Consider the following 53,500-nt stretch of genomic DNA (forward strand, 5'->3'; position numbering starts at 1 on the left):
GCGGAACCCCTCGGGGATCGCATCGATGCCGTCGAGCACCAGATCTGCCATCACCACGGCCACTTTCGGCGCCATGCCAAAGCCGATCTTGAAGCCGCCATTGACGATATAATGCCCCGCGCGCCCCGGCCAGGCGCCCAGCATCGGCGAGAGCGAGGCCGCGCGCGGGCGCACATTTGCCCAGCGCTCCACCACCTCGGCCCCGGCGAGCGCGGGGACAAGCGCGCGGGCGCGCGCGATCACATCCTCAAGCTGGGCATCGGTGCTGGTCGGGTCGGTGTATTCCCGCTCGGCGGTCGAGCCCACGCCGACCGTGCCATCGGCATGGGGCACAACCAGAACGCCCTCGGCAAAGATCTGCGGCACCGGCCCGGCATCATGCGCAAGGATCGCCGATTGCCCTTTCACGCCACTGCCCACCGGCTTGCCGAAGGCGGCGTTCAGCGCTTCGAGCCCGGCGAGCCCCGTCGCATGGAGCACCGGGCCGCGCTCTTCCGCCTCCCCCAGGATCACCTCGCCCCCCAGAGCCTCGATCGCGGCGACAAGCGCCGCGCCCGCGCGCCGCGGCGAGGCCCGGCCCGAGAGCGTGTCGTGGATCACAAGGCCCGTGGGCGAGACCGGGGCGAAGGCGCCAAACTCCTCGACCTTCGCGATGCGCCAGAGAAACTCTGGCCCCCAGTTCTCGGCGGCATCTTTCGCGCGCGCCTCGGCCAGCGCAATCCCCGCTTCCTTCGCAATCGGTTGCAGCCGGCCCACGCGCGCAAACCCCGCATCAACGCCGCCCGCCGCCCTCACCTCGTCCCAGAACGCGCCAGACATCACGAGGCTTTCGAACTGGAACTGCTTTTTGGCGTTCCACTGGTCGGGCACATGCGGCGAGAGCATCCCCACCGTGCCGCCCGAGGCCCCCGCGCCGATCCGCGCGCGCTCGATCAGCCGCACCTTCATGCCCCGTTTGGCGAGTTCGTAGCCGCAGGCCAGCCCGAACACGCCGCCACCGCGCACCGTTACCCAGTCACCCCTTGCCATTGCGCGTTCCTTTCGTCAGTGTCGCCCAGTATTCCCTTGGCACTACCCCCGATGACCTCCCCAGACCAGAGCCCAGCCGCGCTCGCTTGGCGCGACGGATCGACGCCCGTTTCAACGCGCTTCGACGACCCCTATTTCAGCCTTGCCGGCGGGCTGGCCGAAACCCGCCATGTCTTTCTTGCCGGCAATGATCTGCCGGCGCGGCTCTGCCCCGGCTTTCATATTGCCGAGCTTGGGTTCGGCACCGGGTTGAACCTGATCGCCACTGCGCTCGCGACCGATCTGCCGATCCGGTTCACAAGCTTTGAGGCGTTCCCGATGTCGGGCGAAGAGATGGCGCGCGCGCTCGCCGCCTTCCCCGAGGCAGAGGCGCTCGCCGCCCCCCTCGCGGCCGCCATGCTGCGCAGCGAAACCCGGTTCATACTGGGCAGCCTTTCGGTCGAGCTGATCCTTGGCGATGTGCGCGACACCCTGCCGCGCTGGGGCGAGAAAGCCGATGCCTGGTATCTCGACGGCTTCTCGCCCGCCAAAAACCCGGAGATGTGGGGCGAGGATCTGATGGCCGAGGTCGGGCGCCATACCGCACCGGGGGGCACCTTCGCCACCTATACCGCCGCGGGCTTCGTGCGCCGCGGCCTCGCAGCCGCGGGTTTCACGGTCACGCGCGCGCCCGGGCACGCCGGAAAGCGCCACATGAGCCGGGGGGGCCGCGCATGAGCGCCGTTCAAAACACCGGCCGCGGCATCTGGCTGATGGTGCTCACCACCTTCATCTTCGCGATGCAGGACGGCATCTCGCGCCATCTTTCGGGCGCCTATAACGTCTATATGGTGGTGACGGTCCGCTACTGGTTCTTTGCCCTCTTCACCCTGGCGCTGGCCTTGCGCAGCGAGGGCGGGCTGCGCTGCGCGCTCGCCACCCGCCAGCCGGTGATCCATATCATCCGCGCGCTCCTTCTGATCGGCGAGATCGTGATTCTCGTGCAGGCCTTCGTGCTGATCGGGCTGATCGAGAGCCATGCCGTTTTTGCCGCCTACCCGCTCCTTGTCGCCGCGCTCTCCGGCCCGGTTCTGGGCGAAAAGGTCGGCTGGCGGCGCTGGGGGGCAATCGGCATCGGCTTTGCGGGCATCATGATCATCCTCGAACCCGGTGTGGGCGTGTTCCGCCCCGAGGCGGCGATCCCGCTTTTCTGCGCGCTTCTGTTCGCGCTTTATTCGCTCCTTACCCGCTATGCCGCACGGCAAGACCCGGCCTCGGTCTCGTTCTACTGGACCGGACTCATTGGCGCGCTCGTGATGACGCCGCTCGGGCTGTGGTTCTGGGAGCCGATGGCGGGCGCCGACTGGCTCTGGATGGGCGCGCTCTGCCTCAGCGCCGCCACCGCGCATTTCTTGCTGATCCGCGCCTACGAGATCGCCGAGGCCTCTGCGATCCAGCCCTTCGCCTATCTGCAACTGGTCTGGGCGGCGGGGCTCGGCATTCTCGTCTTTGACGATGTGCTGCGCCCCAATGTGGCGATGGGCGCGGGCGTCGTGGTCTGCGCCGGGCTGTTCACGCTCTGGCGCGCCCGCACCCGCCAGAAGGCGCGTTAGCGCCCGCGCAGCTCGGCGGTGAACCGCACCGGCCCGGCATCGGGCCGCCCGAGCCGCGCGCGGTAGACAGGCAGGCTCTCGGCCACCCGCATCACATAATTCCGCGTCTCGTCAAACGGGATCATCTCGACCCAGTCGACCACATCAACTGCGGCCCGCCGCGGGTCGCCCCGCTCCGCGATCCAGCGCCGCGGCCGCCCCGGCCCGGCATTGTAGCCCGCCGCGATCAGCACCGGCGAGGTGCCAAATTCCTCTTCGAGCTGGGCCAGATAAGCGGTGCCAAGCCGCACATTGTAGCTTGGATCGGTGGTCAGGCGCGCAAGATCGTAAGCCACGCCCTCGCGCGCGGCCATCATCTTTGCCGTGCCGGGCATCAGCTGCATCATGCCACGCGCGCCGACATGGCTGATCACCGCCGGGTCAAATTCGCTCTCGCGCCGGGCAATCGAGAGCGCAAGCTCCTCGGGCACCTCAAAGCCTTCGGGGTTGAGCACCGGAAGCGGATAATAGGCGCGCATCAACACCGTGCCCGCCGCCGTTGCGCGCTTGCCGAGGCTGAGCGTCAGATGCGGATTGCCCCAGTCTTCGGCAAGCTTGGCGAGCGGTGCGATCTCGCTTGCGGGCAGGCGTTCTTGCAGATGCAGGATGAAGCGCTCGGCCAAAGCCGTCTCTCCTGCCGCCTGCAAGAGTGCGGCGGCCTGAAACACCGGCTCGGCGGTGAAATTCTGGCCTTTCCAGTCCGGCAGCGGCGGCGGCACGGCAAAAGCGGCATCATAGGGCGCGTCGATCTCTTCCGCGCATAAAAGCCCGTAATAAGCGGTCTGGAATTTGGCGCCCTCGGCATAGGCGATCTTCGCCTCCCCCTCCCGGCCCAGCACTTCGAGCGCGCGCCCACGCCAATAGGCGGCCCGCGATTTCGAGATCGGGCTCGTCACATGCGCGTCGAAATGCTCGAAATGGCCCAGCGCCGTCGGCGCATCGCCAAGCTTGAGCGCCGCATAGCCCGCGAGCCATTCCAGCTCGATCCAGTCCGCCCCGCCCGGCGCAAGCCGATGCCGCGCGGCGAGCTTGTAGGCAAGCCGCGCATCGCCCGCGCGCAGGAAAAACCGCACCAGCCGCTGCCGCAGATCGCCCCAGGCTTCGGGCTCCCCCAAGGTCTCGGCAGAGGTGGAGAACGCGAGCATGATCTCGGCGGCGCCGGGCTCAAGATCGTTGCGCCAGCGCCACCAGGCGCGATCCCGCGCGAGCCCGGGCGAGCCCAGCATGTATTCGGGCACCGCCGCCACGAGCGCATCCACCCCCGGCGCGCGCGCCTGCAGCGCAAGGCGCGCCTCCGCCACGGCGCGGGTGCCGGGGGTGACAAGGGGCAGCATCGCACGCGCCTGAGCAAGCGCGCCCGCATCGAGCATCGCCTGCATCCGCCCGCCGTGATGGGGCGCGACAAGTTCCGGGCAAGAGGCCAGAAAGGCCGCCTGTTCCGCGGGCGTGAGCGTCAGCGAGCGCCACGCGGCCTCGGCCACATGTGCGGCCTGCACGGGTGCGCCCTGCGCTTGATAGGCGGCGATGAGCGCAAGCGCGCCGGTGCCCGTTTGCGGCGCCGCGCCCCGAAAATAGGAAATCACCGCGGCGGGCGATGCGCCCGCAAGCTCTGCCTCCCCCTTGCGGCGCAGAAGCTCGATCCCCGGCCAGTCCCCCCGCCGCGCGATGAAATCGGCATATTCGGCAAGGCTGCCCGTGCCGGCGCGCAGCCGCTGCCATGTGATCACGTCAAGCGCGAGAGGGCCTGCGACCCGCGCCTCGGCGGTGGCCGGCCCCCAATCCTCGCGCGCAGAGGCGGCAAGCGCGCGGGCAAGGCCCGCCGGATCGTCGGCCCGGGCTGCAAGCGGCAAAAAGGCGAGGGATGTGGCGAAAAACGCCACAAGGAGAGGAGTTCTGATCATGGCTCTGCTCGGCGTTTTCCTCTTCCTGCCTGCTCGGTGGGGCGGTTGCAATTCACAAGTTGGCAAGCTCGCACGCCTCGCCTATGGTCCGCGCAATTTTCAACCGGGCGATTCCGCCCTCACCCACTCAGGAGCGTGTCATGTTCAAAGGGTCCTTCCCCGCACTCGTCACGCCGTTCACGAACGGCGCCGTCGATTGGGCGACGCTCAAGAAGCTGGTGGAGTGGCATATTGCCGAGGGCAGCACCGGGATTGTGCCTGTTGGCACCACCGGCGAGAGCCCCACCTTGAGCCACGAAGAACACAACGAAGTGGTGCGCGTGGTGGTGGAAACCGCCGCCGGTCGCGTGCCGGTGATTGCGGGGGCGGGCTCGAACGCGACCGCCGAAGGCATCGAGCTGATCCGCCACGCCGCCGAAAATGGCGCAGATGCCGCGCTTGTGGTGACGCCTTACTACAACAAGCCGACCCAGCGCGGCATGGTGGCCCATTTCAAAGCCATGCATGATGCCTGCGACCTGCCGATCATCATCTACAACATCCCGGGCCGCTCCGTCGTCGACATGTTGCCCGAAACGATGGGCGAGCTGGCCAAGCTGCCGCGCATTGTGGGCGTGAAGGATGCCACGGGCGATCTGAGCCGGGTGGCGAAGCAACGCATGACCTGCGGTGCCGATTTCATTCAGCTTTCGGGCGAGGATGCGACGGCGGTGGGCTTCAACGCGATGGGCGGCGTGGGCTGCATTTCCGTCACCGCCAACGTGGCGCCGAAGCTTTGCGCCGAGATGCAGGCCGCGACGCTCGCGGGCGATTACGCCAAGGCGCTGGCCTATCAAGACCAGCTCCTGCCGCTTCATATCGCGATTTTCCTTGAGCCGGGCGTGGCGGGCGCAAAATATGCGATGTCGAAGCTTGGGCTCTGCAGCGCCGAGGTGCGGTTGCCGCTCACCGAGCTGACCGATCCCACCAAAGCCGCGATCGACGCGGCGATGGCGCATGCCGGGCTGATCTGAGCGCGCGCGAAACATCACCGTTGCGGGGGGCTCTGCCCCCCGTTTTCGTTCCGAAAACGCCCCCCGAGATATTTGTCGCAAGATGAAAGCCACGCGGCCTCTTCACAGGGGGGCCGGGCTGGCGCATCATCGCGCCGATGGTCGAGACAGTTGCGCAGCACAGGGAGGGCATCGGGCACTCTGCCAATATGGTGGGGCGGCCCGCGGGCTGGCTTGCGAGCTGCGGCTTCAACGACGCGCCCGAGGCGTTGCACATTCCGGGTGTGCGCGAGATGAACCCCGCCCTGTTCACCATGCTCGATCAGGCCGAAAGCGGTGCCGAGGCGGGCGAGGCCTTCCTGAGCTATATGCAGGCGATGTTCGGCATCGACCCCGAGCAGCAGGAGGTGCCGGGCGGCAAGCGGCCGTTCCGCTCTTCCTTCCTGCGGCTTCTGCAGGGCTGGGCCTTTGACAGCAACGGCCCCGAGGGCGCCGTGCTGAAGGGCTGGGTGGAAAGCCGGTTCGGCATTGCCCCCAATTTCCACAAGGAGATCCTTGAGGGCGTGGCAAGCCCTGCCTGGCAGGACTATGTGCGCGAAAAGATGCAAAGCGGCTTTCATGGCAATGCGATCTGGCCCCAGCTCGACCTGCTTTACGAATTTGCGCAATGGGCGGGGCCGCGGTTCGGCTTTCCGGGGCGGCAGCATCTGACGCTTTTCCGCGGCGTCAATGCGCTCGAAAACCACGCGATCCTCGAGCGGATCGGCAAGCGCGCGGCGGTGATGCGGCTCAACAATCTGGTCTCTTTCTCGGCGGAGCGGGAGGTGGCCGATTGCTTTGGCGACAAGATCCTGACGACCGAGGTGCCGCTCGCCAAGGTGCTTTCCTACCCCGGGCTGCTGCCCTCGCGGCTGCTCCATGGGGAGCGCGAGATCCTCGCGATCGGCGGGGCCTATCAGGTGCGCTTCGATGATGTCTGACCGCGAGGACCGGGCGCTTGCGGCCTATCTTGGCTTTGCGCTCGGCGATGCGCTTGGCGCCACCACCGAATTCATGACGGCGCGGGAGATTGCGGCGCAGATCGGCCAGCACCGCGAGATCACCGGCGGCGGCTGGCTTCGGCTCCCGCCCGGCGCGGTCACGGATGACACGCAGATGTCGCTCGCGCTCGGGCGCTCGTTGATCCGCGCGGGCGGGTTCGACGCGCAGGATCTGTGCGCGGAATTTGCCGCCTGGCTCGCAACGAAGCCCGCGGATGTTGGCGCCACCTGTCGACGCGGCATCAAGCGGTTTTTGCGCGATGGCTCGGTGTCCGGCCCCGTGGCCGAGGATGACGCAGGCAATGGCGCGGCAATGCGGGTGCTGCCCGTGGCGCTCGCCACATTGGAGCGCCCCGCATGCCGCGAGGTCTGGACCCTCGGCCAAGCCCATACGACCCATAACAACCCGCTTTCCGATGCCGCCTGCCTGATGCTGGTGCGCGCCACGCAGGCGCTGATTGCCGGCGCGGGCAAGGCGGGGCTGCGGCACGAGGCGGAGGCGCTCGTCGCCACGCATCGTCCGTTCCGCTTCGCGCCCTATCGCGGGCATTGCTCGGCCTATGTGGTCGAAACGATGCAAACCGTGCTGCACCATCTCCTTGCCGCCGAGAGCTTCGAAGATGCCGTGATCGCCACCGTCAATCAGGGCGGCGATGCAGATACGACGGGGGCGCTCACCGGCATGCTGGCGGGCGCGCTCTGGGGGCTGGAAGCGCTGCCGCTGCGCTGGCTTGAGGTGCTCGACGCGCAGGTGCAGGACGAAATCACCGATCAGGTGCCGCGACTCCTGAGGCTCTGAGCGCCGCGTCCTGCCGCGCGATGTCTTGCTTGCGGGCGAGGAGCTTGGCGGCGAGCTTTTCGCCGCACCCGGCCTCGGCGACCACGCGGGCGATCGCGGCATCGGGGAGCCGTGTCACCACCGCGAGCGCCGCCGCCAGATCCGCCGCGCGCATCGGACCGAAGAGCGCGACGGCCTGAGGGTTGTCTGGATCGGTGCGCAGCCGCTCAATCTCGCCCACCTCCGTGCCGAACGCCGCCCCCTTCGGGTCTCCCTGAGCGCGAAACGCCAGCGCGCCGCCCACATCGAGCGTTGTCACCGTGCCATGGACAAGCCCCTGATTGTCGCCGAGCGCGCCCGCGGCATCCCAATTGGCAAGCCATGCATGCACGCCAAACCACTGCTGCGCCGCCCGCCGTTCCTCTGGCGAAAGCTTCGCCACGCAGCTTTTTTCCACCGGCACAAAAAGCGTTGCCACCTGATCGGGCGCGGCGCAGGGCACATAGGTCAGCACCGGCGCGCCCGCGAGCCGGTAGAGCGCCGCGGCAAGATATTCGTTGCGCGCATGGGCGGCACTCTCAAGCTCTTTCACATAATAGCGCCGCCCCTGCGTATCGGCCCAGATCCCGCCCGGATTGGTGCCGAGCCGGCCGCCCTCACGGGTCATCGAGGCAACGTCGATCTGGAGCGGTTCCTCCTGCCGTTCGGTGCGGCGCACGAGCGCAAGCTGCGAGGGCGTCTCGATGGCACCGGGCCGGGCCTCGCGCACCGCGCGGATCGCGGCCTTGGGCTCGGTGCCAAGCTCCACCATCAGCCGCGCGGCGATCATCCCGGCACGCCCGAGCCCGCCCTTGCAATGCACAACGATATCCTGCCCCGCGCGCAAGGCATCACGCAAGGCCCGCCCCTCGCTTGCCCAGCGCGCCTCGAACAACGCATCGGGCACGGAATAATCGGCAATCGGCAGATGCCGCCAGACCAGCCCGCGCGCCTGCGCTGCCGCGCCGAGCCCCGGCACCTTCAGTGCGATCAGCTCCTCAGGTTCAACCAGCGTTACAAGCGCCCGCGCCCCCCACGCGACGATGGCCTCAAGATCAAGGTCGAGATCGCGCGCCCATGCGCCCGAATAGGCGGCGCGGTCATGCTTGCCGGGGCAGAACGTCAGCCCGATCCGGCCCAGACCCGGCGCCGGGACCACCTCGGCAATCTGCAACGGATGGGTCTTGCTGGTGCGCATCGCTCGGCCTTTCCCTTTGCCTCTGCGGCAGGGGACCACGAAGGCCGCGCCCATGCAACGCCCTGCCGCGGCAAGGCGCCGGGCTGCATCACCGTGACGCGCGGCACGGCGGCTTCGACGCCGCCCCCGGCTGCAGATAGGTTTCAAGGAAGACCGAGGGCGGCACCGGACGGCCAAAATGATACCCTTGGCCGATTTCGCAGCCCTGCGCATTGAGCCACACGACTTGCGCGTCGGTATCCACCCCTTCGGCAACGCAGCGCAAGCCCAGCGCCTGCGCCATCGCGATCGTGGCGCGCACGATCGCATCGGAGGCGCCATTGTCGAGCCCGAGCCGCGAGATGAAGCTGCGGTCGATCTTGATCTCTTTCAGGCGCAATTGCTGCAGATAGCTCATCGACGAATAGCCGGTGCCGAAATCGTCGGCCGAAAGCTCGTAGCCCTCGGCGAGCAGCATCTCGATATTGCCACGTGCTTCCGATTGCAGGTCGATCACCGCGCCCTCGGTCAGCTCGAATTGCACGGTCTCGGGGCTGAGCCCGGCCGACTTGGCATGCGCGAGCACTTCGGCGCCAAAGCCCGCCTGCCGCAAGCTCTCGGGGGAGAGGTTGATCGCCACATGAAGCGCGAGATCGCGCGTGCGCAACTCTTCGAGGAACGCGCCAACCATGTCGATCACCAGCAGGTCGATGGCGCGGATCAACCCCGTGCGCTCGGCCACCGGCATGAAATCGGCCGGGCCGATCCCGGCCAGATCGGGCTCGGAGCAGCGCACCAAAGCCTCTGCGCCGGCGATCTGCGCCGGATTGTTCAGGCAGACCTTCGGTTGCAGCACAAGAACAAAGGCCCGATCCCGAATTGCGCGTTGCAGCGACTGGCCGATCCGCGCCTCGCGCGCCATCCGGTCTCGCAGCGCCGCAGTGAACCGCACCGACCGGTTGCCGCCGAGCGCCTTGGCCTCATACATCGCCAGATCGGCGTTGAGCCAAAGCTCTTCCTCGTTCATCGCATCCATCGGGAAAAGCGAGACCCCCATCGACGCGGTGAGAAACACCGGCTGCCCCTCCAGATCGAAGGGCGTTTCAAAGGCTGCCGCCAGCATTTCGGTAAGGCTCTGTGCATCCTCGGCCAGATCAAGCCGGTCGAGCAGGCTGAATTCCTCGGCGCCGACGCGCGCCAGAACCTGCGCGCCCTTGCGAAGCCGCTCCAGCCGTTGCGCGATCATGCAGATCAGCCGGTCGCCCAGCACCGGGCCGAACCGGTCCTTGACCTGCTGGAACTGGTCGATGGCAAGAAAGACCTGCACCACCAAGCCTGTTGCATGGCGCGCCTCGGTCAGCGCCGCCTTGGCATGGGCCCCGAACAACATGCGGTTGGGCAGCCCCGTCAGCGGGTCATGACGGGCGGCGTAGCGCGCCTCCTCCGCGGCCTGGGCAAGACGGCGCTCGTCGATCAGCCGCTGGGTGATGTCGGAGACCGAACAGACGACCTGCGCCACCCCGCCGCGCGGGGTCATCGGCGCGGCATTGACGGAAATCACCCGCTCGGAGCCATCGGAAAGGGGCAGGGTCAGCCGCAGGTCGCGCAGAACCTCGCCCCCGTTCAGCACCCGGTCGATCGGAAAGCCCTGGGCCGCCCCGCTCTCGCCAGTCTCGCGCGTCTGCCAGCCAAGCACCGCCTGATCACGCCCCACAAGGCCGCTGCCCTCAGTGTCGAGGATCTGCTGCGCCTCCAGATTTGCAAACACGATCCTGCCCTCGGCGTCGATCGACAGGATGCCCGAAACCGATGTCTCGGTCAGCCGCTGGAGAAAATCGCTTTTCTCCAGCAGCGCGGCCTTGAGCGCCTTGCGCTGGGAAATGTCGATATGCACGCCCGACAGCACCAGAGCCTTGCCGGTCTCGTCGGTTTCCACCGCCTTGCCGCGCGACAGGATCCAGACCCAGTGGCCGTCCTTGTGCCGCATGCGGAATTCGCTGGTGAAGTAATAGTCGTGATTGAGGAATTTCTCGGCCTGAAACGTCCCCAGTTCGCGCAGATCGTCAGGATGCACCAGCGCACGCCAGTCGTCGATCACCTGCGGTCGCAGATCCTCAAGGCGGTAGCCCAGCATCTCCGTCCAGCCCGCATTCACGGTGAGCCGATCGGTGCGCAGATCGTGCCGCCAGGTGCCAAGTTCGCCCCCCGCGATCACGTCTTCCAGCGCCTGGCTCGCGTCTTGCAGATCCGTGACGTCAAAGGCGACACCGTAAACCTCCCCCGCGTCCGCATTCGTGTGGAAATCCGGGTCGGGCACAATCTTGATCCAGCGCCAGTCGTCATCCTTGTCGCGAAGCCGGAGCGTCAGCGGCGACAGCGCCTTTGCGCCCGAGCGAATGAGATCGACGAAGCGCTGATGCGCGGCGCGGAAATCGGGGTGAATCCGCGCATGGATCGAGTCGAAATCCCCGAGAATCTCGATCGAATCACCAACATCCCGGAACGGATTGCCATTCAGGATGACGACCAGCTTGCCCGCGGCATTGCGCTCGGCGCGCCATGTCGCCCCGCCCGCCGCGCGCAGCGCGCTGATCAGGCGATTTCGGGCAATGCGCACATCCATGAGAAGCTGATCGAGACGGGTCCAGACCCGGATGAGCAGGAACCACAAAAGCAGCGCGCTCAACAGCATGGCCGTGACGCCCTTGACCGTCTGCAACAGCTTGTATTGCGCGACATCGGGAACAAGGAGCTCCAGCAGACCGTCGCTCACGACGATGTAAAGCGCCGTGAACGCCGCATAAGCAACGGCAACACCAAATGCCGCCGCTTTCGGGCCTTTCCAATGAGACATCCGATACTCCCGGGCGCAGCCGCGCATCTTGACTGGATGCACAGCGCGATCGAACTGGCACAGTTGACCCTAGATCACCCCCGAGGGTGATTCTGCCAGATCAACATGCATTTGATTTACATAGTATTTTCAAGAGCCTGCGCTGGCCTTGAGCGAAAGCTCGGCCGGAACAAGGTCACAACCGAACGACCTGCTCGCCGACCGGAGTGAGGTATTTTGGGCGGCGGGGAGGAGTTGGGGAATGGCGGACCCGGAGCGATTCGAACGCCCGACCCTCAGATTCGTAGTCTGATGCTCTATCCAGCTGAGCTACGGGTCCACTGTGGGGGGCGATGTAGCCTCGCCCCGAAGCCAATGCAAGCGGGAAATGCCGGCAATCGCAAAGTTTCTGCACCAGCACCCGGAAAAGCGCTGGTTCCGGCTTCAGTGCGCCGCGGGCTCGCCCTCCAGCGTCAGCGCGCAGGGCAGCGTCAGGCGGAATTCGGTGCCGGTTTCATCCGAACGCACAACCTCCAGCCGACCGCCATGACCGCGCACAAGCTCGGCCGAAATCGCAAGGCCAAGCCCGGTGCCACCCTTCTTGGAGGTGCCGGAGAACGGCTGGAACAAGCGTTCGCGCAGCTTTGCGGGCAGGCCGGGCCCGGTGTCCTGCACCCGAATCCACCAGCCCGCCTCGCCGTCCGCGGCGCTCATCTCCCCGGCGCCAAACTCGATCGTGCCGGGCTTGCCCGTTGCCTCGATCGCCTGCCGGGCATTGCGCGCAAGATTGGAGAGCACCCGATAAAGCTGCTCGCGGTCAGCCTGAATCACCAGCTCCGGCGGCAGATCGGTGACAAAATCCACCTGCGCCGCACGCGCGGGAATCGCTTCGCCCTCGACCACTTCGGCAATCAGCCCGCCCAGATCGAAGGGCGCAAGCCGCGGCGGCGGCTCCTCGGCCCGGCCAAAGGCAAGCGTGGTCTCGCACAGGTTCACCGCGCGCCCGATCGAGCCCATCAGCTTGGGTGCCGCGCGCTGCACCGCGGGGTCTTTCGATTCTTCCATCCGGTCAGCAAAAAGCTGCGCCGTGGTCAGGATGTTGCGCAGGTCGTGGCTGATCTTCGCCACCGCCTGCCCAAGCTGGGCGAGCCGCTCCTTTTGCCGCAGCGCTGCGGTGAGCTGCAGCTGCATTGAGGCCAGCGCCTCTTCGGCAACGCGCAGCTCCTCGATCCGGGCCTGCGGCGCAATGATCGTGCGCGCATCCTCCGGCGCCTCGGCATAGGCCGCCATATGCGCGACGACGCGCTTGATGGGCACCACCATCAGCCGCCGCACAAGCAAAAAGAGCAAAAGCGCCGTGAGCACCGAGACCACCGCCGAAAGGGTGAGCAACCGCAGCCCGTATTCGATCATCTCGAGCCGCATCGGCGCCGTGGCAAGCGTGACCTCGATCACCAGCCCACCCTTTTGCACCGGATCGCCGATCACCCGGATCACGTGGTCCTCGGGGTCGATCAGCACGGCGAGCGCATCGCGCATGAGCTTCCAGAACGGCTCCTCGCGCAGGTCATAGGTGGCGGCGATGGGCTGCGGGATGGGGGAGGACAGCACCAGTTGCCGCGCCGCATCGCGCCGCAATACCACGTTATAGACGCCGGCATTGTCGAGCAGTTCCTGCTCCAGATCGGGCTCGATCATCGTATCGGTGGTGAGCAGGGCGAGCGAGGCGATCTGCGCCCGTTCAAGCCTTGTCAGCAGGTAATCCTCGCGGAAATTGGCAAGGCCCGGCAGCAGGATGAGCACTTCGGCCAGCACGACGAAAATCGTCGTGAGCACCAGAAACCGCCCCGAGAGTGTGTTGACCTTCATCCTGTCCCAATGTGGCGGGCCGTCCGCCGGGGGGCCCTTCCGATCCCCCACCGAAGTTCTTCGGCGTTTTTATGGAATACCAAAGCATTCGGGGAATAAATAGGCTCACATCCGCGTGGGCGGAAGGGTGCTGATGCGGGTTTTTGCAACGATAAGGCGAGCGCCGCGCACACGGCACCCGGACACGTGAAAAAACCCGCAAGGAAGAATTGACTTGTGCAGACGATGCCCCTAAAGACCGGGCTTCGAATGCAGGGGAAGCCGAATCCGGCAGGGTTCAGGGTGTCCCACCGATGAGACAACCGGAGTAACCGCGATGAAACGCACCTACCAGCCGTCGAAACTCGTGCGCGCCCGCCGCCACGGCTTCCGCGCCCGCATGGCGACCAAAGGCGGCCGCAAGGTCCTCAATGCCCGCCGCGCGAAGGGCCGCAAGGTTCTGTCGGCGTAAGGCATCGGCCTGAAACATGACACCGCCGGAGGCTCCTGCGACTGACCGCGATGGTCGGAGTGCGGGAAGCGCCCCGGCGGTTTCCGTTTGTCCGCCCGCCTCCCCGGCACCGCGAATCGTGGTGTTGCGGGTCCGGGCGGATTTTTTGCGGGCCGCGTCGGCGCAGCGCCTCGCCCTGCCGGGGTTCCTGCTGCAGGCGCGTCTGCGCGGCGCGGCAGAGGCGCCGCCCGCGGATGTTATCCGCGTCGGCTTTACCTGCTCGAAAAAGATCGGCAATGCCGTGGCGCGCAACCGCGCCAAACGGCGCTTGCGCGAGGTGGCGCGGCTTGGCCTGCCCGCGCTTGGCTTGCCCGGCTGGGATTACGTGCTGGTTGGCCGCCCCGAGGCGACGGCAAGTCGCCCCTTCTCCGAGTTGCAGAGTGATTTTGCCAAGGCGATCCGTGACATCCACGCCGGGCGCAGCCTGAAACCCCGCCCGCCGCAGCCCGGCCAGAAGGGCCGCCGGAGGGGAAAATGACGCCGCTCGCTTATGTCTTTTCGCTGCCGGTGCGGTTTTACCGGCTCGTTCTTTCCCCCTGGCTCGGCAATGGCTGCCGCTATCAGCCGACCTGCTCGGTCTATGCGCTCGAGGCGCTTGAACGGCATGGCGCGCTCAAGGGCGGCTGGCTTGCGGCAAAGCGACTTTTGAGCTGCAACCCCTGGGGCGGGCATGGCTATGACCCGGTGCCCGGCGCCGACCCCGCCCATGACACAGGCCGCCGCTGCAAGGACCACGCCGATGTTTGACGAAGACGAGGCCGCGCTGCCGCTGCTTTTGACGGGCGCACCGTCAACGACCGAATTCAAAAAGCTGCGCAAGCGGCTGTTGCGCGAGACCCGCGACGCGATCGAGACCTATGGCATGATCGAGCCGGGCGCGCGCTGGCTGGTCTGCCTGTCCGGCGGCAAGGACAGCTTCACGCTTCTTGCGGTGCTCACCGAGCTCAAATGGCGCGGGCTCCTGCCGGTTGAGCTGCTCGCCTGCAACCTCGATCAGGGCCAGCCCGGCTTTCCGGCGACGGTGCTGCCCGAGTTCCTCACCCGGATGGGGATCGCGCACCGGATCGAGTATCAGGACACCTATTCGGTGGTGAAGGAAAAGATCCCCGAGGGGCAGACCTATTGCAGCCTCTGCTCGCGGCTGCGCCGGGGCAACCTGTACCGAATCGCCCGCGAGGAGGGCTGTTCGGCCGTGGTGCTGGGCCATCACCGCGATGACATCCTCGAAACCTTCTTCATGAACCTCTTTCACGGCGGGCGGCTCGCCACGATGCCGCCGAAGCTTGTGAACGAGGAGGGGGATCTGTTCGTCTACCGCCCGCTCGCCTTCGTTGCCGAGGCCGATTGCGACCGTTACGCCAAGGCGATGAACTACCCGATCATCCCCTGCAATCTCTGCGGCAGCCAGGACGGGCTGCAGCGCGTGCAGGTGAAGCAGATCCTTGACGGATGGGAGGCGCGCAGCCCCGGCCGTCGTCAGGTGATGTTCCGCGCGCTGATGAACGTGCGCCCCTCGCATCTGGCCGATCCACAGGTGTTCGACTTCGCCGGGTTGCTGCGCGGCGGCGCGCCCAATGCGACGGATTTGAGCGAAAACATCCCGAATTTAAGGGACCATTCTTAACTCTGTGCTGAGAAAGCCGCCCTAGGGTGCCCGTGCTGGAGGGGGAATCCCCTCGCTGGGTACGAGGGCCGAGATGAAGAAATTCCGGGGGCAAAAAACCGCCAATCTGTTCAAATTCCGTCGCGCCAACCAAAAGCGGCTGGCCGGACCGATCCTGCTGCGTCGCGAGATGGTCGCGTTTCTGCCCGCCGCGGGGCTTGCAAGCCTGTGGTTCGGGCTTGAGGGCTTCACGCTTGTGGGGATCACCGCGCTGATCGTCGCCTGGATGAGCCGCCCGATGCTGACGCCCGGTGCCGAAGACGCGCAAGCCCCCCCGCCGATGCCGCAACGCCTCGAAGCCGAGGCCATGCTTGACGAGACGATCCATGAGGCGCTCGACGCCGGGCGAGGCACCGCCTGCATGATCGTTGGCCTCGACGATGCAGAGGCCCTGCGCCGGCAGATGAGCCGCCCCGAATTTGACGCTTTTCTGGATGCCTTCAGCGAGCGCATTCGCGGCGTGTTGCGCAATTCCGACCGAATCGCCCTGTTGGAACGCGAGCGCTTTGCCATCATCCTCACGCCGACCCAGCGCCCCGATCTGGAAAGCATGATCCAGCTTTCGGCCCGGTTGCAGGCTGCCTGCGATGTGCCCTTCTCGATTTCGGCACGCTCGATCAACACCACGAGCCACGTCGGCTTTTGCCTGCTCAGCCGCGCGCCCGAATATACCGGCAAGGCGATCCTTGCCGCCGCCGAAGCCGCCGCCGACGAGGCCCGCCGCAACGGCCCCGGCGCGATCCGCGCCTTCACGCCGGAAATCCGGCAGGCGGCACAGGCGCAAAACGCGCTTTCCGCGGCCATTGGCCCGGCGCTCGAAGAGGGGCGAATCGTGGCTTATTTCCAGCCCCAGATCTGCACCGATACCGGGACGGTCTCCGGCATGCAGGCCACCCCGCGCTGGCTTGACCGCGAGCGCGGCGTGCTTGGCGAAGAGGAGATCTGGCCCGCGATCGAGGCCGCAGGCCTGCAGATGCGGCTGCACGAAGTGATGCTGTTTCAATGCTTTAACGCGCTGCGGGATTGGGAGCATCTGCCGCTCGCGCCCGGCCCGGTAAGCCTGCCGCTTGGCATGGCGCAAGTTGCCGACCCGCGGCTGTTTGACAAGCTGAAGTGGGAATTTGACCGGTTCGACATCGCCCCGGAGCGAATCCGGCTGGTGCTGGATCACGATGTGACGGCGAAACTCGATGACGAGGTGATCGGGCGCAATGTCTCGCAATGCGCGAAACTCGGCTGCCGGATCGAACTGGCGGGCTTTGGCAACGGGCCGGTGTCGGTGGCGGCGCTGCGTCGCACCGGGGCGGAGCGAATCCGTGTGCACCGCTCTTTTGTGACCAATGTCGAACGCGATCCCGAGCAGCAACGCCTTGTGGCCGCGATTGTCTCCTTTGCCGAAGGGCTCGGCTTGCAGACTGTGGCCGATGGCGTGGCCACGATCGGGGGGCATGCGATGCTCGCGCAACTCGGCTGCAACCATGTGCAAGGCAAGGCAATATCCCAACCGTTGCCGCTGGAGGAAAGCGGCGCATGGCTCGCCCGCCACGAGGCCCGGCTCTCTCGCGTGCCGCGCAAGGACGGGCGCCGCGGCGCCTGAACCACCTGCGCAAACACCCTGCCGGGGCCGCGCTCAGCGGCCCGGCACCGGCTTTGGCAGGCAAAGCCCACCGCGCCGGGCGCGAAAGCGCTTGACCTTTCGCCGCCCCTTCTGTTGAACCGGGCCGAACCCGGATCCGCAGGGGAAAAGTACGCCTATGGACAGTCAGAACAAGAACCTCATGCTCGCGACCGTGCTGTCGGCGCTGGTCATCGTCGTTTGGACGGTGTTCTTCCCGCCGCAACCGCCTGTCGTGCCCGAGGAAGAGGCCGCCACAACGGCCACCGGCACCGAGACCGTTCCGCCCGCAGGCGCGGTGTCCCCGGTGGCCACCACCGCGACCCCGGCCCTGCCCGATGCGGCAGCCGCCCAGCCCAGCCTTGCCGAGGCGCCGCGCGTCGAGATCGACACGCCCGAGCTGACCGGCTCGATCTCGTTGATGGGCGCGCGTCTCGATGACCTCTCGCTGAAGAAATATCATGTGAGCCTCGACGAGAGCTCTCCGCTGGTGCGGCTCCTCGCGCCTGTGGGCGGCACCGATCTCAACGCCGCGAATCCCTATTATGTGCTCAACGGCTGGTCGCCCGTGGCCGGGCTCAACGCCACGCAGGTGCCGGGGCCGAAAACGCTCTGGACCGCCCCCGAAGGCGCGAAGCTGACCCCGGAAACGCCGCTTGTGCTCACCTGGGACAACGGCGCCGGGCAAACCTTCACCCGCACCATCGCGGTTGATACGCAATATCTCTTCACCGTCACCGATACGGTTGCCAACAACGGCACCGCCCCGGTGAGCCTTGCGCCCTGGGGCATCATTGCGCGCCACGGCATCCCGAAGGGCAATCATGTCTACGTGCTCCATGAGGGCGCGGTGCGGATGACCGACGGCAAGCTCGAAGAGATCAAATACAAGAACATCACCAAGATGGATGAGGTCGCCGGCGAAGGTCAGGCCGAAATCCTGACCGCCACCGAAAACGGCTGGACCGGCTTCACCGACAAATACTGGATGACGACGCTGATCCCCGATGTGAACCAGTTCACCTCGGTGGTGAAATATGTCGCCTCTGCCGATCTCTACCAGACCGAGACGCGCCTTCCGGCCGAAGTGATCGCCGCTGGCGCCACCAGCTCGGTCACCACCCGCCTCTTTGCCGGGGCGAAGGAATGGGAAGCGATCGCGCATTACCAGAACAACCCGGGCTGGCTCGACAGCCTGCTTGGCGATGAGGTCGACCCGAACCGCCCGCAAATCACCCGTTTCGTCGATTCGATCGACTGGGGCTGGTATTACTTCCTGACCAAGCCGATGTTCCGCCTGCTGCACTGGCTGCATGCCGTGCTTGGCAACATGGGCTGGGCGATCATCGCGCTCACCGTGATCATCAAGCTGATCGTGTTCCCGCTGGCGCGCACCTCTTACATCTCGATGGCGAAGATGAAAGAGATCCAGCCCAAGATGGAGGAGCTCAAGGAGCGGGTGAAGGACGACAAGCAGGCGATGCAGCGCGAGATGATGGCGCTTTACAAGCGGGAGAAGATCAACCCCGCCGCCGGCTGCCTGCCCGTGCTCTTGCAGATCCCGATCTTCTTCTCGCTCTACAAGGTGATCTACGTCACGATCGAGCTTTACCACGCGCCGTGGGTCGGCTGGATCAAGGATCTCTCGGCGCCGGACCCGTCGTCGATCCTGAACCTGTTCGGGCTCCTGCCGATCGCCACGCCCGAGCCCGGCTCGTTCCTGTTCGTGCTCAGCCTCGGCGTGCTGCCGATCCTGCTTGGCATCTCGATGTGGTTCCAGCAAAAGCTCAACCCGGCGCCGACCGATCCGAGCCAGGCGATGATCTTTGCCTGGATGCCGTGGATCTTCATGTTCATGCTGGGCAGCTTTGCCTCGGGCCTCGTGCTCTACTGGATCGCGAACAACACGATCACCTTCATCCAGCAGTATTCGATCATGACGCTGCACGGCAAACGGCCCGACCTCTTCGGCAATATCGTCTCCAGTTTCCGCAAGAAATCCGGCGCGGAACCGCCGAAAAAATGACGGGCCATCTTGCCCATATTCTCCGCCATCCGATCAAGTCGATCGGCTATGAGGAGATCCGCAGCGCGCCCCTGACAAGGGGGCGCGCTCTGCCTTTTGACCGGGTCTTTGCACTCTCTCACGAGGGGGCGAAATTCGCGCATCCCGCAACCGAATGGGCCAAGAAGATGAACTTCGTGCGCGGGGCTGCGGCGCCGGCGCTGATGGCGGTGCAGGCGAAGACCCATGCGGATGGCACGATCGAGCTGACCCATCCCGATCTGTGGCACCTGCGCCTTGATCCGACCCGCCCCGAGGATCAGGTGAAGCTGATCGAATGGCTGCGCCCGCTCTGGCCCGAAAGCCGCCCCGCGCCGCGCGCGCTTGAGCGGCTGGAGGGGCAGGCCTTCACCGATATGGAAGAGCCCTATATTTCGCTGCTCTCGATGGCCTCGCTCGAGGCGCTCGGGCAGGCGGCGGGCGCCTCCGTCTCGCGCCACCGCTTCCGCGGCAATCTCTGGGTTGCGGGCTGGGAGCCCTGGGCCGAGCGCGCTCTGATCGGGCGCAGGCTGCGCATTGGCACGGCGGTGCTGGAGGTGGCGATGCCGATCACCCGCTGCCGCGCCACCTGCGCCAACCCGGAAACCGGGCAAGAGGATTTTGCCACTCTCGAATGGCTCGACAGGCTCAACGGCGATACGCTGTTCGGGCTTTATGCAACGGTGATCGACGGCGGAGAGATCGCGCGCGGTGACGCAGTGGAGGTGCTTTGATGCAGATGGATTTCACCCTTGCGCCGGAGCCCGATGATGCCAGCCGCGAACGTGGCCGGCTGCTTTTTGCCGCGTCGGTGGAGTTTCTCAAGGGCGTTGTCGCCATGGCGGGCCTGCCGCCTGCCGACCGGATCGAGGTCTGCTTTGCGGGCCGCTCGAATGTCGGCAAATCCTCGCTGATCAATGCGCTGACGAACCGCAAGAACCTCGCGCGCGCCTCGAACACGCCGGGCCGCACGCAAGAGATCAACTATTTCACCACCGAGGGCGGGCCCTATCTCGTCGACCTGCCCGGCTACGGCTTTGCCGAGGCGCCGGTGGCGGTGGTGAAAAAGTGGCAGGCGCTGCTCAAGAGCTACCTGTCTGGCCGCGCCACGCTGCGCCGCGCCTTTGTGCTGATCGACGCGCGCCACGGCATCAAGGCTGTCGATGACGAGATCCTGACCCTGCTCGACCGCTCTGCCGTCACCTTTCAGGTGGTGCTGACCAAGGTCGACAAGATCTCGATGGCCGAGCGTGAAAAGGTGATCGCGCAGGTCAAGGGGGCGCTGCAAAAGCACCCTGCCGCCTATCCCGAACTGGTCGTGACCTCCTCGGAAAAGGGCGAAGGCATCGAGACCCTGCGCACCATCATCGCCACCCTCGCCTGAGGCGGGCTCAGGCGGGCGTGTCTGCTCCGTCGTGATCGGAATGGGCGCAAAGCCGGTGATCGCCGAGCACTTCGATCACGCGGCAATCCGCAACCGCACCATGGGCGCAGGCGCCGATCATCCGCACCAACTCGTCTTCCAGTGCGCGCAGCCGGTCAATGCGCTGGCGCACCGCGGCCAGCTGCTTGCGCGCGATCGCATCGACGGCGGCGCAGGAGGCTTCGGGCTGATCGGCCAGTCCGAGCAGGTCGCGGATCGCCTCCAGCGGAAAGCCAAGCGCGCGCGCATGACGGATGAAGCTCAGCCGATGCGCTGCCGCAGCACCGTAAAGGCGCTGATTTCCCGCGCTGCGCTCCGCCTCGGGCATCAGCCCGATCTCCTCGTAATAGCGGATTGTCGGCACCTTGACCCCGGTGCTTGTGGAAAGTTTTCCGATCGTCAGCATCGCCCCCCCTTGTATCTCTAGTGGCTAGAGAGGCTAGGGTTTCTGATGTCACCGTCAAGACGGCGGGCAGGCGGACAGGCAAGAGGTTGACATGACAGAACATTCCCAAATCGAATCGGTCGAGTGGCGGGTGGGCGGCATGGATTGCGCCGCCTGCGCGGGCAAGATCCGCACCGCCGTCACCTCCCTGCCGGGCGTCGCGCGGGTCGAGATTGCGCTGATGGACGAACGGCTCACACTTGACCTGACGGCCGGAGGCGTTGGCGCCGAAGAGGTCGAGCGGATCGTCACCGGCCTTGGCTATCAGATGAGGCGGCAAGGTGCCCCCGCACCAGCGCTGCCGCGCCTCACGGGCGGCGAGAGCTGCGCCTGTGGCGGTTGCGGATGTGCCGCCCCCGAACCGCCCACCGCTGGGCCCCCCGCCTCCGCCCCGCCACCCGCCAATCCGCAGCCGCCCGAGCCCGCCGCGTGGTGGCAAAACCCGAAGGCGCGGGCCGTTGGCATCGCCGGGGCGGCCCTTGCGGCGGGGGGGGGCGCGGGGCTGCTCTGGCCAGAGCTCGCGCGCGCAACGTTTTCGCTTGCGGCACTGATCGCGCTCTGGCCCGTGGCGCGGCGCGCATTTGCACTGGCGCGCCTGCGCCAGCCCTTCACCATCGAGATGCTGATGGTGGTGGCCGCCACCGGCGCGCTCGTCATCGGTGCGGCGGCCGAGGCGGCAACGGTGATCTTTCTCTTCGCCGTCGGCGAGCTGCTCGAGGGGCTCGCAGCCCGGCGCGCGCGCGACGGCATTCGTGCGCTGGCGCGGCAGATGCCCGCGGTGGCCCTTCTGGAACACGGCGATCATGCCCACGAAGTCGCCAGTGCGGGCCTGATCCCCGGCCAGATCATCCGGCTGCGCCCCGGCGACCGGGCGCCGGTTGATGCCGAGATCATCGAGGGCATCTCCGGGCTCGACGAGAGCGCGGTGACAGGCGAGAGCCTGCCGGTGACGCGGCGCCCGGGCGATGCCGTGCCCGCAGGCGCGATCAACACCGAGGCGCTGCTGAGGCTCCGCGTCACTCGCCCCGCGGCAGAGAGCACGCTCGCGCGTATCGCCGCCATGGTCGCCGAGGCGGAGGCCTCGCGCGCGCCGGTTGAGCGCTTCATCGAACGGTTCAGCCGCTGGTACATGCCGCTTGTCGTCTCCCTCGCCGTGCTGGCCGCCGTGGTGCCGCCGCTTGCACTCGGAGCGGAGTGGACAACATGGATCTACCGCGGCCTTGCGCTTTTGCTCATCGGCTGCCCCTGCGCGCTGGTGATCTCCGTGCCCGCGGCGATGGCGGCGGCGCTCGCCACCGGCGCGCGGCAGGGCCTTTTGATCCGCGGCGGCGCGGTGCTCGAACGGCTCGCCAGGCTCGACCATGTGGCGCTCGACAAAACCGGTACGCTGACCGAGGGCCGCCCCGAGGTTACCGCCCTCCTCCCCGAACCGGGCACCCCGCCCGAAACGCTGTTGCGCCTTGCGGCGGCGGTAGAGGCGAGTTCGTCTCATCCGCTTGCCAAGGCGATCACCGCCCGCGCCAGGGCCGAGGGGCTCTCGATCCCCGCCGCACGCGCGGCCCGCACGCTGCCCGGCATCGGCGTCGAAGCGGAGGTGGAGGGCGCGCCCCTGCGCATCGCCGCCGCCGAGACCGCGCGCGCGGGAGAAACCGTCGTGGCGCTCACCCGGGCGGGCCATTTGCTGGGCCAGATCGCGCTGGCCGATGCCGCGCGCCCCGAGGCGCAGGGCGCGCTTACCGAGCTCCGCCAGCTCGGGCTTTCGGCCGAGATGCTCACCGGCGATGCCGAGGCCCCCGCCCGCGCCATTGCGGACCCGCTCGCGATCCCCTTTGCCGCGGCACTTCTCCCCGAGGCCAAACTCGCGCGCATCCGCGCACTTTCGACCCAGGGCGGGGTGATGATGGTGGGCGACGGCATCAACGATGCCCCCGCGCTTGGCGCCGCCGATGTGGGCGTGGCGATTGGTGCGGGCAGCGATGTGGCGATCGAGACCGCCGATGCCGTGCTGGCCCGGGACCGGTTGACCGACCTTCCCGCGCTGATCCGGCTCGCACGCGCAGCAATGGCAAATGTGCGCCAGAACCTGGTGATCGCGCTCGGGCTCAAGGCGCTCTTTCTTGTCACCTCGCTCGCGGGCCTCACCGGGCTTTGGCTCGCGGTGATGGCCGATACCGGGGCGACGGTGCTGGTGACGGCCAATGCGCTGCGGCTCTTGCGCTACGACCCGCGCCGCGTGCGCTAACTCAGACGTGCTGACCGGCGTTGACCTCGATCTCGGTGCCGGTCACGTAGCTTGACGCCTCCGAGCAGAGGAACCAGATCACATCGGCCACTTCGCGCGGCTGGCCAAGGCGGCGCAAGGGCAGGCCCTCGACAATCTTCTCGGTGCCGGGGGAGAGGATCGAGGTCTCGATCTCGCCCGGCGCAATCGCATTCACCCGCACCCCCATCGGCCCGAAATCATGCGCCATCTCGCGGGTCAGCGCCTTCAGCGCCGCTTTCGACGTGGAATAGGCCGCCCCCGCGAACGGGTGCACCCGCGAGCCCGCGATCGAGGTGACATTGACCACAGCCCCCTTCGCGGCGGAAAGCTCATCCTTGAGCCCGCGCGCAAGCACGATGGAGGCGAAAAAGTTCACGTGGAACACCTGCCCCCAGGTGCGCAGATCTGTCTCGATGGTGTTGAGCCGCGATCCGCCAGGCCCCTTGGGCGAGATGCCCGCGTTGTTCACCAGCGCATGCAGCCGCCCGTCGAGGCGCGACTTGATCTCTTCAATCGCCTCGATCGTCGCATTGGGGTCGCCAAGATCAACCTGAATGTGATCCTCGCGCCCGCCGCCCCAGGGGCATTGCTCGGGGAAGGGCTGACGCGAGCAGGTGATGATGCGCCAGCCCTCGCGCGCAAACCGCTTCACCGTGGCATGGCCGATCCCCCGGCTCGCCCCCGTCAACAGCATCACCTTGCGTCCGTCCATCACATACTCCATCGCTTTGGGCCAACCTAAACCTCGGCACGGCAATGGCAATGCCCTTGGCACAGCGGGCATTTGGCTCTAACCATGTTGCCGACTTTCCCGAGGGCTGCCGATGAGAAAACAGACGATGGACCGTGACTGGATCGCCACCGCGAAGACGCTTTCCGAGGCGCTTCCCTATCTGCAACGCTACACCGGCGCCGTGGTGGTGGTGAAGTTCGGCGGCAACGCCATGGGCGACGATGACGCGATGGCGGAATTCGCCCGCGATGTCGTGCTGATGAAGCAGGTCGGCATGAACCCGGTCGTGGTGCATGGCGGCGGGCCGATGATCAACGAGATGCTGGCGAAGCTCGGCATCAAGTCGGATTGGGTGCGCGGCAAGCGCGTCACCGACAAGGCAACTGTCGAAGTGGTCGAGATGATCCTCTCGGGGCTTGTGAACAAGCGCATCGTGCAGGCGATCAACGATCAGGGCGGGCGCGCCGTCGGCATTTCCGGCAAGGACGATGACCTCATGGTCTGCGAACCCGATGACCCGGAGCTGGGCTTTGTGGGCCGCCCGGTCGAGATGAACGTGCAGGTGATCCGCGATCTTTATTCCGCCGGCATGATCCCGGTGATCGCCCCGGTGGCCACCGGCGTGAACGACAACGAGACCTTCAACGTCAATGGCGACACGGCCGCAGGCGCGATTGCGGGCGCGCTGCAGGCAGACCGGCTGCTTCTTCTGACCGATGTGGCGGGCGTGAAGAACAAGGCGGGCGAGGTGATCACCCAGATGACGCCCGACGAGGTTCAGGCGCTCATCGAGGATGAAACGATCTCCGGCGGCATGATCCCGAAGGTCGAAACCGCGCTCAAGGCGGTGAAGGAAGGCGTGCGCGCGGTGGTGATTCTCGATGGCCGGGTGCCCAACGCCTGCCTGCTCGAGCTGTTCACCGAACATGGCGCGGGCTCGATGATCCGCTCCACCCAGACCCGCGTGAAGCCGCGGCGGCGGTGAGCCTCGCCCCCGCCCTTCTCGAAACCCTCGGCGCCGAGCGTCTGTTCGTCGCCGGGATGGTGCATGAGGGGGCAGAAACGGTGCTGCTTCTCGCCCCCGACGAGCCCGGCTTCTGGCCCCATGTGACAGCGCAGCCGGAATTTGCCGATGGCGCGAAGGATCCGCTCGACCGGTGGTCGAAACGGGTGATCGGGGCGCTCGCGGCGGCGCATGGGGGGCGGGCGATCTTTCCCTCCGATGGGCCGCCCTACCCGCCCGTCTTCCGGTGGGCGCTTGCTTCGGGAGAGGCTTTTTCGGCGCCCGTCGGCATGATGGTGCATGTGCGCATGGGGCTGATGGCCTCGCTCCGGGGCGCGCTCGCCCTGCCCGGCGCGCTTCCCCTCCCGGACCCGGCCCCGCATCCCTGCACCGAGTGTGCCGCGCCCTGCCGCACCGCCTGCCCGGTCGCCGCCCTTGGGCCCGAGGGCTACAACACCGCCGCTTGCCACGCATTTCTTAACACCGCCGAAGGGGCAAATTGTCTTTCTGGCGGATGCCTTGCGCGCCGGGCTTGCCCCCTGAGCAAAAGCTATGGCAGGTTGGCCGAGCAATCCGCTTGGCATATGAGGCAGTTTCACAAATGACCCCCGCCGGACACCGTCGCCTGATCCTCACCCGCCACGCGAAATCGAGCTGGGACGACCCGGCGATGGCCGACAAGGACCGCCCCCTCAACAGCCGCGGCAAAACCGCCGCCCGCGAGCTGGGGGATTTTCTCGCCTCGCGCGGGCTTGAGCCCGAGGAAGTGCTTTGCTCGACCGCGCTGCGCACCCGCGAAACCTGGGAAGGCGTTGCCTCTGCGGTGATCGAGACCCGCCCTGAGGTGCATCTGATCGACGCGCTCTATCAGGCCACCCCGGAGATGCTTCTTGCCGAGCTGCGCAAGGCCACGGCCTCCAGCGTGATGCTGATCGCCCATAATCCCGGCATTGGCGAGTTCGCCGCGAGCCTGCCCTCGCGCCCGATCTATGACCCGGATTTCCGCAAATATCCGACCTGTGCGACGCTGATCGTCGATTTCCAGATCGAGGACTGGAGCGATCTCGCCCCCGGTCAAGGCTCGGTGCTCGACTTTTTCACCCCCTCCACCCGCGGCAAGTAATAAAAGGGCCCCCGAAGCGGCGGCCCTTTCATCTTGCCCGAAATATCCCGGGGGGCCGAGGCTTTGCCTCGGCGGGGCAGCGCCCCCACAGGCCCCCCCCAAGTCTCAATGCCCGAGGATCTGGCTCAGGAACTGCTTGGTCCGCTCCGATTGCGGGTTGTTGAAGAAGTCATGCGGGTTGTTCTGCTCGACGATCTGACCATCGGCCATGAAAATCACCCGGTTCGCCACCGCCTGCGCAAAGCCCATCTCATGGGTGACGCAGAGCATCGTCATGCCCTCTTCGGCGAGCTCGATCATCGTATCGAGCACTTCCTTGATCATCTCGGGGTCAAGCGCCGAGGTCGGCTCGTCAAAAAGCATGATCCGCGGCTTCATGCACAGCGAGCGCGCAATCGCCACGCGCTGCTGCTGCCCGCCTGAAAGCTGGCCGGGGTATTTGTGCGCCTGCTCCGGGATCTTCACCTTTTCGAGGAAATACATCGCCGTTTCCTCGGCCTCGCGCTTGGGCACCTTGCGCACCCAGATCGGTGCGAGCGTGAGGTTTTCCAAAATCGTCAGATGCGGAAAGAGGTTGAAGTGCTGAAACACCATCCCCACTTCCGAGCGCACCTTGTCGATGTTCTTCAAATCCGAGGTCAGCTCGATACCATCAACGATGATCTGCCCGGATTGATGCTCTTCGAGCCGGTTGATGCAGCGGATCATCGTCGATTTGCCCGAGCCCGAAGGCCCGGCGATGACGATCCGCTCGCCGCGGTTCACCGTCAGGTTGATGTCACGCAACACATGGAACTGGCCATACCATTTGTTCATCGCGGTGATCTGGATCGCGATCTCGTCGCTGATCTGCATCTGCGCGCGGGCGGATTGGGTGTTCGGCTCCGACATGGGCCCCTCCTTAACGGTGGTCACGCTTCAGCTTGCGCTCGAGATACATCGAGTAACGCGACATGCTGAAGTTGAAGATGAAGAAGATCACGGCAACGAAGATATAGGGCTCCCAGTAGATGCCCTTCCAGGCCATGTCGGCGCGCACCGCGTTCGAAATGCCCACAAGCGGGTCCATCAGGCCCACAAAGGCCACGAGCGTGGTATCTTTGAACATGCCGATGAAGGTCGAGACGATGCCGGGAATGGAGATCTTCAGCGCCTGTGGCATGATGATCAGCCGCTGCGCTTGCCAGTAATCGAGGCCAAGCGCATCGGCCGCCTCGTATTGCCCGCGCGGCAGCGCCGCGAGCCCGCCCCGGATCACCTCGGCGATATAGGCCGCCGCGAAGAAGGTGACGAGAATCACCACCCGCAAGATCAGGTCGAACGTGGTCCCCGCCGGCAGGAAGTATTGCAAAAGCAGCGAGGCGGTGAACAGCAGCGTGATCAGCGGCACGCCGCGGATGAACTCGATGAAGCCCACCGAAAGCGATTTGATGATCAGCATGTCCGACTGCCGCCCGAGCGCGAGCAGGATGCCGAGCGGCAGCGAGACGACGATGGCCGTCACCCCGATCACCACGGCAAGCAGGAAGCCGCCAAACTGGTCGCTGTCCACATCGGGCAGGGCAATCGGGATCACCGATTGCATCGCCCCTTCGAGGGGGCCAACGGCGTAGATCCAGAACACCGCCGCCGCAACGAGCCCGATGCCGGCCGCCATCACGACGCCAAGCCGGACCGAGAGCACGAGGAAAACGCCGGCCCAGAGCACGAAGCCCGCAAGCGTGAAGACCGGCCCCCAGATTGGCCCGCCCCAGAGCAGCCAATAGGCAACCAGCGGATAGAGCAGCGACAGCCACAGCATCTTGCGCGGCAAAGAGGCAAAAAGCACCGGCGCAAAAGCCACGAACAGCGCGGCAAAGGTCACATAGATGCGCCAGTACTGATCCATCGGATAAAAGCCGAACAGGAACTGGTGCCAGCGCCCCCGAATGATCGCCCAGCAGGCGCCGGTGGCCTCTGGCCCCCAGTTCTCGGCAATGATGGCGCGGCATTCGGTGAGGGAATTGGCGTTCCAGACCGAATGCAGCAGCCAGGGCGCCGCGGCCTGAACAAGCCAGATCGCAAAGCCGAGGCCGCAGAGCGTCAGCACCGTGTTGAGCGGCCCCGAGAACAGGTTCTCGCGCAGCCATTTGATCGCGCCGGTCTGGCTCACCGGGGGCGGCGCGGGCGGCAGCATGTCGTTTCGGACGAAGGCGGTCTCGGTCATCTCAACGCTCCTTCAGCCGGATCGACTTGTTGTAGATGTTCATCACCGACGAGATCACCAGGCTGATCGTCAGATAGATCAGCATCATCAGGAGCATGCACTCAAGCTCGCGCCCCGTCTGGTTGAGCGTGATGCCGCCCAGCGTGCCGCGCAGATCCATGTAGCTCACCGCGATGGCGAGCGAGGAGTTCTTTGTCAGGTTGAGATATTGCGAGATCAGCGGCGGCACGATCACGCGCAACGCCTGCGGCAGGATCACAAGGCTCATCGTGCGCCCCGGGCGCAGGCCAAGCGCATAGGCGGCCTCGGTCTGGCCCTTGGAGATGGCCAGGATGCCCGCGCGCACAATCTCGGCGATGAAGGCCGAGGTGTAGATCGTGAGCGCGATCAGCAGCGCGGTGAAGGAATGCAGCATCTGGAACCCGCCTTCGAAATCAAAGCGGGTGACGCGCGGGTAATCGAGGTGGAAGCCGAGTGCAAACGCGACCACGACGACCGGACCAAGCAGGATGAGCGGCGTTTGCCACCATGTTGTGGGGCGGATGCCGGTGGCTTCCTGCACTGCTTTTGCGCGCTCCATCAGCCGCCGCCAGGCCCAGAAAGAGGCCGCGAGGATCAGGATCAGCGCCAGCGCGTTGAGGCTCACCGGAATATCGCCGGGCAGCACAACCTCGCCCAGCGAATTGGAAAAGAGCGGCGCGGCAACACTGGTGCCGCGGTTTGTCACGGCAATCGTGTCGAAGAGCCACATCGAGGCCTTGGGCGTCTCGCCCGCGGCCTGCATCGCCTCGGTAAAGCGGAAATCGCGCGGGCTTGGGGTGGTTTCCGACAGGATCGTGCCCATCAACAGGATCCACAGCAGCAGCGGAATGTTGCGGAAGGTCTCGACAAAGACTGTCATGATCCGCGCCACGAGCCAGTTGTTCGACAGGCGCAGCACGCCGACGAAAACGCCCAGAATGGTGGCGCAGATACAGCCCAGCACCGAGACGAGGAGCGTGTTCAAAAGCCCCTCGACCATCGCGCGCATATGCGTGTTGTCGTTGGTGTAGGGGATCAGCGTCTGGGCGATGTCATAGCCCGCGCGGGTCCACAGGAAGGAGAAGTTGAAGTCCTTCCCCTTGGCCTCGAGGTTCACATAGGCGTTGTTGAGAAGCCAGAACAGACCCGCAAGGAACAGCAACAGCACGATCACCTGGATCGTGACGGAGCGGAACCGCGTGTCGTAAATGAGCATCGAGAGCCGAAAGCCATCTTTCGGCGGATCACTCGCGAGTGTCATGCTTTTCCCCTGTCCGGGCCGCCATGTGGCTTTGCGCCAACTGATTTGGGGCGATGCCCCGGCGATCCCGCTTGTCGAAAAAGAGAATGCGGCCGGGTGGTGCACCCGGCCGCACAGAGATCTTAGCGGAACGGCGGAGCGTACATCAGCCCGCCTTGGGTCCATTGCGCGTTCAGGCCGCGCGCCAGACCGATCGAGGTGCTCGCGCCGATGTTGGCTTCAAACACTTCGCCGTAGTTGCCGACGGCAAGGATCGCGCGCTTGGCGAAATCGTTGTCGAGGCCGATCTTGGCGCCCATGTCGCCCTCAAGCCCGAGCAGACGGCGGATTTCCGGGTTCTGGGTCGAGGCGGCCACTTCTTCGAGGTTCGCCTTGGTCACGCCATACTCTTCGGCTTCCACGAGCGCGTAGAAGCTCCAGCGCACGATGTCGCCCCAGTTGTTGTCGCCATGGCGCACGGCCGGCCCGAGCGGCTCTTTCGAGATGATTTCGGGCAGGATGACGATGTCATCGGCGTTCGGCATCGTGGCGCGCGAGGCGGCGAGGCCCGAGGCGTCGGTGGTGTAGCTGTCGCAAGCGCCGGCGAGGAAGCGCTGCTGCCCCTCGGCGTCGTTGGCGATGTTCACCGGCGTGTAGCTCATGTTGTTCGCCTTGAAGTAGTCGGCGAGGTTCATCTCGGTGGTGGTGCCGGTCTGCACGCAGATCGTGGCGCCATCGAGTTCCTTGGCGGAAGAAACGCCGAGTTCCTTGTGCACCATGAAGCCCTGGCCGTCATAGTAGTTCACGGCGACGAAATCGAGCGCCAGCTCGGTGTCGCGCGAGAAGGTCCAGGTGGAGTTGCGCGAGAGCACGTCAACTTCGCCCGAGGCCAGCGCGGTGAAACGGGTCTCGCCGGTGAGCGGGACATATTTGACTTTCATCGGGTCGCCGAGCACGGCGGCGGCAACGGCTTTACACACGGCCACGTCGAAGCCTTGATAGTTGCCGTTCGCATCCGGAGCGGCGAAGCCGGTCAGCCCCGGGTTCACGCCGCAAATCAGTTCGCCACGGGCCTTGACCTCGTCCAGGGTCGACGCCCCGGCGACGCCGGCCACGAGGCCCGCCATCACCAGCGAACCGAAGAATACGGATTTTTTCATGTTTACCTCTTCCTGAGTTGCCGCCCGAGCGGCGGTGAGAGTGCCCTTCACGGGTCTGACGTGTCGTTGGGGCATGCCCCAGCAGGGGGGAGTTTGAGCGAATGCGGACCGAATGGTCAAGCCGTCATGGAGGATTTCTCCAAGGCAGTCGCCCGCTGATTGAGCAACTGCACGGATAGCGCGCACTTTGCGGAAGAAAACCGGGCGGTTCAGCCAAAATCAGGCGCTATGGCGCAGCATCCAGAATCGCTCCGCATGAAGGAGCGCCTGCTTTTTGAGCGCGGCAAGCTCCTCCGCCTCTTCGTCGGCGCCCCATTGTGCGATCTGATAGGCTTCGTCGATGCGCGACACATCCCAGGCTTCCGCCGCCGTCAGCGCCCCGTCGGCCACCGCGAGCCCCAGCACCAGCGAGCCGGTGAGGCCCACAAGGTCGTGCAACGCCGCCAGTTCCCAGATATCGTAGGCCTCTACGCGGCGGGCGAGGGCCACGAGCGCATGCGCCGGCTGCAAGATCGGCACCACGCCCTGCGTGATCGAGAGCCGGGCCCCGTGCCGGGCCTCGGCCCAGTCGAGCCAGTGGTCCCAGCCCTCGGCCTGAAGCGCGATCAAATCCGCCGGGCGCTCGGCGCGATAGCACAAAAGGTCGGTCTCGCCATAAGCGGCGATCAGTTCGGCCACTTCGGCCATCTGAGTCGCCACCTTGTCGAGCGCGGCATTGGCCGAACGCGTCACCGGCATCGTCGCGGGCTCGATCTTTTCGCCCTGCGCCTGCCATTCGGCGGCCATCGCCTCGGCCATCGCGCGCGTCGGCACGACAAGCGCGCGTTTTGCCGGCGTTTTCACCGCCCGGGCATCGAGCAAAACCGTATATCCGCCCGAGACAGGCTCCGCCTTCGCATCCGTCCAGAACCGTTTTGCCGTCCAGCCGCTCATGCCAGAATCTCCAGAACCGCCATTTCCAGCTCTTCGAAGGTTTCCACGATCCGCTCCGCCCCGGCGGCGCGCAGATCCGCCACCGGATGATAGCCCCAGCTCACGCCCAGCACAGCCACACCGGCGGCAAGGCCCATCTCGATGTCATAGGTGGTGTCGCCGATCATCACCGCATCGTGGGGCTCCACGCCCGCCTCGGCAAGCGCGGCGCGCACCATGCCCGGATGCGGCTTCGAGGGGTTGTCATCCGCCACCTGCCGGGTGACGAAAAGCCCCTCAAGCCCGTGATGGGCGATCAGCGCCTCAACGCCGCGCCGCGATTTGCCCGTGGCCATGCCCAAAAGCATGTCTTCGCGCGCCGCGAGTCGCAGGCAGCAGTCCTTTGCCCCCGGATAGAGCGGCGCGGGAGAGGCGGCGCGGCCGGTGAAATAGCTCTGCTTGTAGGCCTCCACCAGCGCGGCCTGCGTGGCCCCATCGTGCGCAGGCGCAAGCCGGGCCACGGCGATCGGCAGGGAAAGCCCGACAATGGCCAGCACTTCCGCCGTGGCGGGCACCGCCAGCCCCTGCGCCGTGAAAGCCTGTGTCATCGCAGCAAGAATATGGGCCTGGCTGTCGCTGAGCGTGCCATCGACATCGAAAAGCGCAAGTTTCATCACGCGTCCTCGAACGGGTCGAGCGGCGCCTCGCCCTCGATCCAGCCCAGCGTTTTCCAGGTGCGCTTCATGTGGTCGGGCAAAGGCGCGGTGAGCGTGATGCGTTTTTTGGTGATCGGGTGATCAAAGGCGATGGTGCGCGCATGCAGATGCAGCTTGCGCGAGATCTCGCCGCCAAGCTGCGCGCCCCAGCCGTCGCCCAGGTTCTCCTGCCCGGAGCCCCCATATTTGCCATCCCCGATGATCGGGTGGCCAAGTTCGGCCATATGCGCCCGAAGCTGGTGCGTGCGCCCGGTGATCGGCACGAGCCCCACCCAGCTGACCCGCGCGCCAAGCGCCTCGATCACCGCGAAATCGGTGGTGGCGCGCTTGGCATCGGGGTTTTGCGCCATCTTCGCGGGCGGGATGCAGATCATCTTTTCGCCCTCGCCGCCGCGGCCATGGCCCGGCGCCTTCATCAGCCCGTAGCGGATCGTGCCCATCTTGGGCGAGGGCACCCCCGCCACCGCAGCCCAGTAGATCTTGCGCGTGGTCTTGAGCCTGAACGCCTCGGAAAGCGCGCGCGCAATCCGGTCGGTGCGGGCAATCAGCAGCACGCCCGACGTGTCTTTGTCGAGCCGGTGCACCATCTTCGGCCGGTCCTTGTAGCCGAATTTCAGCGCGTCGAGGAGGCCGTCAACATGACGGTCCCCCTGCCCCGAGCCGCCCTGGCTCGGCAGCCCCGGCGGCTTGTTGAGCGCAATGATATGCTCGTCTTTCCAAAGCACTGCCGCTTGGATCATCTTCTCGTCGGCAGGCGAGATGGTGATCTTCTCGCGCCGCTCCTCTGCGCGGCGCACCGGCGCCTCGGCCCCGGCCTCGGGCAAGGGCGGCACCCGCACTTCCATCCCGGGGCCGATCCGGTCCGAGGCTTTTGCCCGCCCGCCATCGACCCGCACCTGCCCGGTGCGGCACATCTTTTCCACCGCGCCCTGTGTCAGGCTCGGAAAGCGCTTCTTCAGCCAGCGGTCGAGACGGCTCTCGCCCTCGTCTTCGCTCACCTTGATCAGTTGCACCGCACTCATACAAAGAACCCTCGCGCGAAAGCCATCCCGGCGAACAGCGCCGCCAAGGCAATGACGACAGAGCCAATCACATAGCCCGCCGCCGCCAGCCCCTCGCCCGCCTCATAAAGCTTCGCCGCATCAAGCGAAAAGGCCGAGAAGGTGGTGAACCCGCCCAGCACGCCTGTCATCAGGAAAGGCGCGAGCCGCGTGCCGCCCTTTTGCGCCAGCACGACCACCATCGCCCCCATCAGGAAGGAACCGAGGATGTTCACGGTCATCGTGGCATAGGGAAAGCCGTGCCCAAGCAGCCGCGGCAGGAGCACATTGACAAGATAGCGGGCCGAGGCGCCAAGCGCCCCGCCAAGCGCAACGATGAGGAGGGTCTGGATCATGCGATGTCCTTTGCCCTCTTGGGCCGGATTGTCAACTGCCGCGCTTCTCGCGCAGCTTGGCAAACCATTCCACGCGCTTTTTCAGCTCGCGCTCGAACCCGCGCTCGACGGGCGCATAAAACACCGGCCGGCGCATCCCTTCGGGAAAGTAGTTCTGCCCGGAAAACGCATCCTCGGCATCATGGTCATACTGATAACCCGCGCCAAAGCCCTGCTCTGCCATCAGCTTCGTCGGCGCGTTGATGATATGGCGCGGCGGCGGGGTGGAGCCGGTCTTGCGCGCGGCCTCGCGCGCGGCAACGTAAGCCATGCAGGCCGCGTTCGATTTTGGCGCAAGGGCAAGGTAGATCGCGGCCTGCGCAATCGCGAGCTCACCCTCCGGGTGGCCGAGCCGCTCGTAAACCTCCCAGGCATGCAGGCAGATCGTCTGCGCCTGCGGATCGGCAAGGCCGATATCCTCGATCGCCATCCGGGTGAGGCGGCGGGCGATGAAGCGCGGGTCCTCTCCGCCTTCAAGCATCCGCCCAAGCCAGTAGACCGCCGCATCCGGGTCTGAGCCGCGGACGGATTTATGCAGCGCGGAGATGAGGTTGTAATGCTCCTCGCCGGATTTGTCGTATTTTGCCGCGCGCCGCATCAGCCGGCTGGAAAGCGCCTCGGTATCAAGCGGCGCCTGCACCTTCCAGGCCATCACCTGCTCGATCAGGTTGAGCGCGGCACGCCCGTCACCATCGGCCATTTCCAAAAGCGCCTCGCGCGCGGGCGCCTTGAGGGGGAGCGCGCGGCCAAGCGCCTGCTCGGCGCGCTGCGCGAGCCGCTCAAGGTCTGCAAGGCTGAGCCGCTCAAGAATGATCACCTGCGCGCGCGAAAGCAGCGCGGCATTAAGCTCAAAACTCGGGTTCTCGGTGGTGGCGCCGACAAGCAGGATCGTGCCATCCTCCATATGCGGCAGGAAACTGTCTTGCTGGGCCTTGTTGAAGCGGTGGATCTCATCGACAAAAAGCAGCGTGCCCTTGCCTTGAGAGGCGCGCAGCTTTGCCGCCTCGAACACCTTGCGCAGCTCCGGCACCCCCGAAAAGATTGCAGAGATCTGCACGAAGGCGCGGTCAGTCTCATGCGCCAGGAGCCGCGCGATCGTCGTTTTACCAACGCCGGGCGGCCCCCAGAAGATTACAGAACCAAGAGACCCCGCGGCGAGCATCGCTCCCAGCGGGCCCTCTGGTCCCAGCACATGGCGCTGCCCGATCACCTCGGAGAGGTGACGCGGGCGGATCCGATCCGCCAAGGGCCGGGGCGCTTCGGCCCCGGCAGGGGCAGGCGTATCAAAGAGGTCAGACATGGCGGCCCCACCCTATCCGCCGCCGTCCCGAGGCGGAAGGGTGAAACGCGCGGGGCCGCCAGCAGCTGAAAGGGGCACTCGTTGTAAACACTCGTCACAGGTCGCTCAGTGCATCTTGCCGCTGAGGTCGATCGAGACGCACTGGTAATCGCCATCGTCGATGAACATGCTGCGCCCGATCGCCTCCGCATCAAGCCCGCACCGCCCATACCAGCGCGGCCAGCTTGCCGCGGTCAGCGCCACGAGCCGGGTCGCGCCCAGTTCCCGCGCCGCCCCGGTCATCGCTTCGACCAGGCCGAAATGCACTTTGCGCCGCAGGCTTTGCGGGATGTCATGCGACACGAACACCCGCGAGCTTTCCCAGGTATGGGCATCACTCGGGGCCTCGCCGTAAAGCAGGTCCTGCGGAATCGAGCCACCCAGAATGCCGTTCTGGGCGTCGCGAATCATGTAGCTGTAGATGCCGCAACGCGCCGTTGTCGGCGTCAGCCGCATCCCCGCCAGCACGCGACCCAGATCGTGAATGGCGATCCAGCGGCTTTGCGGTGTGTCATACTGGTCAAACTCCATGCCCATCTCTTCGGGCAGGTCCCAGTTTTTCTGGACGATGAAGCTTTGCCGTCTTGCGCGAAACAGGTTCGCAAAAAGCTCGCCATGGTTGTGCATGTTGGCAAAGGAAAGAGTGGTGATCTGCATCGGTTTCTCCGGGGTTAAATATGGCCCGGGGGGAACCGCCGCAGGGGACCTTAAAGCAGCCGATACTCCTTCGCTCTCTGGATAGCTTCGGCAGTCGTGCGCGCCATCAACCGCTCTCGCGCCGATAGCAGACGTGCCTTGAACGCAGACTGCGTGATGCCAAGCTTCGCAGCAGCAGCAGCATGTCGATCCCCGGCGGCAATGCACCGCAGGGCCTCGATTTGAGCCTTTGTCAGGCCCTCCGGCGGCTGCGTGATGTCGTGCAGCCGGCGGACCAGTTGCGAGATCGTTTCGATCTCGTCATCCCGGAATTCGCGTTCTCGCGAAGTGAAAGAGGCAATGGTGCGCGAGGCGATCGGACCGCAAGAGAGCGTCACCCCGTAATTCAGCCCGAACCGGCGGGCTTCGCCCAGAATATTGAATGGATCAGGCAGCGGAAATGCGCTCCAGCGACAGGCGCCCTCTTCGGAGAAACCCCAGGCGATTGTCGGGTCACGCAGGGCATAGGCCTGCCGGGTATAGTGATCACTCCAGGCCTCGGGATAGGTCTGGAACTGCATGATCGGTGCCGCAAACCGGATGTGCAGACCAACAAAATACCCGTCCGGCACCAGACGGGTCAGCTCGCGCAGGGTCTTGTTGATCTCGGCATGAATAGACATGTCTTTTTAGACAGGTGCATTGGAGAAAATTCAATACGCTTTTGCGTGAAATTTTAAAACTCTGTCCGTATCTTGCGCCACCGTGGCCGTGAGGCACCACTTATTGCGCAAGCACAGAGACGGCCCCCCGCCGCGCAGGCATAAAAAAACCCGCCAGAAGGCGGGTTTTTGTTCTTTGGCGCGCCTTGGCTCAGTCTTCGGCGGCCTCGAAGGCCTCAAGGCGGGCCTTGTCGGCGGCGCCCTTGGCGGCGAGGTCACGGTCGACGAGTTCGATGAAGGCCATCGGCGCCATGTCGCCATAGCGGAAACCGGCTTTCAGAACGCGGGTGTAGCCACCGTTGCGGTCCTTGTAGCGCGGGCCGAGCACTTCGAAGAGCTTCGCCACGTCCTTGTCTTGTTTCAGCATCGCCGCGGCCTGACGGCGGGCGTGCAGATCGCCACGCTTGGCCAGCGTGATGAGCTTTTCGAAGATCGGACGCAGTTCCTTTGCCTTCGGCAGGGTGGTCTTGATCTGTTCGTGTTCGATGAGCGAGCCGCACATGTTGGCGAACAGCGCCTTGCGGTGTTCCTGGGTGCGGTTCAGACGGCGGTAGCCGCGAGCGTGACGCATGATTGTCTCCTAAGTCGCGTTTTGCTTTGTGTTGGCCCCCGTGCGTAGCAGGGGTCGTCGTTGGGGCATGTGCCCAGGGTTCCCCGGCATACCGGGCATTGGTGGGGGGGCGCGTAGGCCCGCCCCCCGGATCTGTCAATCAGAACTGATCTTCGAACCGCTTGGCGAGATCTTCGATGTTCTCCGGCGGCCAGTCCTCGACTTCCATCCCGAGGTGCAGGCCCATGCCCGAAAGCACTTCCTTGATCTCGTTGAGCGATTTGCGGCCGAAGTTCGGGGTGCGGAGCATCTCGGCTTCGGTCTTCTGGATCAGATCGCCGATGTAGACGATGTTGTCGTTCTTCAGGCAGTTCGCCGAGCGCACCGAAAGTTCGAGCTCGTCGACTTTCTTGAGCAGCAGCGGGTTGAACTCGAGCCCGTCGTCGGCGTCTTGCTTGGAGGCCGATTCGGGTTCTTCGAAGTTCACGAAGATCGACAGCTGATCTTGCAGGATGCGCGCGGCATAGGCCACCGCGTCTTCCGGCGTGAGCGAGCCATCGGTCTCGATCTTCATCGTCAGCTTGTCATAGTCGAGCACCTGCCCCTCGCGGGTGGGCTGGACTTCGTAGGCGACCTTTTTCACCGGCGAATAGATCGCATCGATCGGGATCAGCCCGATCGGCGCATCTTCCGGGCGGTTCTTGTCCGCCGCGACATAGCCCTTGCCGGTGTTGACCGTCAGTTCCATGAACACGTCGGCGCCGTCATCGAGGTGGCAGATCACGTGATCCTTGTTCAGGACCTCGATGCCATTCGATTCCGAAATATCGCCGCCAGTGACGACGCCCGGCCCCTTCGCCGAGATCGAGAGCCGTTTCGGCCCTTCGACATCCATCTTCAGCGCGATGCCTTTGAGGTTGAGGATGATGTCGGTGACATCTTCCCGCACGCCCGCGACCGAGGAGAACTCGTGCAGCACGTTGTCGATTTGCACCGAGGTGATGGCCGCTCCCTGAAGCGAGCTCATCAGCACGCGGCGCAGCGCGTTGCCCAGCGTGAGACCAAAACCGCGCTCAAGCGGTTCGGCGACCACGGTGGCTTGCCGTTGGGGGTCGTTGCCCGGCTTGACGTCAAGCTGCGTCGGCTTGATCAGTTCGGCCCAATTCTTGTGGATCATGCGCTCTGCCTCCATTCTTGTTCCGGACCCATGTCCCTAATCCGGAACGCCCGAGGAAAAAACGAACCGAACCGGGCCGTGCGGAGGTCGTCCGCACGGCCCGGCTTAATGTACCAAATCAGACGCGGCGGCGCTTGGGCGGACGGCAGCCGTTGTGGGCAATCGGCGTCACATCCCGGATCGAGGTGATGTTGAGGCCAACCGCGGCCAGCGCGCGCAGCGCCGATTCACGGCCCGAACCGGGGCCCTGCACTTCGACGTCCACGGTTTTGAGGCCGTGTTCCTGCGCCTTGCGGGCGGCGTCTTCGGCGGCCATCTGCGCGGCATAGGGGGTCGATTTACGCGAGCCCTTGAAGCCCATCGTGCCCGAGGACGACCACGAGATCGCGTTGCCCTGCACGTCGGAAATCAGGATCTTGGTGTTGTTGAACGAGGAGTTCACGTGAACAACGCCAGCGGCGATGTTCTTGCGTTCCTTGCGTTTGACGCGGGTTTTATCACGAGCCATCTGCTACCCTCCCTTATTTCTTCTTGCCGGCGATCGGTTTCGCCGGGCCCTTGCGGGTGCGGGCGTTCGTGTGCGTGCGCTGACCGCGAACCGGAAGGTTCTTGCGGTGACGCAGGCCACGGTAGCAACCAAGGTCCATCAGACGCTTGATGTTCATCGAAACTTCACGGCGCAGGTCGCCCTCGACGGTGAAGTTCGCGTCGATGTATTCGCGGATGGCGAGCACTTCGGCGTCGGTCAGATCGTTCACCCGGCGGGCTTCGTCAATGCCAACGGCGTCCACGATTTGTTTCGCGAACATCGGGCCGATCCCGTGGATGTATTGAAGAGCGATCGGGACGCGTTTCCCGGTCGGAATGTTGACGCCAGCAATACGTGCCAAAGCGTGCTTTCCTTTCGTTGCGGTTCCGTAGCGCCAGAACCTTTTTTCACAACTTGTCCGGGAAGTGTTTCCCGAACGGCTTGACGCCCGAATCTCCAAAACCCCGGAGACTCGGGCGATTCTCTTGCGAGACGCCGTGACCTAGAGGGAATTTCCCAACAGGTCAAGCGCCAAACGGCTCAATGCTGCTGATCGAGAATCCCGGCGATGGCGGCGGCCACGGCATCGATCTCGGCAAGGCCGTCAATCGTGAAGAGGTCCCCGGCATGATAGTAATAGCCGATCAGCGGCGAGGTCTTCTTGTAATATTCCATCAGCCGGGTCTTCAGGCTGTCTTCATTGTCGTCGGCACGCCGCTTCAGGTCATGGCTACCGCACACATCGCAAGTGCCCTCCACTTGCGTCGGCTTGGTCTCGTCATGATAGACCTCGCCGCATTGCCCGCAGGTGAAGCGCCCGGTGATGCGGCGCACGAGCGCGGCGTCATCGACGCGCATCTCGATCACCGCGTCGAGTTTTTGCCCCATCCGTGCGAGCAGGCGCCCAAGCGCATCCGCCTGCGGCAGCGTGCGCGGAAAGCCATCAAAGATGAACCCCGAGCCGCCGCCGGCGACCAGCTTCTCTTCGATCAGGCCGATCACGATCTCGTCGGTCACAAGCTCGCCGCGGTCCATCACCTCGGCAACGCGCTTGCCCATCTCGGTGCCCGAGGTTTTCGCCTCGCGCAGCATGTCGCCGGTGGAGAGCTGGACCATGCCGCGCCCCTCAACGAGCTTGCGCGCCTGCGTCCCCTTGCCTGCGCCGGGCGGTCCCAACAGGATGATATTGGACATTCCTTCCCTCCCTCAGCGCCGCGTCGGCGCTTTTCTGGTCCCCGACTTCGAGCGTTTGCCGCGCAATTGCGAACGCTCGATCAGCCCCTCGTATTGATGCGCGAGAAGATGCGACTGGATCTGGTTGATCGTGTCCATCGTCACCGAGACAACGATCAGCACCGAGGTGCCGCCAAAGTAGAACGGCAGCGAAAGCTGTGTCTGCAGGATCGAGGGCAGCAGGCAAACCGCGGTCAGATAAGCGGAGCCGATCACCAGCACCCGCGCGACGACGTAATCGAGATAATCCTCGGTCTTCTTGCCGGGGCGGATGCCCGGAATGAAGCCGCCCTGGTTCTTCAGGTTCTCCGCCACCTCGTCGGATTTGAACGCGACGTTGGCGGTGTAGAAATACGCGAAGAACACGATCATCGCCGCGTAGAAGGCAAGATACAGCGGCTGGCCGGGGCCGAAATAGGCGAGAATCGTCGACATGACCGGCCCGGTGTTCTGGCCCGAGAAGGTCGAGATCGTGGTCGGCAGCAGCAGCAGCGAAGAGGCGAAAATCGCCGGGATCACGCCCGCCGGGTTCACCTTGATCGGCAGGTGCGAGGAGCCGCCGTCATAGATCTTCATGCCAACCTGACGGCGCGGATACTGGATATGAAGCTTGCGCAGCGCGCGTTCCATGAACACCACAAAGCCGATCACGAGGATCACCATCACCATCACGCCGATGATCACCGGGGTGGAAATGGCGCCGACACGGCCCTGCTCAAGAAAGCCCGCAAGCGCGCGCGGGATCTCGGCGACAATGCCGACAAAGATGATCAGCGAGATGCCGTTGCCGATGCCGCGCGCGGTGATCTGCTCGCCGAGCCACATCAGGAACATCGTGCCGCCCACCAGCGTGACAAGCACCGAGGCGATGAAGAACAGCCCCGGCGTATGCGCAAGCCCGCCGTTTTGCAGGCTGACCGCGAGGCCCCAGGCCTGGAAGCTCGCCAGCGCCACCGTTGAGTAGCGGGTGATCTGGTTGATCTTCTTGCGGCCCTGTTCGCCTTCCTTCTTCATCTGCTCCAGCGCGGGCACAAGCGCCGCGAGAAGCTGCACGATGATCGAGGCCGAGATATAGGGCATGATGCCGAGGGCAAAGATCCCCATCCGGCCAAGCGCACCACCGGTGAACATCGAGAGCATGCCGCCGATGCCGGAGGCCGCGCGCTCCATGAACTCGCGCAGCGCGTCCGCGTCGATACCGGGCACCGGAATATAGGTGCCGAGGCGGTAGATGATCAGCAGCCCGATGGTGTAAAAGATGCGCGCGCGGAGCTCGGTCGCCTTGCCCAGGGCGCTCCAGCTCAGGTTCGCCGCCATTTGCTCTGCAGCAGATGCCATACCCGTCTCTTTCATGCGTAAGGCGCCGCGCGACCGTTCTCCGGTCGGCGGCGCCTGGAAAACTGTTGCCTATGTAAGCGGGGTTGCCCCCGCCCACAACCGATTATTCGGCCGCAGCAGCAACGCTCAGCTTGCCACCGGCTTTCTCGACGGCTTCAACGGCCGCTTTCGAGGCGCCGGACACGGTGAGCGTGACCTTGGTGGTGATTTCGCCCTTGGCGAGCACGCGGATGCCGTCGAGCTTGCGCGAGGTCAGACCCGCGGCAACGAGCGCATCTTCGGTGATCTCGACCGAGGCGTCGAGCTTGCCAAGGCCGATGAATTTCTCGATCAGGCCGAGGTTCACAACGGCGAAGGATTTCCGGTTCGGCTTGGTGAAGCCGCGCTTCGGCAGGCGCCGGTAGAGCGGCATCTGGCCGCCTTCATAGCCGTTCAGAGCCACGCCCGAGCGCGATTTTTGGCCTTTGATACCACGGCCGGCGGTCTTGCCCTTGCCCGAGCCGGGGCCGCGGGCGACGCGTTTGGCTTTTTTCGCCGCGCCGGCGTTGTCGCGCAGTTCGTTCAGTTTCATGTCGCTTCTCCTTTGCCGGACAATGCCCCCGGAAGCGAAACCGGAGCACACACGGCGTTTCTTGTTGATTCTGGGCCCCGAGAGAGGCCACCGGGGGCGTATAGACGCGCGGAGGCGGTGTGGTCAAGCACTGGAACGCGCACTATCACCTTGCGAGGCCACGAACTCGTTATAGAAGCGCCATGCCGCGTCTTCTTCGCCGAGCGCAGTGCTATACATGGCGTTCAAATAAACCATACGCCCGGATACGATGACATTCGGGTCGATCGCCTGTCCGATAAACTCTGGATCGGTTTCAAGCTCAACGTTAACGAGCCACCAACGTTCAATCTTGCCCAGAAGTTCGCGAAGTTTCGAGAATAGCGCCTCAAAATCAGGGATCTTACCACCCGAAGCAATCGAATGTAGTTCATGAGCAAAATCGTTTCGTGCATCGGTCAATTCCCGAAGCACTTGAGTGTCAGTCTCGTCGACCGCTCCAATATCCAAGAGCCACGCCCAGCTTGCGCGCAGCGGATTTTCCTTCGGATGCCGGGAAAGTACATTCTCTCTGTATGAAGGGCTCTCCATCCACCCTCTACCCGCGACGCAGTCGCTCGCAAAGAACTCGCGAGGGTGCACAATAACGGCATCCTTTAGTAATTCAAAAGCCGCAAGGTAGATACCGGCCTGCAATATTCTGCGTTTCAATACGTTCGGATTGAGGAAATCAGCCCAAACTTTCGTAGGGTCTGCCAACAACTTTCACGCCCCCATGAACCCCCAACCGTCAGCGGCGAACCCGTGCACGGCGGCGAGAAGCGTCAGCTTTTCCTCTTCGGCCCAGAGCGTCTCCACGTTCAGCGCCACCTCGGGCGTGGTCACTTCAAAGCAGTCTTCGTCCTCGTCATCCTCGGCCTCATACCACTCGACCGCATAGCCCTGCGCCTCCAGCGCCTCGGTGAAGGTGTCCCAATCGGCCGCGCGATCCTCGGGCACGAACTGGAAGGCGATCACCGCGCGCGCGGGCAGATCCTCCATCGACGCGATCTCGCGGAAAATCTGTTCGGTCTCGGCTTTTTGCTGTTTCAGGTCCATCGCGGCCTCCCATGGCGTTCGCGCAATATACAACGCAGTATCCAACGAAAAACGCCCCGGACCAAGCCGGGGCGTTTCCCTTTTCCAAAAGACCGGGCTCAGCCGCGTTCTTCGATGATCTTCACAAGATGCGCGATCTTGCTGACCATGCCGCGCACGGCCGGAGTGTCTTCCAGCTCACGGGTGCGGCGGATCTTGTTCAGCCCGAGGCCCTTGAGGGTCGCGGTCTGGATGGCCGGGCGGCGGGCGGCCGAGGCCACCTGTTGCACGACGATGGTTTTGTTCGCCATCTTCACTCTCCTCAGGCTTCGGCCGGCGCTTCAGCGTCGGATTTCGGCAGGATGTCGGCGACCTTCTTGCCGCGACGGGCGGCAACGGTGCGCGGCGAGGCTTCCAGCTTCAGACCGTCGAGGGTCGCGCGGATCATGTTGTAGGGGTTTTGCGAGCCGATCGACTTCGCAACAACGTCCTGCACGCCGAGCATCTCGAAGACGGCGCGCATCGGGCCGCCGGCGATGATCCCGGTCCCGGCCGGGGCGGTGCGCATGACCACTTTACCGGCGCCGTGACGGCCCTCGATGTCGTGGTGCAGCGTGCGGCCATCTTTCAGCGGCACGCGCACGAGCGAGCGTTTCGCCTGCTCGGTCGCCTTGCGGATCGCTTCCGGCACTTCCTTGGCCTTGCCCTTGCCGAAGCCGACGCGGCCACGTTGGTCACCAACCACGACGAGCGCGGCAAAACCAAAGCGTTTGCCGCCCTTCACGGTTTTCGACACGCGGTTGATCGCAACCAGACGATCGGCGAATTCCGGGGTCTCTTCGCGCTCGGCGCGACGCTCCCGGCGGTTTTCACGTTCTGCCATCAGGCATTCCTTTCGTGAAGGGCGTGAAAGCACACCCGTTGGGTCCAATCCTGGTGGGCCGCGCCAGGCACGGCCCCCGGATCATCGGGAGGGCGCGAACGCCCCCCACTGCATCAGAACTTCAGACCGCCTTCGCGGGCCGCATCGGCAAGCGCCTTGATCTTGCCGTGGAACAGGAAGCCGCCACGGTCGAAGAAGCACTCTTCCACACCGGCTTTCTTGGCCCGTTCGGCGATCGCCGCACCGATTTTGGTCGCGGCTTCGACGTTGTTCTTGCCAACGACGCCGAATTCTTTTTCGAGCGTCGAGGCCGAAGCGATGGTCACGCCGTTGACGTCGTCGATCAGCTGAACGCTGATGTTCTTCGACGAGCGATGCACCGACAGACGGGCGCGGCCATTGGCCATCGCCTTGATTTTGTTCCGAACGCGCAGGCGGCGTTTGAGGAACAGCTCTCGTTTGTTGTTCGCCATTTCTCAGCCCCTTACTTCTTCTTGCCTTCCTTGCGGAAGATGAACTCGCCCTTGTAGCGGATCCCTTTGCCCTTGTAGGGCTCGGGGCGGCGCCACTCACGGATGTTCGCCGCGACTTGCCCGACCTGTTGCTGGTCGATGCCTTCCACGGTGATCTCGGTCTGTTTCGGGCACACGACGGTCACACCGGCGGGAACTTCGAAATTGACCTCGTGCGAATAGCCGAGCGAGAGCTTCAGGATATTGCCCTGCACCGCGGCGCGGTAACCCACACCTTGGATTTCGAGCTCTTTCTTGAAGCCGGTGGAGACGCCGATGGCGAGGTTTTCGATCATCGAGCGGGTCATGCCCCACTGCTGACGGGCGCGCTTGGAGGTGCCGCGCGGCGTCACGGTGACGGCGGAACCGTCCATCGCGATCGTCACGTCGTCGGTGGCGGTGAAGCTGCGGGTGCCTTTCGGCCCTTTCACTTCGATGGTCTGGCCCGAGAGCGTCGCGCTGACGCCGTTGGGCATTTCGACCGGTTTCTTACCAATACGAGACATCGGGCCCTCCTTAGAACACGGTGCAGAGCACTTCACCGCCAACGTTGGCAGTGCGTGCGGCCGCGTCCGTCATGACGCCTTTCGGCGTGGAGACGATCGACACACCCAGGCCCTGACGGACCGAGGGGATGTCTTTGACCGAAGCATAAACCCGGCGGCCCGGCTTGGAGACGCGCGCGATTTCGCGGATCACCGGGGTGCCTTCGAAGTACTTCAGCGAGATCTCGAGTTCCGGCATGCCGGCCGCCGAGGTCGTTTTCTCATAGCCACGGATGTAGCCTTCCGCCGCGAGCACGTCGAGAACCCAGGCGCGAAGCTTCGAAGCCGGGGTGCGGACGGTGGACTTGCCGCGCATCTGCGCGTTGCGGATGCGGGTCAGCATATCGCCGAGGGGATCGTTCACGGACATTCCCTGACCTCCTTACCAGCTCGATTTCACCATGCCGGGGATCTGGCCGAAAGAGGCCAGGTCACGCAGCATGATCCGCGAGAGTTTGAGCTTACGGTAGTAAGCATGGGGACGACCGGTGAGCTGGCAACGGTTGTGCAGACGCACGGCCGACGAGTTGCGGGGCAGTTCCGCCAGTTTCAGGGTCGCTTTGAAGCGATCTTCCATCGGCAGGGTCTGGTCTTCGATCGTCGCTTTCAGCGAGGCGCGTTTGCTGGCGTATTTCTTCACCAGCTTGGCGCGCTTCACTTCGCGCTCAACCATGGATTTCTTGGCCATAAATTCTCTCCGCGATCAGGCGTTGAAAGGCATGTTGAAAGCTTTCAACAGCGCCTTCGCTTCTGCATCGACCGTGGTCGAGGTGCAGATGATGATGTCCATGCCGAGAACCTCGTCGACTTTGTCGAAGTCGATCTCCGGGAACACGATATGTTCCTTGAGACCCATCGCAAAGTTGCCACGGCCATCGAAGCTGGGCTTCACACCGCGGAAGTCGCGCACGCGCGGCAGGGCGATGTTGGTCAGGCGATCGAGGAATTCGTACATGCGGTCGCCGCGGAGGGTGACCTTGCAGCCAAGCGGCATCTCTTCACGGACGCGGAAGCCGGCGATCGACTTCTTGGCCTTGGTGATGACAGCCTTCTGACCGGCGATGAGCGAAAGCTCGTCAGCGGCTTGCTTGACTTTCTTGGTGTCTTTGACGGCTTCGCCGACGCCCATGTTGAGAACGATTTTCTCGAGCTTCGGGATCTGCATGTCGTTCTTGTAGCCGAACTGCTCTTTCATCGCAGCGCGGATGGTCGACACGTAGAGCGTTTTCAGACGCGGGGTGTAGCTGGCTTGGTCGAGCATCAGATCGCCTCCCCGGTGGTCTTGGCGTAACGGACCTTCTTGTCGCCTTCGACGCGGAAGCCGACGCGGGTGGCCTTGCCGTTCGCATCGACGAGCGCGAGGTTCGACAGGTCGATCGGCATCGCCTTGGCGACGCGGCCGCCTTGCGACGACGCGGTCTGGCGCTGGTGACGGATCGCCACGTTCACACCCTCGACCACGGCCTTGTTGTCCTTGGGCGAAACGGAGGTGATTTCACCTTGCTTGCCCTTGTCCTTGCCGGTGAGCACGACGACCTTGTCGCCCTTGCGGAGTTTTGCAGCCATCACAGCACCTCCGGCGCAAGCGAGATGATCTTCATGAAGTTCTTCGCGCGCAGCTCACGAACGACCGGCCCGAAGATACGGGTGCCGACCGGTTCGCCCTGGTTGTTCAGGATGACGGCGGCGTTGCGGTCGAAGCGGATGGCGGTGCCATCTTCGCGACGGACTTCCTTGGCGGTGCGCACGACAACGGCTTTACGCACGTCGCCCTTTTTCACGCGGCCTTTCGGAATCGCTTCCTTGACCGACACCACGATGATGTCGCCCACGGATGCGTAACGGCGGTGCGAACCGCCCAGAACCTTGATGCACTGAACTCGGCGCGCGCCGGAGTTGTCAGCGACATCCAGATTGGTCTGCATCTGGATCATTGGGTTACTCCCGACCTTTGGGAACGTCTATGCAGGCAGCCGTCCCAGGGTTTCGATGGACTGTCGTCCATCGCCGGGCCTGAAAATCAGGCCTCGACGACGACCTGCCAGCGCTTCGTTTTCGAGATCGGCGCGCATTCCTCGATGCGGACAACGTCGCCGGTCTTGAAAGTGTTTTGCGCGTCATGCGCACGATATTTCTTCGATTTCCGCACCGTTTTTTGCAGCAGCGGGTGCTTGAAGCGGCGCTCCACGAGAACGGTCACGGTCTGATCGTTCTTGTCCGAGGTCACGACGCCTTGGAGGATACGTTTGGGCATCGAAAGTCTCCTTACTTCGCAGCTTCAGCAGCTTTTTGGGTCAGCACCGTTTTCACGCGGGCAACGTCACGGCGGACGGCGCGCATGCGGGCGGTGTTTTCCAGCTGGTTGGTCGCCGCTTGGAAGCGGAGGTTGAAGGCTTCTTTCTTCAGCGCAACAAGCGCATCACGAAGCTCGTCAGGCGTCTTCGCCTTGAGTTCTTGGGCGTTCATCCCATTGGTCCTCTACTGGCACCAGAGGGCCCCGCTTGGGTGCGCGATCGCACGCTTGGGGTGACCCTGAGTCTGGTGGGTTATGTCTTCCGCGCCCGAATCCCACAGGGGTCGGTCGCCGGATGCCGCTGCCTACAGGAATTCCCCCCCGGGGGCAAGCGTTGAATCCGGGTTCAGACCTGTTTGAGAAACAGCGCGCAAAACGGCACAATGGCGCGAAAATCGCGGTGATCGGTGAGCCAGCGCCAGGTGAGCGGGCGCAGCGCAAGCCAGATCGGGCACATGCGCCGCATGCGGCGCCGCGCCGTCTCCCAGACGCCCTGATTGTCGACAGCGCAATAGGCATCGCGCGCTGCGAGCACTGCGGCATCAATCTGGCCGGTGAGGATGCAGATGTCGAAAAAGAAAATCAGCACGTCCCACGCATGACCGGAAACCGTATTGTGACGGGGGCTGTATTTCTCCAGATCAATGAAGGTGATCGTGCCGTCCTGATAGCAAATGTCGCGCAGGCTGGGCCGGCCGTGGCTGTAGCCCGCCCGGTGCAACCGCGCGAGCGCTTCGGCCGCGGCCACAAGCGCCGCCTGCCCCCGCACCGAATAGGCTCCTTCGCGCTGGAGAATCGACTTCACGCTCGGCCCGGCATCGGCAACCACGAATTCTCCCGGGCTCGACGCCAGAACGCGCGGAAACGGCAGATGCTTGCCCTGAAGGCTCAGATAGGCCTGCCGCTCCGCCTCGAACAGCCGACGCGGGTCGCCTTTCTGAAGGCGGAGCCGCAGCCCCACGTTTTCGACACGCTTGCGCCAGCCCGGCTGACCCGCAACAACGGTCCTCTCGATACGCCCAGTAGCCACGCGACCCTCTTTCTTCAAACGAGGGGCGAACATGCCGAATTGAGCGCGCGGGCTCAATCGCTGAGGCGTCATAAATGTGTCATTTCCGCCATGCGCCCTGCGCAGGGCTCAGGGAATACTCGGATTTTTACCAAGATCTGGCCGCATTCACCCCAGATGCATGAGCTTGAACACCGTCAACCGGTTGCGCTGAAGCCCGGCATGAATGCATGAAAACCCGTTCGCGCGATAGCTGCGCATCTCGCTTTGAAACGCCCGGAAGGGCTCCATGTAACTCTCATCGGTGAGCAGGTGCTGCTGCACCGGGTTGAGGATCACGAGCACCGATTGCCGCGCCAGACGGGTGAACTCACCGATGATCGTCATCCAGTCCTTCGGGTGGCAATAGTGGTCGATCGCATCAAAGCACAGCACTGAGTCGAAGCTCTTGTCCGCAAACGGATAGGGCACATGCCCCGCATCGAAGAGCCGCACATCGAGCCCCTGGCTCTCGATGAAGGGCTTGTAAGGCCAATCCGTCACGGGGCCATCGCCGGAATTGAGGTGATGGTTATCCACCGTGTCGCTCAACTCCGCGCCATTGACATCGCGGAACCGGCTGTCGGGGCCGTCCCGCCAGCCGAGAAAATTGGCATAATCATTACCAACGGCGCGATGGCCAAAGTGGCGCAACACTTCGAGCGTTGCCCCATGCGCGCTCGACATTTCCAGCACGTCGCGCGGCGGGCCACCCTCCACCATCAACTCGGGCATATGTTCGAGCAGGCGCGCCCAGGAGCGGCGGATGTTCTTGAACCGCACGACGTATTTGCGCTGCACCGTATGGCTGACGCGCTCAAGCGCTTCTGCATCAAGCCGATAGGGCTCCGAGAACGCCTCTGGCGGGAGCGCGCCAAAAGCGGCAATCACCCGGTTCACGCTGAGCGGATCGGGGCCGAAATCGGCCTCGAACTCGGCGCATAGCTTGCGCATCTCCTCGGCATAGCCCGGATAGCCAAGCCGATGCCCGGCAGGAAATCTCTGTTCGCGTTCAATAAGTTCGGCATGGCTGGCACGCATATGAATGGCCTCCTGATTTCCCGCGGCTGCGGCACGACCGCAGCGGTCAGGCCATAACCTTAACCCGATCCAGACACGCGCCACAATGTCTCCCCCCGGAAACGCTTGCCACAAGCGCTCAGAAACACAAAAGAAAACGCCCCCGCCGGAGGCCGGCGGGGGCGCAAGATCCCGGAAAGGATCAGATCTTACCAGTCTTCGCGCGCGACGATGCGGGTCAGCACCGGCAGCTTGTTCGCGCCAAGGCGCAGCGCTTCGCGCGCGATGGTTTCGGACACGCCGTCGATTTCGAACATGATGCGGCCCGGTTTGACCTTGCACGCCCAGTAATCGACAGAGCCTTTCCCTTTACCCATCCGCACTTCGGTCGGTTTCGACGACACCGGCACATCGGGGAACACGCGGATCCAGACCCGGCCCTGACGCTTCATGTGGCGGGTGATCGCGCGGCGGGCCGCTTCGATCTGACGCGCCGTGACCCGCTCCGGTTCCGTCGCCTTGAGGGCGAAGGAGCCGAAGTTCAGGTTGAAGCCGCCCTTGGCCTCGCCGTGGATGCGGCCCTTGTGCTGTTTGCGGAATTTCGTCCGTTTCGGTTGCAGCATCTCAAGTCACTCCTCAGCGAGCGTCGCGGTCGCGACGCGGACCGCGCGGCGCCGGGCCATCTTGGGCTTCGGCAGCTTTGCGATCACGGGCTTGCGGATCATGTTCCATGATCTCGCCTTTGAAGATCCAGACCTTCACACCGATGATCCCATAGGGGGTCATGGCTTCGTCCAGCGCGTAATCGATGTCGGCACGCAGCGTGTGCAGCGGCACGCGGCCTTCACGGTACCATTCGGTCCGCGCGATCTCGGCGCCACCGAGGCGGCCCGAAACGTTGACGCGGATGCCAAGGGCGCCCATGCGCATCGCGTTCTGCACAGCGCGTTTCATCGCGCGGCGGAACGAGACCCGACGTTCAAGCTGCTGGCAGATCGACTCGGCCACCAGTTGCGCGTCCAGTTCGGGCTTGCGCACTTCAACGATGTTGAGGTGCAGCTCCGACGCGGTGAAGTTCGCGAGCTTCTTGCGAAGGGTCTCGATATCGGCGCCTTTTTTGCCGATGATGACACCCGGACGCGCGGCGTGGATCGTGACGCGGCACTTTTTGTGCGGACGTTCGATGATCACGCGAGCAACGCCCGCTTGCTTGGCTTCCTTGTGGATGAACTCGCGCATGCGCAGGTCTTCCAGAAGCAGGTTGCCGTAGTCTTTCGACTCAGCGAACCAGCGGCTGTCCCAGGTGCGGTTGACCTGAAGACGCATCCCGATGGGGTTGACCTTCTGACCCATTACGCGCGCTCCTCGACTTGACGCACCTTGATGGTGATTTCCGAAAACGGCTTCATGATCTTGCCGAACCGGCCACGTGCCCGCGGACGGCCACGTTTCATCACGAGGTTCTTGCCGACGAAAGCTTCCGCGACGATCAGGCTGTCGACGTCGAGGCCGTGGTTGTTCTCGGCGTTCGCAATCGCCGATTGCAGGCATTTGCGCACGTCTTCGGCGATCCGCTTTTTCGAGAAGGTCAGATCGGCGAGCGCTTTGTCGACCTTCTTGCCGCGGATCAGCGCGGCCACGAGATTGAGCTTCTGCGGCGAGGTGCGAAGCATCTTCGCTTTCGCGAAGGCTTCGTTGTCCGCCACGCGGCGCGGATTTTGTTCCTTACCCATGGCGATTACTTCCTCTTCGCTTTCTTGTCGGCGGCGTGACCGTAGTAGGTCCGGGTCGGCGAGTATTCACCGAACTTCTGGCCGATCATCTCTTCGGTGACGTTGACGGGGATGTGTTTATGCCCGTTGTAGACACCAAAGGTGAGGCCGACGAACTGCGGCAGGATGGTGGAGCGACGCGACCAGATCTTGATGACGTCGGATTTGCCCGAAGCGCGCGCCTTCTCTGCTTTTTTCAGCAGATAGGCATCGACGAAGGGGCCTTTCCAGAGAGAACGTGCCATAGGTTAGCGACCCTTCTTCTTGGCGTGACGCGACCGCAGGATGTACTTGTCGGTCTGCTTGTTCGAACGGGTGCGCTTGCCCTTGGTGTCCTTGCCCCACGGGGTAACCGGGGTCCGGCCACCGGAGGTGCGGCCTTCACCACCACCATGCGGGTGGTCGATCGGGTTCATCGCAACACCGCGAACGGTCGGACGCACGCCCATGTGGCGCTTGCGACCGGCCTTGCCGAGGTTCTGGTTCGAATGGTCGGCGTTCGACACGGCACCGATGGTCGCCATGCATTCCTGACGCACGAGACGCAGCTCGCCCGAGGAGAGACGCAGCTGGGCATAGCCCCCGTCACGGCCGACGAACTGGGCATAGGTGCCCGCGGCGCGCGCGATCTGGCCACCCTTGCCGGGTTTCAGCTCGACATTGTGCACGATCGTGCCGATCGGCATGCCCGAGAACGGCATCGCGTTGCCGGGCTTGATGTCCTGTTTGGCACCGGCGATCACGGTATCGCCCACGGCGAGACGTTGCGGCGCGAGAATGTAGGCCAGTTCACCGTCGTTGTATTTGATCAGCGCGATGAAGGCGGTGCGGTTCGGGTCATATTCGATCCGCTCGACCGTGGCCGGAACGTCGAACTTGCGACGTTTGAAGTCGACGATGCGGTAGAGACGCTTCGCGCCGCCACCCTTGTGCCACATGGTGACGCGTCCGGTGTTGTTCCGGCCGCCCGTCTTCGTAAGACCCTGCGTGAGGGCTTTGACGGGACGACCTTTCCAAAGCTCCGAACGGTCGATCAGAACCAGCCCGCGCTGGCCAGGCGTCGTCGGCTTATACGACTTGAGTGCCATGCTCTCTGTCTTCCGTTGCTCTGGACCATAGGTCCGTTACGTATGGGGCGCCGTAGCTCCCCGAGTGCAAAAATCACCAGCCCCGGACGAATCCGGGGCTCTCGGCGATGGGCGTGCCTACCAAAAAGAAATCCGCGCGTCTATGGGGGAATCGCGACGGGAGAAAAGAGTTTCTGCCCGCCCCGGCGCATGCCCGATCGCGCGCGCGTTCGATAAGCGCGTCAGGCGCGGCGCGGCGGCAACAAAGTTGTCATAATAACTCCGTGACCCGTGATCTGGATCAAAACGACAGCCCTTGCGCCCCGGGATGCTGAGCCATCTCCAGCCACTCAAGGACGCTCCCATGGCCAGCCCCACCGAACACGCCCCCTCCCCTCCGCGCGAATACACCAAGGTCGCAAAATTCTTCCACTGGTCAATGGCGGCGATCATCATCATCGCATGGGTGATCGGCTATTACGGCGGCGCGATGCTGCATTACGGCGTTGACGATGCCGAGACCGCGAAGAAGGTCACCGCCATTGTCACGCACAAGAACATCGCCACGCTGACGCTGTTCTTCGTCGTGGGCCGGTTGATCTGGCGTGCCACCCATGCCGCGCCGCCGCTCACCGAGATGCCCGAGATCATGCAACGCCTCACCCATCTCGGCCATGGCGTGCTCTATTTCCTGATGGTGGCCGTGCCGGTCTCGGGCTGGGCGAACAGCTCCTCCGCCGGCTACAATATCCCGGTGCTCTGGCTGTTTGATATTCCGACGTTGATGTCGAAAAGCCCGGCGGTGACGCCCTATCTTGTCACCCTGCACTGGTTCCTCGCCTGGGCGCTCGCAATCGTCGTGATCGGCCATGTCGCCTTTGCGCTCAAGCACCTGCTGATCGACCGTGACGAGACGATGAGCGCGATGTTGCCGCGCAGGAAATCCTGAGCCGTGCAACGCTTCAAAAGGAAAAGCCCCCGCAACCGCGGGGGCTTTTCAATTCAGTCGGATCGCAACGATCAGAGCCCGGTCGACACGTCGATCGTGTTGCCGTCTTCGAGCGTCACATAGGCTTTCTTCACGTCCGAGCGCACGCCGGGGCGGCCACGGAAACGCTTGGTCTTGCCTTTGGTGATGGTGGTGTTGACCGCCTTCACCTTGACGCCGAAGAGAGCCTCGACGGCTTCCTTGATCAGCGGTTTGGTCGCCGTCTTGGCCACCTGGAACACCACCGCGCCAGCTTCCGAGGCCATGGTGGCTTTCTCGGTGATGACGGGCTTCACGATCACGTCGTAATGTTCGGGTTTCGCACTCATTTCAGGCGAGCCTCCAGAGCTTCGACACCCGCTTTCGTGAGCACGAGCGTGTCACGCTTGAGGATGTCATAGACGTTGGCGCCCATCGACGGCAGCACATCAATGCCTTCG

At 64.6% G+C, this 53,500-nt stretch carries 65 protein-coding genes and 1 tRNA gene (1 of these 66 cut by a window edge); 18 read left to right on the forward strand and 48 right to left on the reverse strand.

Annotated elements, in window-relative coordinates:
• A partial coding sequence (locus ACFSM0_RS01305; protein ID WP_377385990.1) for an NAD(P)/FAD-dependent oxidoreductase occupies positions 1-1,029 on the reverse strand: 1,029 nt, incomplete at its 3' end.
• 51 nt (positions 1,030-1,080) lie between these two features.
• On the opposite strand from ACFSM0_RS01305, the gene mnmC2 reads away from it, so the two are divergent.
• Complete coding sequence (mnmC2, locus tag ACFSM0_RS01310) at positions 1,081-1,746, forward strand: tRNA (5-methylaminomethyl-2-thiouridine)(34)-methyltransferase MnmC2 (RefSeq protein ID WP_377385993.1); 666 nt, start codon at positions 1,081-1,083, stop codon at positions 1,744-1,746.
• Positions 1,743-2,621, forward strand: a complete 879-nt coding sequence (locus ACFSM0_RS01315) for a DMT family transporter (RefSeq protein ID WP_377385996.1) — start codon at positions 1,743-1,745, stop codon at positions 2,619-2,621. The genes mnmC2 and ACFSM0_RS01315 overlap by 4 nt, the downstream gene beginning before the upstream one ends.
• Here the strand turns inward: ACFSM0_RS01315 and ACFSM0_RS01320 are convergent.
• Complete coding sequence (locus tag ACFSM0_RS01320) at positions 2,618-4,561, reverse strand: lytic transglycosylase domain-containing protein (protein ID WP_377385999.1); 1,944 nt, start codon at positions 4,559-4,561, stop codon at positions 2,618-2,620. The two genes, ACFSM0_RS01315 and ACFSM0_RS01320, sit on opposite strands and share 4 nt — an antisense overlap.
• A 140-nt stretch (positions 4,562-4,701) precedes the next feature.
• Here ACFSM0_RS01320 and dapA point away from each other — a divergent pair, with 140 nt between their 5' ends.
• The 3 genes from dapA to draG all read left to right on the forward strand — a co-directional run bounded on the left by dapA (position 4,702) and on the right by draG (position 7,392).
• A complete protein-coding gene (gene dapA, locus ACFSM0_RS01325) occupies positions 4,702-5,574 on the forward strand; it encodes a 4-hydroxy-tetrahydrodipicolinate synthase (protein WP_377386002.1) in 873 nt (290 codons plus the stop codon).
• Between the two features lie 137 nt (positions 5,575-5,711).
• Positions 5,712-6,533, forward strand: a complete 822-nt coding sequence (locus ACFSM0_RS01330) for an NAD(+)--dinitrogen-reductase ADP-D-ribosyltransferase (protein ID WP_377386005.1) — start codon at positions 5,712-5,714, stop codon at positions 6,531-6,533.
• Positions 6,523-7,392: an ADP-ribosyl-[dinitrogen reductase] hydrolase gene (gene draG / locus ACFSM0_RS01335; RefSeq protein WP_377386008.1), complete on the forward strand. Its 870-nt coding sequence runs from the start codon at positions 6,523-6,525 to the stop codon at positions 7,390-7,392. The genes ACFSM0_RS01330 and draG overlap by 11 nt, the downstream gene beginning before the upstream one ends.
• On the opposite strand, the gene ACFSM0_RS01340 is transcribed toward draG, so the two are convergent.
• The 4 genes from ACFSM0_RS01340 to ACFSM0_RS01355 all read right to left on the reverse strand — a co-directional run bounded on the left by ACFSM0_RS01340 (position 7,358) and on the right by ACFSM0_RS01355 (position 13,289).
• On the reverse strand, positions 7,358-8,608 hold the full coding sequence (locus tag ACFSM0_RS01340; RefSeq protein WP_377386011.1) for a cyclin-dependent kinase inhibitor 3 family protein: 1,251 nt from the start codon (positions 8,606-8,608) through the stop codon (positions 7,358-7,360). The genes draG and ACFSM0_RS01340 overlap by 35 nt on opposite strands.
• Positions 8,609-8,696: 88 nt before the next feature.
• Positions 8,697-11,441: a sensor domain-containing protein gene (locus ACFSM0_RS01345; protein WP_377386014.1), complete on the reverse strand. Its 2,745-nt coding sequence runs from the start codon at positions 11,439-11,441 to the stop codon at positions 8,697-8,699.
• 242 nt (positions 11,442-11,683) lie between these two features.
• Positions 11,684-11,760 (reverse strand) — tRNA-Arg (locus ACFSM0_RS01350).
• Between the two features lie 104 nt (positions 11,761-11,864).
• Positions 11,865-13,289 carry a sensor histidine kinase gene (locus ACFSM0_RS01355; protein WP_377386017.1) on the reverse strand — a complete coding sequence of 475 codons (1,425 nt, stop codon included), beginning with the start codon at positions 13,287-13,289 and terminating at the stop codon, positions 11,865-11,867.
• A gap of 316 nt (positions 13,290-13,605) precedes the next feature.
• Between ACFSM0_RS01355 and rpmH the strand changes: the two genes are divergently transcribed.
• The 8 genes from rpmH to yihA all read left to right on the forward strand — a co-directional run bounded on the left by rpmH (position 13,606) and on the right by yihA (position 20,485).
• Complete coding sequence (rpmH, locus tag ACFSM0_RS01360; RefSeq protein WP_076483939.1) at positions 13,606-13,740, forward strand: 50S ribosomal protein L34; 135 nt, start codon at positions 13,606-13,608, stop codon at positions 13,738-13,740.
• Between the two features lie 16 nt (positions 13,741-13,756).
• Entirely contained in the window at positions 13,757-14,257 is a 501-nt protein-coding gene (gene rnpA / locus ACFSM0_RS01365) for a ribonuclease P protein component (protein ID WP_377386020.1), read from the forward strand.
• Positions 14,254-14,526 carry a membrane protein insertion efficiency factor YidD gene (yidD, locus tag ACFSM0_RS01370; protein ID WP_377386023.1) on the forward strand — a complete coding sequence of 91 codons (273 nt, stop codon included), beginning with the start codon at positions 14,254-14,256 and terminating at the stop codon, positions 14,524-14,526. Before rnpA ends, yidD begins: the two co-directional genes overlap by 4 nt.
• Complete coding sequence (ttcA, locus tag ACFSM0_RS01375) at positions 14,519-15,403, forward strand: tRNA 2-thiocytidine(32) synthetase TtcA (protein WP_377386025.1); 885 nt, start codon at positions 14,519-14,521, stop codon at positions 15,401-15,403. Before yidD ends, ttcA begins: the two co-directional genes overlap by 8 nt.
• 73 nt (positions 15,404-15,476) lie before the next feature.
• Positions 15,477-17,039: an EAL domain-containing protein gene (locus ACFSM0_RS01380; protein WP_377386028.1), complete on the forward strand. Its 1,563-nt coding sequence runs from the start codon at positions 15,477-15,479 to the stop codon at positions 17,037-17,039.
• A 157-nt stretch (positions 17,040-17,196) separates the two neighbouring features.
• A complete protein-coding gene (gene yidC, locus ACFSM0_RS01385; protein WP_377386031.1) occupies positions 17,197-19,083 on the forward strand; it encodes a membrane protein insertase YidC in 1,887 nt (628 codons plus the stop codon).
• Positions 19,080-19,835, forward strand: coding sequence for an MOSC domain-containing protein (locus tag ACFSM0_RS01390; protein WP_377386034.1), 756 nt, complete (start codon positions 19,080-19,082; stop codon positions 19,833-19,835). Before yidC ends, ACFSM0_RS01390 begins: the two co-directional genes overlap by 4 nt.
• Positions 19,835-20,485 (forward strand): ribosome biogenesis GTP-binding protein YihA/YsxC, encoded by a 651-nt coding sequence (gene yihA / locus ACFSM0_RS01395; RefSeq protein WP_377386037.1) that lies wholly within the window; start codon positions 19,835-19,837, stop codon positions 20,483-20,485. Before ACFSM0_RS01390 ends, yihA begins: the two co-directional genes overlap by 1 nt.
• 7 nt (positions 20,486-20,492) lie before the next feature.
• On the opposite strand, the gene ACFSM0_RS01400 is transcribed toward yihA, so the two are convergent.
• Positions 20,493-20,930, reverse strand: a complete 438-nt coding sequence (locus ACFSM0_RS01400) for a MerR family transcriptional regulator (RefSeq protein ID WP_377386040.1) — start codon at positions 20,928-20,930, stop codon at positions 20,493-20,495.
• A 91-nt stretch (positions 20,931-21,021) separates the two neighbouring features.
• Between ACFSM0_RS01400 and ACFSM0_RS01405 the strand changes: the two genes are divergently transcribed.
• Complete coding sequence (locus tag ACFSM0_RS01405) at positions 21,022-23,211, forward strand: heavy metal translocating P-type ATPase (protein ID WP_377386042.1); 2,190 nt, start codon at positions 21,022-21,024, stop codon at positions 23,209-23,211.
• Position 23,212: 1 nt separating this feature from the next.
• Here ACFSM0_RS01405 and ACFSM0_RS01410 read toward each other — a convergent pair whose 3' ends face one another.
• Positions 23,213-23,944, reverse strand: coding sequence for an SDR family NAD(P)-dependent oxidoreductase (locus ACFSM0_RS01410; RefSeq protein WP_377386045.1), 732 nt, complete (start codon positions 23,942-23,944; stop codon positions 23,213-23,215).
• A gap of 127 nt (positions 23,945-24,071) precedes the next feature.
• On the opposite strand from ACFSM0_RS01410, the gene argB reads away from it, so the two are divergent.
• Genes argB through ACFSM0_RS01425 form a run of 3 tightly spaced genes read left to right on the forward strand, consistent with a single transcriptional unit; the run spans position 24,072 to position 26,091 of the window.
• Positions 24,072-24,950, forward strand: coding sequence for an acetylglutamate kinase (gene argB / locus ACFSM0_RS01415; RefSeq protein ID WP_097068606.1), 879 nt, complete (start codon positions 24,072-24,074; stop codon positions 24,948-24,950).
• A gap of 56 nt (positions 24,951-25,006) precedes the next feature.
• Entirely contained in the window at positions 25,007-25,573 is a 567-nt protein-coding gene (locus tag ACFSM0_RS01420) for a ferredoxin (protein WP_377386181.1), read from the forward strand.
• Positions 25,570-26,091, forward strand: coding sequence for a SixA phosphatase family protein (locus tag ACFSM0_RS01425; protein WP_377386048.1), 522 nt, complete (start codon positions 25,570-25,572; stop codon positions 26,089-26,091). The genes ACFSM0_RS01420 and ACFSM0_RS01425 overlap by 4 nt, the downstream gene beginning before the upstream one ends.
• 105 nt (positions 26,092-26,196) lie before the next feature.
• On the opposite strand, the gene ACFSM0_RS01430 is transcribed toward ACFSM0_RS01425, so the two are convergent.
• The 38 genes from ACFSM0_RS01430 to rplB form a co-directional block, all read right to left on the reverse strand.
• Complete coding sequence (locus ACFSM0_RS01430) at positions 26,197-26,982, reverse strand: amino acid ABC transporter ATP-binding protein (protein ID WP_377386051.1); 786 nt, start codon at positions 26,980-26,982, stop codon at positions 26,197-26,199.
• Between the two features lie 10 nt (positions 26,983-26,992).
• On the reverse strand, positions 26,993-28,297 hold the full coding sequence (locus ACFSM0_RS01435; RefSeq protein WP_377386055.1) for an amino acid ABC transporter permease: 1,305 nt from the start codon (positions 28,295-28,297) through the stop codon (positions 26,993-26,995).
• 1 nt (position 28,298) lies between these two features.
• Positions 28,299-29,579, reverse strand: a complete 1,281-nt coding sequence (locus ACFSM0_RS01440) for an amino acid ABC transporter permease (protein WP_377386058.1) — start codon at positions 29,577-29,579, stop codon at positions 28,299-28,301.
• A gap of 122 nt (positions 29,580-29,701) precedes the next feature.
• Complete coding sequence (locus ACFSM0_RS01445) at positions 29,702-30,718, reverse strand: amino acid ABC transporter substrate-binding protein (RefSeq protein ID WP_377386061.1); 1,017 nt, start codon at positions 30,716-30,718, stop codon at positions 29,702-29,704.
• A gap of 219 nt (positions 30,719-30,937) precedes the next feature.
• Positions 30,938-31,651: an ATP12 family chaperone protein gene (locus tag ACFSM0_RS01450; protein WP_377386064.1), complete on the reverse strand. Its 714-nt coding sequence runs from the start codon at positions 31,649-31,651 to the stop codon at positions 30,938-30,940.
• A complete protein-coding gene (locus ACFSM0_RS01455; RefSeq protein WP_377386067.1) occupies positions 31,648-32,304 on the reverse strand; it encodes an HAD-IA family hydrolase in 657 nt (218 codons plus the stop codon). The genes ACFSM0_RS01450 and ACFSM0_RS01455 overlap by 4 nt, the downstream gene beginning before the upstream one ends.
• Positions 32,304-33,368 (reverse strand): RluA family pseudouridine synthase, encoded by a 1,065-nt coding sequence (locus ACFSM0_RS01460; protein WP_377386070.1) that lies wholly within the window; start codon positions 33,366-33,368, stop codon positions 32,304-32,306. The genes ACFSM0_RS01455 and ACFSM0_RS01460 overlap by 1 nt, the downstream gene beginning before the upstream one ends.
• Entirely contained in the window at positions 33,365-33,742 is a 378-nt protein-coding gene (gene crcB / locus ACFSM0_RS01465; RefSeq protein WP_377386073.1) for a fluoride efflux transporter CrcB, read from the reverse strand. The genes ACFSM0_RS01460 and crcB overlap by 4 nt, the downstream gene beginning before the upstream one ends.
• A 31-nt stretch (positions 33,743-33,773) precedes the next feature.
• Entirely contained in the window at positions 33,774-35,081 is a 1,308-nt protein-coding gene (locus ACFSM0_RS01470; protein ID WP_377386075.1) for a replication-associated recombination protein A, read from the reverse strand.
• A 105-nt stretch (positions 35,082-35,186) separates the two neighbouring features.
• Entirely contained in the window at positions 35,187-35,777 is a 591-nt protein-coding gene (locus tag ACFSM0_RS01475) for an acyl-homoserine-lactone synthase (protein ID WP_377386079.1), read from the reverse strand.
• Between the two features lie 50 nt (positions 35,778-35,827).
• The gene (locus ACFSM0_RS01480; RefSeq protein ID WP_377386082.1) at positions 35,828-36,439 is read right to left on the reverse strand and encodes an autoinducer binding domain-containing protein; all 612 of its coding nucleotides are present in this window, start codon (positions 36,437-36,439) and stop codon (positions 35,828-35,830) included.
• A 190-nt stretch (positions 36,440-36,629) separates the two neighbouring features.
• Positions 36,630-37,049 (reverse strand): 50S ribosomal protein L17, encoded by a 420-nt coding sequence (gene rplQ / locus ACFSM0_RS01485; protein ID WP_377386085.1) that lies wholly within the window; start codon positions 37,047-37,049, stop codon positions 36,630-36,632.
• A gap of 139 nt (positions 37,050-37,188) precedes the next feature.
• Positions 37,189-38,205 (reverse strand): DNA-directed RNA polymerase subunit alpha, encoded by a 1,017-nt coding sequence (locus tag ACFSM0_RS01490; protein WP_377386088.1) that lies wholly within the window; start codon positions 38,203-38,205, stop codon positions 37,189-37,191.
• Positions 38,206-38,323: 118 nt separating this feature from the next.
• Positions 38,324-38,713 (reverse strand): 30S ribosomal protein S11, encoded by a 390-nt coding sequence (gene rpsK / locus ACFSM0_RS01495; RefSeq protein WP_013066070.1) that lies wholly within the window; start codon positions 38,711-38,713, stop codon positions 38,324-38,326.
• A gap of 13 nt (positions 38,714-38,726) precedes the next feature.
• A complete protein-coding gene (gene rpsM / locus ACFSM0_RS01500; RefSeq protein WP_377386093.1) occupies positions 38,727-39,095 on the reverse strand; it encodes a 30S ribosomal protein S13 in 369 nt (122 codons plus the stop codon).
• A 179-nt stretch (positions 39,096-39,274) separates the two neighbouring features.
• A complete protein-coding gene (locus tag ACFSM0_RS01505) occupies positions 39,275-39,928 on the reverse strand; it encodes an adenylate kinase (RefSeq protein ID WP_377386096.1) in 654 nt (217 codons plus the stop codon).
• Between the two features lie 12 nt (positions 39,929-39,940).
• Positions 39,941-41,305, reverse strand: a complete 1,365-nt coding sequence (gene secY / locus ACFSM0_RS01510; protein ID WP_377386099.1) for a preprotein translocase subunit SecY — start codon at positions 41,303-41,305, stop codon at positions 39,941-39,943.
• Between the two features lie 103 nt (positions 41,306-41,408).
• The gene (gene rplO, locus ACFSM0_RS01515; protein ID WP_377386102.1) at positions 41,409-41,876 is read right to left on the reverse strand and encodes a 50S ribosomal protein L15; all 468 of its coding nucleotides are present in this window, start codon (positions 41,874-41,876) and stop codon (positions 41,409-41,411) included.
• A gap of 123 nt (positions 41,877-41,999) precedes the next feature.
• The gene (locus tag ACFSM0_RS01520; RefSeq protein ID WP_377386105.1) at positions 42,000-42,614 is read right to left on the reverse strand and encodes a hypothetical protein; all 615 of its coding nucleotides are present in this window, start codon (positions 42,612-42,614) and stop codon (positions 42,000-42,002) included.
• A 6-nt stretch (positions 42,615-42,620) separates the two neighbouring features.
• Positions 42,621-42,953 carry a ribonuclease E inhibitor RraB gene (locus tag ACFSM0_RS01525; protein WP_377386107.1) on the reverse strand — a complete coding sequence of 111 codons (333 nt, stop codon included), beginning with the start codon at positions 42,951-42,953 and terminating at the stop codon, positions 42,621-42,623.
• 98 nt (positions 42,954-43,051) lie between these two features.
• Positions 43,052-43,243 (reverse strand): 50S ribosomal protein L30, encoded by a 192-nt coding sequence (gene rpmD / locus ACFSM0_RS01530; RefSeq protein WP_377386110.1) that lies wholly within the window; start codon positions 43,241-43,243, stop codon positions 43,052-43,054.
• 11 nt (positions 43,244-43,254) lie between these two features.
• Positions 43,255-43,815 carry a 30S ribosomal protein S5 gene (rpsE, locus tag ACFSM0_RS01535; protein WP_097068626.1) on the reverse strand — a complete coding sequence of 187 codons (561 nt, stop codon included), beginning with the start codon at positions 43,813-43,815 and terminating at the stop codon, positions 43,255-43,257.
• Between the two features lie 113 nt (positions 43,816-43,928).
• Positions 43,929-44,288: a 50S ribosomal protein L18 gene (gene rplR / locus ACFSM0_RS01540; RefSeq protein ID WP_097068627.1), complete on the reverse strand. Its 360-nt coding sequence runs from the start codon at positions 44,286-44,288 to the stop codon at positions 43,929-43,931.
• A gap of 11 nt (positions 44,289-44,299) precedes the next feature.
• Positions 44,300-44,833, reverse strand: coding sequence for a 50S ribosomal protein L6 (gene rplF, locus ACFSM0_RS01545; protein WP_377386115.1), 534 nt, complete (start codon positions 44,831-44,833; stop codon positions 44,300-44,302).
• Positions 44,834-44,843: 10 nt separating this feature from the next.
• The gene (gene rpsH / locus ACFSM0_RS01550) at positions 44,844-45,242 is read right to left on the reverse strand and encodes a 30S ribosomal protein S8 (RefSeq protein WP_097068629.1); all 399 of its coding nucleotides are present in this window, start codon (positions 45,240-45,242) and stop codon (positions 44,844-44,846) included.
• 12 nt (positions 45,243-45,254) lie between these two features.
• Complete coding sequence (gene rpsN / locus ACFSM0_RS01555; RefSeq protein WP_377386119.1) at positions 45,255-45,560, reverse strand: 30S ribosomal protein S14; 306 nt, start codon at positions 45,558-45,560, stop codon at positions 45,255-45,257.
• A 15-nt stretch (positions 45,561-45,575) separates the two neighbouring features.
• On the reverse strand, positions 45,576-46,133 hold the full coding sequence (rplE, locus tag ACFSM0_RS01560) for a 50S ribosomal protein L5 (protein ID WP_377386122.1): 558 nt from the start codon (positions 46,131-46,133) through the stop codon (positions 45,576-45,578).
• A complete protein-coding gene (gene rplX / locus ACFSM0_RS01565; protein WP_377386125.1) occupies positions 46,133-46,438 on the reverse strand; it encodes a 50S ribosomal protein L24 in 306 nt (101 codons plus the stop codon). The genes rplE and rplX overlap by 1 nt, the downstream gene beginning before the upstream one ends.
• Entirely contained in the window at positions 46,438-46,806 is a 369-nt protein-coding gene (gene rplN / locus ACFSM0_RS01570; RefSeq protein ID WP_013066055.1) for a 50S ribosomal protein L14, read from the reverse strand. The genes rplX and rplN overlap by 1 nt, the downstream gene beginning before the upstream one ends.
• A gap of 86 nt (positions 46,807-46,892) precedes the next feature.
• Positions 46,893-47,126 carry a 30S ribosomal protein S17 gene (gene rpsQ, locus ACFSM0_RS01575; protein ID WP_097068633.1) on the reverse strand — a complete coding sequence of 78 codons (234 nt, stop codon included), beginning with the start codon at positions 47,124-47,126 and terminating at the stop codon, positions 46,893-46,895.
• Positions 47,127-47,137: 11 nt separating this feature from the next.
• Positions 47,138-47,338, reverse strand: a complete 201-nt coding sequence (rpmC, locus tag ACFSM0_RS01580) for a 50S ribosomal protein L29 (RefSeq protein ID WP_097068634.1) — start codon at positions 47,336-47,338, stop codon at positions 47,138-47,140.
• Between the two features lie 173 nt (positions 47,339-47,511).
• Positions 47,512-48,195 (reverse strand): BUD32 family EKC/KEOPS complex subunit, encoded by a 684-nt coding sequence (locus ACFSM0_RS01585; RefSeq protein ID WP_377386132.1) that lies wholly within the window; start codon positions 48,193-48,195, stop codon positions 47,512-47,514.
• A gap of 147 nt (positions 48,196-48,342) precedes the next feature.
• Positions 48,343-49,254, reverse strand: a complete 912-nt coding sequence (locus tag ACFSM0_RS01590; protein ID WP_377386135.1) for a class I SAM-dependent methyltransferase — start codon at positions 49,252-49,254, stop codon at positions 48,343-48,345.
• Between the two features lie 188 nt (positions 49,255-49,442).
• Complete coding sequence (gene rplP / locus ACFSM0_RS01595; RefSeq protein WP_097068637.1) at positions 49,443-49,856, reverse strand: 50S ribosomal protein L16; 414 nt, start codon at positions 49,854-49,856, stop codon at positions 49,443-49,445.
• Between the two features lie 13 nt (positions 49,857-49,869).
• On the reverse strand, positions 49,870-50,586 hold the full coding sequence (gene rpsC, locus ACFSM0_RS01600) for a 30S ribosomal protein S3 (protein WP_377386139.1): 717 nt from the start codon (positions 50,584-50,586) through the stop codon (positions 49,870-49,872).
• Positions 50,586-50,966, reverse strand: a complete 381-nt coding sequence (gene rplV / locus ACFSM0_RS01605) for a 50S ribosomal protein L22 (protein ID WP_377386142.1) — start codon at positions 50,964-50,966, stop codon at positions 50,586-50,588. The genes rpsC and rplV overlap by 1 nt, the downstream gene beginning before the upstream one ends.
• A 5-nt stretch (positions 50,967-50,971) precedes the next feature.
• On the reverse strand, positions 50,972-51,250 hold the full coding sequence (rpsS, locus tag ACFSM0_RS01610) for a 30S ribosomal protein S19 (RefSeq protein ID WP_377386145.1): 279 nt from the start codon (positions 51,248-51,250) through the stop codon (positions 50,972-50,974).
• 3 nt (positions 51,251-51,253) lie between these two features.
• Positions 51,254-52,093: a 50S ribosomal protein L2 gene (rplB, locus tag ACFSM0_RS01615; protein WP_377386148.1), complete on the reverse strand. Its 840-nt coding sequence runs from the start codon at positions 52,091-52,093 to the stop codon at positions 51,254-51,256.
• Between the two features lie 343 nt (positions 52,094-52,436).
• Here rplB and ACFSM0_RS01620 point away from each other — a divergent pair, with 343 nt between their 5' ends.
• Positions 52,437-53,021 (forward strand): cytochrome b, encoded by a 585-nt coding sequence (locus ACFSM0_RS01620; RefSeq protein ID WP_377386151.1) that lies wholly within the window; start codon positions 52,437-52,439, stop codon positions 53,019-53,021.
• Between the two features lie 71 nt (positions 53,022-53,092).
• Here ACFSM0_RS01620 and ACFSM0_RS01625 read toward each other — a convergent pair whose 3' ends face one another.
• Positions 53,093-53,389 carry a 50S ribosomal protein L23 gene (locus tag ACFSM0_RS01625; protein ID WP_377386153.1) on the reverse strand — a complete coding sequence of 99 codons (297 nt, stop codon included), beginning with the start codon at positions 53,387-53,389 and terminating at the stop codon, positions 53,093-53,095.
• On the reverse strand, positions 53,386-53,500 hold the end of the coding sequence (rplD, locus tag ACFSM0_RS01630; protein ID WP_377386155.1) for a 50S ribosomal protein L4. 506 nt of this gene lie beyond the right edge of the window; 115 of the gene's 621 nt are visible here — the last part of the coding sequence; its start codon lies off the right edge, out of view; its stop codon occupies positions 53,386-53,388. The genes ACFSM0_RS01625 and rplD overlap by 4 nt, the downstream gene beginning before the upstream one ends.

The sequence above is a fragment of the Rhodobacter lacus genome (assembly GCF_042683065.1).
GTDB lineage: Bacteria > Pseudomonadota > Alphaproteobacteria > Rhodobacterales > Rhodobacteraceae > Rhodobacter > Rhodobacter lacus.

Coding starts and splice junctions, on each gene's coding strand:
- ACFSM0_RS01390 (WP_377386034.1), top strand. CDS start 19,080: ATGACGGGCCATCTTGCCCATATTCTCCGCCATCCGATCAAGTCGATC.
- rplF (WP_377386115.1), bottom strand. CDS start 44,833: ATGTCTCGTATTGGTAAGAAACCGGTCGAAATGCCCAACGGCGTCAGC.
- ACFSM0_RS01445 (WP_377386061.1), bottom strand. CDS start 30,718: ATGAAAAAATCCGTATTCTTCGGTTCGCTGGTGATGGCGGGCCTCGTG.
- ACFSM0_RS01425 (WP_377386048.1), top strand. CDS start 25,570: ATGACCCCCGCCGGACACCGTCGCCTGATCCTCACCCGCCACGCGAAA.
- ACFSM0_RS01490 (WP_377386088.1), bottom strand. CDS start 38,205: ATGATCCACAAGAATTGGGCCGAACTGATCAAGCCGACGCAGCTTGAC.
- ACFSM0_RS01420 (WP_377386181.1), top strand. CDS start 25,007: ATGGTGCATGAGGGGGCAGAAACGGTGCTGCTTCTCGCCCCCGACGAG.
- ACFSM0_RS01405 (WP_377386042.1), top strand. CDS start 21,022: ATGACAGAACATTCCCAAATCGAATCGGTCGAGTGGCGGGTGGGCGGC.
- ACFSM0_RS01625 (WP_377386153.1), bottom strand. CDS start 53,389: ATGAGTGCGAAACCCGAACATTACGACGTGATCGTGAAGCCCGTCATC.
- ttcA (WP_377386025.1), top strand. CDS start 14,519: ATGTTTGACGAAGACGAGGCCGCGCTGCCGCTGCTTTTGACGGGCGCA.
- ACFSM0_RS01460 (WP_377386070.1), bottom strand. CDS start 33,368: ATGAGTGCGGTGCAACTGATCAAGGTGAGCGAAGACGAGGGCGAGAGC.
- dapA (WP_377386002.1), top strand. CDS start 4,702: ATGTTCAAAGGGTCCTTCCCCGCACTCGTCACGCCGTTCACGAACGGC.
- rplE (WP_377386122.1), bottom strand. CDS start 46,133: ATGCTCGACCAAGCCAGCTACACCCCGCGTCTGAAAACGCTCTACGTG.
- draG (WP_377386008.1), top strand. CDS start 6,523: ATGATGTCTGACCGCGAGGACCGGGCGCTTGCGGCCTATCTTGGCTTT.
- mnmC2 (WP_377385993.1), top strand. CDS start 1,081: ATGACCTCCCCAGACCAGAGCCCAGCCGCGCTCGCTTGGCGCGACGGA.
- ACFSM0_RS01320 (WP_377385999.1), bottom strand. CDS start 4,561: ATGATCAGAACTCCTCTCCTTGTGGCGTTTTTCGCCACATCCCTCGCC.
- rplQ (WP_377386085.1), bottom strand. CDS start 37,049: ATGCGTCACGCTCGCGGCTACCGCCGTCTGAACCGCACCCAGGAACAC.
- ACFSM0_RS01455 (WP_377386067.1), bottom strand. CDS start 32,304: ATGAAACTTGCGCTTTTCGATGTCGATGGCACGCTCAGCGACAGCCAG.
- rpsS (WP_377386145.1), bottom strand. CDS start 51,250: ATGGCACGTTCTCTCTGGAAAGGCCCCTTCGTCGATGCCTATCTGCTG.
- rplB (WP_377386148.1), bottom strand. CDS start 52,093: ATGGCACTCAAGTCGTATAAGCCGACGACGCCTGGCCAGCGCGGGCTG.
- ACFSM0_RS01440 (WP_377386058.1), bottom strand. CDS start 29,579: ATGACACTCGCGAGTGATCCGCCGAAAGATGGCTTTCGGCTCTCGATG.
- rpsH (WP_097068629.1), bottom strand. CDS start 45,242: ATGTCCGTGAACGATCCCCTCGGCGATATGCTGACCCGCATCCGCAAC.
- ACFSM0_RS01355 (WP_377386017.1), bottom strand. CDS start 13,289: ATGAAGGTCAACACACTCTCGGGGCGGTTTCTGGTGCTCACGACGATT.
- ACFSM0_RS01315 (WP_377385996.1), top strand. CDS start 1,743: ATGAGCGCCGTTCAAAACACCGGCCGCGGCATCTGGCTGATGGTGCTC.
- rpmC (WP_097068634.1), bottom strand. CDS start 47,338: ATGAACGCCCAAGAACTCAAGGCGAAGACGCCTGACGAGCTTCGTGAT.
- ACFSM0_RS01435 (WP_377386055.1), bottom strand. CDS start 28,297: ATGACCGAGACCGCCTTCGTCCGAAACGACATGCTGCCGCCCGCGCCG.
- yidD (WP_377386023.1), top strand. CDS start 14,254: ATGACGCCGCTCGCTTATGTCTTTTCGCTGCCGGTGCGGTTTTACCGG.
- ACFSM0_RS01480 (WP_377386082.1), bottom strand. CDS start 36,439: ATGTCTATTCATGCCGAGATCAACAAGACCCTGCGCGAGCTGACCCGT.
- secY (WP_377386099.1), bottom strand. CDS start 41,305: ATGGCATCTGCTGCAGAGCAAATGGCGGCGAACCTGAGCTGGAGCGCC.
- ACFSM0_RS01345 (WP_377386014.1), bottom strand. CDS start 11,441: ATGTCTCATTGGAAAGGCCCGAAAGCGGCGGCATTTGGTGTTGCCGTT.
- rpsN (WP_377386119.1), bottom strand. CDS start 45,560: ATGGCCAAGAAATCCATGGTTGAGCGCGAAGTGAAGCGCGCCAAGCTG.
- rpmD (WP_377386110.1), bottom strand. CDS start 43,243: ATGGCGAACAAAACCATCGTCGTGCAACAGGTGGCCTCGGCCGCCCGC.
- ACFSM0_RS01430 (WP_377386051.1), bottom strand. CDS start 26,982: ATGTCGGAGCCGAACACCCAATCCGCCCGCGCGCAGATGCAGATCAGC.
- ACFSM0_RS01590 (WP_377386135.1), bottom strand. CDS start 49,254: ATGCGTGCCAGCCATGCCGAACTTATTGAACGCGAACAGAGATTTCCT.
- rplV (WP_377386142.1), bottom strand. CDS start 50,966: ATGGGTAAGGAACAAAATCCGCGCCGCGTGGCGGACAACGAAGCCTTC.
- rplR (WP_097068627.1), bottom strand. CDS start 44,288: ATGGCGAACAACAAACGAGAGCTGTTCCTCAAACGCCGCCTGCGCGTT.
- rplP (WP_097068637.1), bottom strand. CDS start 49,856: ATGCTGCAACCGAAACGGACGAAATTCCGCAAACAGCACAAGGGCCGC.
- crcB (WP_377386073.1), bottom strand. CDS start 33,742: ATGATCCAGACCCTCCTCATCGTTGCGCTTGGCGGGGCGCTTGGCGCC.
- ACFSM0_RS01525 (WP_377386107.1), bottom strand. CDS start 42,953: ATGGACCTGAAACAGCAAAAAGCCGAGACCGAACAGATTTTCCGCGAG.
- rpmH (WP_076483939.1), top strand. CDS start 13,606: ATGAAACGCACCTACCAGCCGTCGAAACTCGTGCGCGCCCGCCGCCAC.
- rplO (WP_377386102.1), bottom strand. CDS start 41,876: ATGAAACTGAACGAACTGCGCGACAACGCCGGCGCGGCGAAAAAAGCC.
- rnpA (WP_377386020.1), top strand. CDS start 13,757: ATGACACCGCCGGAGGCTCCTGCGACTGACCGCGATGGTCGGAGTGCG.
- ACFSM0_RS01470 (WP_377386075.1), bottom strand. CDS start 35,081: ATGTCTGACCTCTTTGATACGCCTGCCCCTGCCGGGGCCGAAGCGCCC.
- ACFSM0_RS01330 (WP_377386005.1), top strand. CDS start 5,712: ATGGTCGAGACAGTTGCGCAGCACAGGGAGGGCATCGGGCACTCTGCC.
- yidC (WP_377386031.1), top strand. CDS start 17,197: ATGGACAGTCAGAACAAGAACCTCATGCTCGCGACCGTGCTGTCGGCG.
- argB (WP_097068606.1), top strand. CDS start 24,072: ATGGACCGTGACTGGATCGCCACCGCGAAGACGCTTTCCGAGGCGCTT.
- ACFSM0_RS01505 (WP_377386096.1), bottom strand. CDS start 39,928: ATGTCCAATATCATCCTGTTGGGACCGCCCGGCGCAGGCAAGGGGACG.
- rpsC (WP_377386139.1), bottom strand. CDS start 50,586: ATGGGTCAGAAGGTCAACCCCATCGGGATGCGTCTTCAGGTCAACCGC.
- ACFSM0_RS01620 (WP_377386151.1), top strand. CDS start 52,437: ATGGCCAGCCCCACCGAACACGCCCCCTCCCCTCCGCGCGAATACACC.
- ACFSM0_RS01340 (WP_377386011.1), bottom strand. CDS start 8,608: ATGCGCACCAGCAAGACCCATCCGTTGCAGATTGCCGAGGTGGTCCCG.
- ACFSM0_RS01380 (WP_377386028.1), top strand. CDS start 15,477: ATGAAGAAATTCCGGGGGCAAAAAACCGCCAATCTGTTCAAATTCCGT.
- ACFSM0_RS01410 (WP_377386045.1), bottom strand. CDS start 23,944: ATGGACGGACGCAAGGTGATGCTGTTGACGGGGGCGAGCCGGGGGATC.
- rpsE (WP_097068626.1), bottom strand. CDS start 43,815: ATGGCAGAACGTGAAAACCGCCGGGAGCGTCGCGCCGAGCGCGAAGAG.
- yihA (WP_377386037.1), top strand. CDS start 19,835: ATGCAGATGGATTTCACCCTTGCGCCGGAGCCCGATGATGCCAGCCGC.
- rplN (WP_013066055.1), bottom strand. CDS start 46,806: ATGATCCAGATGCAGACCAATCTGGATGTCGCTGACAACTCCGGCGCG.
- ACFSM0_RS01450 (WP_377386064.1), bottom strand. CDS start 31,651: ATGAGCGGCTGGACGGCAAAACGGTTCTGGACGGATGCGAAGGCGGAG.
- ACFSM0_RS01400 (WP_377386040.1), bottom strand. CDS start 20,930: ATGCTGACGATCGGAAAACTTTCCACAAGCACCGGGGTCAAGGTGCCG.
- ACFSM0_RS01475 (WP_377386079.1), bottom strand. CDS start 35,777: ATGCAGATCACCACTCTTTCCTTTGCCAACATGCACAACCATGGCGAG.
- rplX (WP_377386125.1), bottom strand. CDS start 46,438: ATGGCTGCAAAACTCCGCAAGGGCGACAAGGTCGTCGTGCTCACCGGC.
- rpsK (WP_013066070.1), bottom strand. CDS start 38,713: ATGGCTCGTGATAAAACCCGCGTCAAACGCAAGGAACGCAAGAACATC.
- rpsQ (WP_097068633.1), bottom strand. CDS start 47,126: ATGCCCAAACGTATCCTCCAAGGCGTCGTGACCTCGGACAAGAACGAT.